Consider the following 57,671-nt stretch of genomic DNA (forward strand, 5'->3'; position numbering starts at 1 on the left):
TCCAGGCGGGTGAGGAGCTCGTCGAGGACGTGGGTGGAGGTGGCCAGGGGTTGGGTGGCGGTGACGGTGGCGAGGAACCCGTCGAGCAGGTCTGAGCGGCGTTTGGTGGTCCAGACCCGTTCACCGGGAGCCATCTCGACTTCCAGGTCGACGGTGCCGCGGCGCAGGGTGGTGGGGATGGAGCGCAGGGCGGTGACGGCGGAGTGGACGTGGGCCAGGGTGGTGTTCCCGGCGGTGAGTTGCGCGCCGAGGCGGGCCAGGGAACCGCGGTCGCCGCGTAGACCGCCGACATGTTCGTCCCAGCCTCCATCCTCGAGTGTGTCGGGGTCGGTGTGGCGGGCGGCGGCGACGTCCTTGCGGGCGTGGGGGCGGGACAGGTTCACCGGGTGGGTGGCGAGCAGGTCGGTGACGGTGCCGTCGGTGGTGTGGTCCAGGGCGGCGCGCACGAGGCGGAGTTTGGCGGCGTCGAGGCGGTTGCCGAGGGCGTACGCGGCGCGGACGGCGTGGTCGACGTCGTCGCGGTCGAGGGTTCCGGTCGGCAGGGTGAGCAGGTCGTCCAGGGCGGAACTCAGGCGCGTGAGGGCGTCCTGGGCTGCGTGCTGGGCGGTGGGGGTCACGTGTTCTAGGGTAGTCGAACAAACCCTGTAGGGCTAGACCCTTAGCCCCGTAACTTCATGTGCAGCAACGTTTTACAGGCTGTCTACTGTGAATTGTTCTGTGGGTGGACGTTGTGGATGGAGCGGATCGCTCACGACGCCGTGTGGTACCGCTGGCACGTCACCCTCGACGTTCCCCGTTCCCCGTTCCCCGTTCCCCGTTCCGCGCCCGTGCCTCGTCTCGGGAACGCGCTACGCAGAGTGCCTCCTGCTCGGAACGGTGCCTCCGACGTCGTGGCCGTCGACCGGTACGGAACCTCGACGCGGCCCGTGGACCGGCGAGCCGTCACCGCCTCCCCGGTGCGACAGGCCTTGGACGACAGCCGCTGTCGGTTCCGGTCGTCGATGGAGTGGACGTGCACCGGGAGGTCCACGCCCGGCTCACGGGCGAGGGGTTTCTCCTGCGGAACGGCTCGCACGTGGCCGGAGGAGCTGCGGGCTCGTCCCGCGAGCTCTCGTCGGTGGGTCCGAGAGCGGCATCAGTTCCACCTGGCCCGCACTGCGCCCGGCCCTCGCCGTCGTCCGCCTCAGCACGACGACGTGCACGCGGTCCGAGCGGAGGGCGCTGTCGAGCTGCGTGGGGCCATCCTGCCGTGGTGACCTACCGACCAGACCTCGACGTGCCGAGCGGAGCCAAGGGCTGGGCTGATCCGCGACCGTGGTCGGACGTGGAGGAGGCCGTCTCGACGGCGCTGGTGTGGATGCTGCTCCAGCAGGTGCCGACGTCCGGTGTGCACGGCTTCACCCTCGCGTACGTGCCCTTCAGCCCGCTGGGAGGCGATGCTGCCGACCTGTCGTGGGAGGTCATCGACGGTCCGGCGGACTCGACCGTGACCAGGAGCGAGCTGGCCGGCCATCCCGCCGGGGCGGTGGAGGAGTTCAGCAGGTCCTTGGCCGAGGGCACCGAGGGAGGGGTGTCGCTGCCGGTGGGGCTCGCTGCCGACGTCTTCGGCACGCCGTCGTCCTGGCGGGGGTGGTCACCGCTGCTGGCCGACGCGTCCCGCCTGTGCTGCCACCTCCCGCGCGATGAGGCCGGCCTGGAGCTGACGGTGCGGTACGACCGACGGGCATCGCCCGACCCCTGGTCCTGGACGGTCTCCATCCCCGTCCCGGGTGTCGAGTTCCCGGCCAGCGAGTGGGTGGCGGACAGCCCTGGGGAGGCGTTGCGGGCAGCGCTGGACGAGGCGGACGTGTGGTTGTGGGGCCTGCCGGCCGGGCACCTGCGCATCCCGCCCGCGACCTAGGTCGTGCCGACTGGGCGTGCCGCCGACCCCGCCGCTCGGACGGCTCCTCGGTCTGACGCGCGCCGGCGCCTGTCAGGGAAACGCGGAACGGCCCGGACCTGGTGGGGTCCGGGCCGTTCGGCGAGGGTTCGCGATCAGGCGGTGAGCCCGCGGGTCGGGCGGAGCAGCTTGATGAGCAGCAGGATGCTGGCGACGATGGTCATGAAGGCGAGGGAGCGCCATCCGACGGTCAGGACCAGGCGCTGGAACTCGACGCTGGCCTGCGTCAGCCAGTACCAGGCGCCGACGGAGGAGACGACGACCGAGCCGACGATCGTGCCGAGCAGGGCGCCGGCGCCGCCGCCGGAACGCTTGCCGGCCTCGGCCGCGGCCTGGGCGGCCCACAGGTCGCGACGGGTGCCGAGCAGGTGCGTCACCCAGGACTTGGCCGTGTTCCAGCCCGAGAACCACAGCCACGCCTCACCCGGCAGCCACAGGGCGGCGAACAGGTAGTCGGCGCCGCGACGGTGGGGGGACAGGTGCGCCATCTTCAGCTGGTAGAGCGCCGCGAGGGCGGTCGGGGTGATCCACCACCAGGACCACACGAACTGGTGGGTGGAGACCGAGGCGGCGAGCAGGGCGACGAAGGCCAGGCGCATGAACACGTTGAGGCCCAGGCCGATGTGCTGCAGCCAGAAGGGCAGCGTGCGCTTGGACAGCGGCATGCTCGTCATGAGGGCGATGAGGCCGGCGTTCCACTTGGCGCGCTGGCCGGACAGGGCGCGGACGGTCGGCATCGCGCCGACCTGGGCGCGGGCGGTGGCCGACATGACCGTCGTCCAGCCCATCTCCTGCAGTTCCAGGCCCAGCTGCGCGTCCTCGGTCGCCGTCTCGTTCGTCCAGGGGGCCGCGCGGCGGTGCCGGCGGGTCACCTCGTCGATGGCCGAGAACCGGAACGCGGAGCACTGGCCGCCGACGATCGTGGTGCGGCGGGCGCGCTCGTTGGCGCGGACCTGGAACTGGGTGAAGTCCATCTTCTGCGCGCGGACGAGCTGGCGGTTGAACCAGCCGCCCTGGCCCTCGGCGAAGTGGTACTTGGCCGACACGGCCGCCGCGCTGGGCGTCTTGAGGAGCTCGGCCTCGAGGTCGGCGAGGCAGTCGGGGTCCAGGACGACGTCGGCGTCCATGCTGACCATGACGTCGAAGGCGCCGCCGGCGAGGAACTCGGCGTACCCGGTGGCCAGGGCCCCGACCTTGGCGTCGGTGTTCCCGGAGGTCTCGATGACCTTGATGCCCTTGTAGCGGCGGGCGATCTTCACCGTGTCGTCGGTGCAGTTGTCCGCGATGACGACGATGAGGTCGGGGGTGCGGGTCTGCGCCACGAGGGAGTCGAGGCACGCCTCGATGTCGGACTCCTCGTTGTGCGCCGGCAGCAGCACGGCCATCTTCGCGACGCGGCGGGTCGCGGGGCGGTAGCGCAGGCGGTGGATCGTGACCTCGAGCGCGCGGCGGGCGGTCACGGCCGTGTCGGCGAGGCGCTCGGCGAAGCCGGAGCGGGGAGCGGGGATCGACGTCCGGGGCAGGACGGTCCCCTCGACGATGCGGGGCTCGGGCTGGACGAGGAGCGGAGCGAGGTCTTGCACGGCCATGGGGGCTGCCTCCGTGGGCGGGGCTCAGGGCGTCGGGCTCAGGGCTGGGGCTGCGTGGTGCGGTGGGGCTCGTCAGTGACGTTAGGTAGCCGATTGCTCCTTCAACAGCTCCGTTCCGCCGCTAGGGGTAACGCTGCGCTCACCTACCGACCGTGTGGACCCGTCTCCGTCACTCCCGGTGACGGGTGCTCACGGTGATCGGCGCTCCATGTCACGCACCGTCGTCGCCGGTGACGGAGCGGGCGGGGCGCGGCCGAACGGGGAAGACCGGCGGGCCGGCGCCGGTTACGATGGGCGCACAGGCGTCGATCCGGCCATCACCGGTGAGCCTCCGGAAGAACGGGTGCTCCCGGGCACCTCACTAGAACCGGACGGGTGCGGCCCGTGACAGCCGGACGAGAGCGGTCGTCCCGTTCTTCCCGCTGGGGAGGGCGTGGGCGGCAAGCGGGGTGGTACCGCGGCACCGCCGGCCCCGGCGGGCGTCGTCCTCGCGGCTGGAGCAGTTCAGTCGAGGAGACACGGTGTCCGAGGACGTGACGGAAGCCCCCCAGACCGGCGACGCGCAGGGCGGGCCGAGCTTCCCCGAGATCGAGCGCGCCGTCCTGGACTCCTGGGCCCGCGACGACACCTTCCGCGCCAGCGTCGAGGCCCGCAAGGGCTCCGCGGCCGGGGAGTTCGTCTTCTACGACGGCCCGCCCTTCGCCAACGGCCTGCCGCACTACGGCCACCTGCTGACCGGCTACGTCAAGGACCTCGTCCCGCGCTACAAGACGATGCGCGGGCACCAGGTCGAGCGCCGCTTCGGCTGGGACACCCACGGCCTGCCCGCCGAGGTCGAGGCCGAGAAGCAGCTCGGCATCACCCACAAGTCGCAGATCGACGCGCTCGGCGTCGCCGCGTTCAACGACGCCTGCCGCACCTCCGTGCTGAAGTACACGAAGGAGTGGGAGGAGTACGTCACCCGCCAGGCGCGCTGGGTGGACTTCGAGAACGACTACAAGACCCTCGACACCGACTACATGGAGTCGGTCATGTGGGCCTTCAAGACGTTGTGGGACAAGGGGCTCGTCTACGAGGGCTTCCGCGTCCTGGCCTACTGCTGGCGCTGCGAGACGCCGCTCAGCAACTCCGAGACGCGCCTCGACGACGTCTACCGCAACCGGCAGGACCCCGCGGTCACCGTCGGGTTCCGGTTCACCGACGCCGGTGACGACCTCGACGGCGTCCTGGGCCTGATCTGGACCACGACCCCGTGGACGCTGCCCAGCAACCTCGCGATGGCCGTCCACCCGGACCCGGAGTACGTCGTCGTGACGGGCACCGGCGACCACGAGGGACGGAAGTTCCTGCTGGCCGCGGACCGGTTGCCGCACTACGCCCGCGAACTGGGCGAGGACGCCGCCGACCGCGTCGTGGCGCGCAAGCGCGGGGCCGACCTGCTGGGCCGCCGCTACGTCCCGCCGTTCGACTACTTCGCGGGCCGGGAGAACGCCCACCAGGTCCTGGCCGCCGACTACGTCACGACCGACTCCGGCACGGGGATGGTCCACATCGCCCCCGCCTTCGGTGAGGACGACAAGCTCGTCACCGACGCGGCCGGCATCGTCCCGGTCGTCCCCGTCGCCTCGAACGGCACGTTCACCGGCGAGGTCCGCGACTTCGCCGGGATGCACGTCTTCGACGCGAACAAGGAGATCAACCGCACGCTGCGCGACGGGGTCCCGTCCGGTGCGCTGCTGCTGCGGCTGGAGACGTACGACCACTCCTACCCGCACTGCTGGCGGTGCGGGAACGCCCTCATCTACCGCGCCGTGTCGAGCTGGTTCGTCAAGGTCACGGCGATCCGCGACCGCATGGTCGAGCTCAACGAGCAGATCACGTGGGTTCCCGAGCACGTCCAGCACGGGTCCTTCGGCAAGTGGCTCGAGGGCGCGCGCGACTGGTCGATCAGCCGCAACCGCTACTGGGGCAGCCCGATCCCGGTGTGGATGTCGGACGACCCGACGTACCCGCGCGTCGACGTCTACGGTTCCCTCGACGACCTCGAACGCGACTTCGGCGTGCGGCCGACCGACCTGCACCGCCCCCACGTTGACGAACTGACGCGGCCCAACCCCGACGACCCGACGGGGCGCTCCACCATGCGCCGCGTCCCCGAGGTCCTCGACTGCTGGTTCGAGTCCGGCTCGATGCCGTTCGCCCAGGTGCACTACCCGTTCGAGAACACCGACTGGTTCGAGAGCCACTACCCGGGCGACTTCATCGTCGAGTACATCGGGCAGACGCGCGGCTGGTTCTACACGCTGCACGTCCTGGCCACGGCGCTCTTCGACCGGCCCGCGTTCCGCACGTGCGTCTCGCACGGGATCCTGCTCGGTGACGACGGCCGCAAGATGAGCAAGTCGCTGCGGAACTACCCGGACGTGTCCGAGGTGCTCGACCGCGACGGGTCCGACGCCATGCGCTGGTTCCTCATGAGTTCCCCCGTGCTGCGCGGCGGGAACCTCATCGTCACCGAGCAGGGCATCCGCGACTCGGTGCGCCAGGTGCTGCTGCCGCTGTGGAACACGTTCCAGTTCTTCCAGCTGTACTCCGGCACCTCCAGCCACACCCCGCGCTGGCGCACGACGTCGGGCGACGTCCTGGACCGGTACGTGCTGGCCAAGCTGCACGACACCGTCGCGCGCGTGACCGAGCAGCTCGACGTCTACGACATCGCCGGTGCGTGCGAGACGTCGCGGCAGTTCCTGGACTCGCTGACGAACTGGTACGTGCGCCGTTCCCGGGCGGCCTTCTGGGACGGGGAGTCCGAGCGCGCCCGCGACGCCTTCGACACCCTCTACACGGTGCTGGAGACGACGACGCGCATGCTGGCGCCGCTGCTCCCGCTGTTCTCCGAGGAGATCTGGCGGACGCTGACGGGTGGCCGGTCGGTGCACCTCACCGACTGGCCCGACCCGCTGGACCTGCCGAGCGACCCCGACCTCGTCGCCGCCATGGACGAGGTGCGGGCGACCTGCTCCAGCGCCCTGGCACTGCGCAAGGCGAACGGCCTGCGCGTCCGGCTGCCGCTGGACAAGCTCGAGGTCCTCGTCGCCGACCCGGCGGCGCTGGAACCCTTCGCCCAGCTCGTCGCGGACGAGGTGAACGTGCGGCAGGTCGCGCTCGCGCCGATCGAGCGCGCCACCGAGTACGGCGTCGTCGCCAAGCTGACGGTCAACGCCCGCGCGGCCGGCCCGCGCCTGGGCAAGCAGGTGCAGCAGGCGATCAAGGGGTCCAAGAGCGGGGACTGGACCGAACGCCCCGACGGCACCGTCGTGGCGGGGGGGATCGAACTCGTCGAGGGCGAGTACGAGCTCACGACGACGGTCGAGGGCGCCGACACCGGCGTCGCGACGTCCGCGCTCGAGGGCGGGGGTTTCGTCGTCCTCGACACCACGGTGACGCCGGAGCTGGCGGCCGAGGGCATCGCGCGCGACGTCGTCCGCCTCGTCCAGCAGGCCCGCCGCGACGCGGGGCTGCACGTCAGCGACCGCATCCGGTTGACGGTGGCCGCGGACGGTCCCGTGTGGGAGGCGCTCGTGACGCACCAGAACCTCGTCGTGTCCGAGACGCTCGCCCAGCAGTTCGGGTCCAGCGGCTCGGCGTCGGCGGTCAGCACGGAGGAGGCGACGCTCGTGGGGACGGTCGAGGGGCACGAGGTCCGCATCGCGGTCCAGCGCGCCGACGAGGTCGGGGGGCAGCGGTGAACGCCCCGGGACACGGCGACGACCGCGACGACGTGGACCGCGAGCTCGAGGAGCTCATGGGTCCCCTCGGCGACGGCACCGACGACACGGGGGAGGCCTTCGGGACGGACGGGATGCGGCGCGGCCGGGTCCCGCAGGACCACCGGTCCCCGCGCGTGAGCACCGAGGGTCGCCTGCTGCCGTCGGGACCGGTCGAGGAGGAGGACGACCGGTTCGAGGCCGTCGTCGCGCTGATCCTCGACCGCAACCCCGAGCACCGGATCCACCCGACGCTGGACCGCGTGCGCGAGGCGTGCGGACTGCTGGGCGACCCGCAGCTGGCCTACCGCGTCGTGCACCTCGCCGGCACCAACGGCAAGACGTCGACGGCGCGCATGGTGGAGCGGCTGGTCCGCGAGCACGACCTGCGCACCGGCCGGTTCACCAGCCCGCACCTCGTCGACATCACCGAGCGCATCTCGATCGACGGGGAGCCCGTCACGCACGCTGCGTTCGTGCGTGCCTGGGACGACGTCGAACCCGTCGTGACGATCGTCGACGAGCGGGCGGCCGAGCGCGGGGAACCGCGGCTCAGCTTCTTCGAGGTGCTGACGCTCATGGCGTTCGCTGCCTTCGCGGACACCCCCGTCGACGTCGCCGTCATCGAGACCGGTCTCGGCGGCACGTGGGACACCACGAACGTCGTGCAGCCCGACGTCGCGGTCATCACGCCGGTGTCGATGGACCACGAGACGTGGCTCGGGTCGACGCTGGAGGAGATCGCCGGGCAGAAGGCCGGGATCATCAAGCACGGGTCGACCGTCGTGCTCGGCAAGCAGGAGGAGGAGGCCGGCGCGGTGCTGCTGGCCAAGGCCGCCGCCGAACGCGTCACCGTCGTGCGGGAGGGGTTCGACTTCGGGGTCGAGGAGCGGGCGCTGGCCGTCGGCGGCCAGCAGGTCTCGCTGCGCACGCGCGGCGGGCTGTACTCCGACGTGTTCCTGCCCCTGCACGGCGCCCACCAGGCCGAGAACGCCGCCGTGGCGCTCTCGACGGCCGAGGCCCTGCTCGCCCTTCCGGGCGGGACGTTGTCGCCCGGGCTGGTCGAGGCCGCGTTCGCCGACGCCTCCTCGCCGGGACGCCTCGAGGTGCTGCGCACGTCGCCGCTGATCCTGGCCGACGCGGCGCACAACCCGGCCGGGGCGCAGGCCCTGGCCGCGGCGATCGCCGAGGCGTTCACGCTGAGCCGTCTCGTCGGGGTCGTGGCCGTCATGGCGGACAAGGACGTCGAGGGGGTGCTGCAGGCCCTCGAGCCGGTCCTGGCCGAGGTGGTCGTCACCCGGTCGAGCTCCACGCGCGGCATGGAACCGTCCGAACTGGGCGAACTCGCCGAGGACGTCTTCGGCGAGGACCGCGTCCACGTCGTCGAACGGCTCGACGAGGCCATTGCCACCGCGGTCGACCTCGCGGAGGCCGAGGCGGGCGCGGGCGGCGGCATCGGGGGTTCCGGCGCCGGGGTCGTCGTGGCCGGGTCGGTCGTGCTCGCCGGTGACGCGCGCGCGTTGCTGGGGAAGGGGAAGCAGTGAGGAACCCCAAGCGGCTCATGGCTGCGACGACCCTCGGCAGCGAGGCGCTCATCGTGTTCTTCGCGACGCTGGTCGCCTACGGGCTCGTGCCGATGGAGCAGCGCAGCTCGACGTACCTCGTCGTCGGGGGCGTGCTCGTGCTCCTGTGCCTGCTGGCGGCGGGGATGCTGCGGCGCCGCGGCGGCTACGCGCTGGGGTGGGTCCTCCAGGTGGTCATCATCGCCGGGGGTTTCGTGGTGCCGTTGATGTTCGTCGTCGGCGGGGTGTTCGCGGTGATCTGGATCTGCTCGATCGTCATCGGCAACCGGATCGAGCGCGAGCAGGCGGAGGTGGCGCGGAGGATGGCCCGGGAGTGATCGTCCGGGACGCACTGCCGGCGGACGCGCTCGCCGTCGCGGAGTTCCAGACCCGGACGTGGGACGAGTGCTACGCGGGGCTCGTCCCGGACGCGTTCCTGCGGGCGCAGCGCGTCCCGGAGCGGCTGGCCCGGTGGACGGAGACCCTGGTGACGGGTGCGCGGGAGTGCGCGCTGGCCGAGGAGCCCGGGTCCGGGGAGGTCACGGGCGTCGTGAGCTGGATCCCCGGGGAGCCGCACTGGGAACTGCGCAGCCTGTACGTGGCGGCCCACCACCGCGGCACGGGCCTCGCGGCCGCGCTGCTGCTGCGAGCGGTCGGGGAGCGACCGGCGCAGCTGTGGGTGTTCCGCGAGAACCTCCGGGCCCGGAGGTTCTACGCTCGGCACGGGTTCACCGTCGTCCCCGGCAGCGACCATCTCGACGCCGCGACGGGCGTTCCCGAGGTCCGGATGTCCCGGTCCTGACGAGCCCCCGGAGGAACCGCCCGTGCGCATCGCCGTCGACCCGACCGCCGCCCAGCCCGCCGAACTGCTCGACCACGACGTCTTCACCTCCTTCGACGTGACCGTTCCCGCCGGCACGTCCGTGAGCGACCTGTCCGCCGTCCTGGGATCGGTGGGGGAGCTCGACGCCGAGGGCGAGGACGTCGCCGCCGCGCACGTCCGCGTCTCGGTGTCGTGGCTGCGGGAGACCGCGCACGCCGAGGGCGCCGACGCGGGGTGGGACGAGCAGTTCGAGGGGATGCTCGCCTTCGCCGAGCAGCAGGGCTGGATCGCCCGGAACGGCGAGGACGTCACGGTCCGCGCGCACGTCGTCGTGGAGTGAGGGGCCTCAGCGCAGGACGGGGAGCGCCTCGCGCAGACCGGGGTGCCGTGCGGCCTCCGCGTCGCTGAGCCGGACCCGGCCGGTGCCGGCGAGGACGGCGGTGGCGTCGTCCCAGTCGGTGGGGACCGCCGTGTCCGTGAGGTCCTCGACCGTCCGTCGGGCCAGGTGCAGGGCGCTCGCCGCGGGCGGGTCCGCGATGAGCTCGAGGTCGAGGTGGTGGACGGCGAGCTCGACGGCCCAGCTGCCGAGGAAGTCCCCGGTCGAGAAGGTCATGTCCTGGAACACGATCCGGCCCTCGGGGGCCCGTTCCACCCCGCGGGCCAGCCCGCGGACGGTCCCGGCCACGTGGGCCGTGAGGGCGGCCGGACGCGCGTAGGCAGCCACCAGACCCGCCAGGAACGCCGATCCTGCGTCGGGGTCGGACGCGGTCGGGTAGCGCGTCCAGTAGCCCGCCGCGTCGACCGTCACCTCGCCCGGCCCCTCGACCGCGAGCAGGGCGAGGGCGACGTCCTGCAGACCCAGGTGGACGTGCGCGAGCACCTGCCCGCACGTCCACCCGGCGCAGCGGCTGGGGGCGTCGAGGTCGTCGAACGCTCCCAGGAGCCGTTCCCACTCGGCGAGTTCGTCGAGCAGCGCGTCGCGCCCCTCCGCGTGGTCGAGGTGGAGGGTCACGACGTCGTCACCGCGCCGCCGCCGGCGCGTCCTCGTCCATGTCCTCGAGTTCGCGGCCCTTCGTCTCCCGCACCGCCTTGCGGACGAAGACGAACGACAGCAGCGCGATGAGGGCGTAGAGGCCGTAGGCGAACTGCAACCCGACGCCGGCCAGGGCCGGGAAGCTCGTGGAGATGGCGAAGTTCGCCAGCCACTGCGCGGCGGCCGCGACGGCCAAGCCGGCGGCGCGGATCTTGTTGGGGAACATCTCCCCGAGCAGCACCCAGACCACGGGCCCCCACGTCGCCCCGAACGAGATGACGTAGACGTTGGCCGCGACGACCGCGATGGGTCCCCACGGGTCCGGCAGGGTCGGGTTGTCGGTGGAGCCACCGGCCTGGGAGAAGGCGATGGCCATGACGGTGAGGGAGACGAACATGCCCGCAGAACCGATGGTCAGCAGCGGTTTGCGGCCGATCTTGTCGACCGTGGCGATGGCGATGAACGTGACGACGACGTTGGTCACGGACGTGATGACGGACGTCGTGAGCGCGTCCGACTCCTGGAAACCGACGGCCTGCCACAGGGTCGTGGAGTAGTAGAAGATCACGTTGATGCCGACGCCCTGCTGCAGGACCGACAGCAGGATGCCCACCCAGACGACGGGGAGCAGCCCGAACTTCGGCCCGCGCAGGTCACGCAGGCTCGGGTCGTGCTCGCGGCGCATCGAGTTCTTGATCTCGGTGACCTTGCGCTGCACCGCCTCCAGGCTGCGGGTGCCGAGGACCTCGCGCAGGACCTCGCCGGCCCGCTGCGTCTCGCCCTTGGCGATGAGGTAGCGCGGCGACTCCGGGACCTGCAGGGCGAGGAACGCCCAGACCACGGACGGGACGACGCCGACGAGGAACATCCACCGCCACGCCTCCCAGCCCAGCCAGGTCTCCTCGGACGCGGACCCGGCGGTGTTGGCGATGAACGCGTCCGACAGCAGCGCGGCGAAGATGCCGACCGTGATGGCGAGCTGCTGCAGCGAGGCGAGCCGGCCACGGATGTGCGCGGGGGCCACCTCGGCGATGTAGGTCGGCGCGATGACGGAGGCGACGCCGACCCCGAGTCCGCCGACGACGCGCCAGGCGATGAGGTCCCAGACGTTGAAGGCGAAGGCCGACCCGACGGCACCGATCGCGAACAGGACACCACCGACGACCATGACCGCCTTGCGGCCGAACCGGTCGGCGATGCGCCCGGCGAACCACGCACCGACGGCCGCGCCGAGCAGGGCGCAGGACACCGCGAAACCGGACAGCGCCTTCGACAGCGCGAACTGGTCGGTGATCGCGTCCACGGCGCCGTTGACGACCGAGGTGTCGAACCCGAAGAGGAACCCGCCGATGGCGGCCACGACCGAGATCATCACCACCTTCGTCGTGGTGTGCTTCTCGTCCTCTGCGCTGGAACTGACGTCGCTGCCGCGCCCCGGCGCGCTCTCCGAACTCATGCGGTTCTCCCTCGGTGCACGGAACCCCGAGCCCGGAGCCCGCCCACGATGGTCCGCCCAGGACACGACCGCCGCACGCCGAAGCCCCCGCAGCCGGCCCCCAGCCCGCCCCCAGCCCGCGTGGAAAACACTCTTTCCGCCCTTCCAGGCGACCCTCCGGGGCCGAGAGCACACCTTCCGCCCCGACGCGGCCGGCTGCCAGGGTGGTCGCCATGCTCAGCGACGTGGTGGTGCGGCGGGCGGACGTGACCGACGTGGACGAGGTGGCGCGGCTCTTCGCCGGCTACCTCGAGTTCTACGAGTGCCCCCGCGAGCCCGCCGAGGTGACCGCGTACCTGTCGGCACGCATGGGCAACGGGGACAGCGTCGTCCTGCTCGCCGAGGCGGGCGGTCGGGCCGTGGGGTTCGCCCAGTGCTACCCGACGTGGGCCTCCCTGGAGCTGGCTCCCGCCTGGGTCCTGTACGACCTCTTCGTCGACCCGGCCGCCCGCGGTCTCGGCGCCGGGCGGACGCTGCTGCGCGCCGTCGCCGACCACGCGCGTGCGGCGGGCGCGACGACCGCTGTCCTGGAGACCGCGCACACCAACACCACCGCGCAGGCCCTCTACGAGAGCGAGGGCTGGGTGCGCGACACCACCTACCGGACGTACGCCCTGACCCTCTGACCGCGCCCGCCGCGGGCGGAAGGCGTGCTCTCCGCCCCGCGACCGCCCCCTCAAGGGGCGGAAAGAGTGTTTTCCGCCCCCGGCGTGGCGGGGGCGGGGGCGGAGGGCGTGCTCTCCGCCGGGGGAGGAGGGGTCAGGCGTCCTCGCCGCGCGCGGTGGCGAGGTCGTGGGCGGCGATGTCGACGGCCTCCTCCGCGCGGCGGGCGGCGTCGACGAGGCCCGCCAGCGCGGAGCCGTCGGGCAGGCGCGCCGTCCGGCCGGCGTAGGCCTTCGACAACGACCGCGCTTCGGCGGCGAGCTCGGCGAGGACCTGCGCGGCCTCGTCGCGGGCGGCGCGCAGCGCCTCCTCCTGGGCGGCGGTGTCCTCGCGGTCGTGATGCACCCCGACATCCTGGCGCACCCCGCGCGCGGGGTGTCCGATGCGTGCAAGACAGGAGACGCCCGGCCGCGGGACCCTCGGACGCATGACCGACCCCCAGTCCTCGCCTCGGCCCACGCCCCGCCTCGACCTCGTCGGCCTCGTCGTCGCCGACATGGCCGCCTCGCTGGCCTTCTACCGCCGCCTCGGCCTCGACCTGCCCGCCGACGCCGACGGGGCCCCGCACGTCGAGACGACGTTGCCCGGTGGCCTGCGCCTGGCGTGGGACACCGAGGAGACGATCCGGTCCTTCGACCCGTCGTACACGCGGGAGGCGGCGGGCAACCGGACCAGCCTGGCCTTCCTCTGCGCGGACCCCGCCGCCGTCGACGCGCTGTTCGCCGAGCTCACCGCGGCGGGAGCACCCGTGCACCTCGCGCCGTTCGACGCGGTGTGGGGACAGCGCTACGCGACGGTGCTCGACCCCGACGGCGGGTCGGTCGACCTGTTCGCGCCGCTGCCGGGCTGAACGGCACCGGGCGTCGTCCCGGCGAAGCGGCGCACCTCCCGCGTCAGGTGCGCCTGGTCGGTGAACCCCAGGTCCGCGGCGACCTGCACGGGGGCGGTGCCCGCCCGCAGTCCCGCCAGTGCCCGCCGGAAGCGCAGGACGCGGGCCAGCGTCTGCGGGGAGTAGCCGAACGCCGCGAGGCTGCGGCGGTGCAGCGTCCGCTCGCTGACGTCGAGGTCGACCGCCACCCGTGCCACGGGCAGTCCAGCGGCGAGCGCGCCGACCGCGTGCCGCAGCGACTCCTCGCGCGCCGGCCCGTCGCCGGCCACGGCCTCCAGGACCGTTCCCGGAGTCGGGCTCGCCGCCACCAGCGCGGTGAGGCGGCGCACGCGGGCGGCGTCCCAGAGGTCCGCCAGGTCGACGCGGCGGTCCCGCAGCACGTCGGCCGGGACGCCCAGCACAGCGGGCGCGTGGCCCGGGGCGAAGCGCAGGCCCGTCCAGCGGACCCCGGCCGCCGGCCCACCGGGCTCGTCGGTGGGCTGGGGGCCGGTGTCGGGCCCGGCGACGAGCAGCCGTCCGGTGTCGCTGCGCCACAGCAGGTCCATGCACCCGTCCGGCAGCACGGGGCCCGTGGGCGCGCCGGTCGACGCGCTCGTCCAGACGACGGCGCCCGGCACCGACGACGCGCGCTCGCGGTAGCCCGTCCGGTCCACGCCCCCAGTCCACACCTGGACGCCGCCGCCCGTCCCGCTAGGGTCGTCGGCGTGACCGAACCCACCACCCAGCGCACCCTCGTCCTCGTCAAGCCCGACGGCGTCCGGCGCAACCTGTCGGGGGAGGTCCTGCGCCGCATCGAGGCCAAGGGCTACACCCTCGTCGCCGTCGAGCTGCGCACCGCGACGCGCGAGCTGCTCGCCGGCCACTACGCCGAGCACGAGGGCAAGCCGTTCTACGAGCCCCTCGTCGAGTTCATGCTGTCCGGGCCCGTCCTCGCGGCCGTCGTCGAGGGCCACCGCGTCATCGAGGGCTTCCGCTCGCTCGCCGGCACGACCGACCCGACGACGGCCGCGCCGGGCACGATCCGCGGCGACCTGGGCCGCGACTGGGGCCTGAAGGTCCAGCAGAACCTCGTCCACGGTTCGGACTCCGAGGAGTCCGCGGCCCGCGAGATCGGGTTGTGGTTCCCCAACCTCTGACCCACCGATGAGTTCTGCGGCAGGCTGAGGTCGGGAAGGGCAGGAGGGCCGGCCCGTCGGCCCCGGACCGCTGAGGAGCTCACCGTGCGCATGGCCTTCATCAACCTGCCGGTCGCCGACAAGGAGGTCTCCAAGGCCTTCTTCACCGCGCTCGGCTTCAGCGTCAACCCGCAGTTCGAGGACGAGACCACGGCGTGCGTCGTGCTCGAGGAGAACATCATCGTCCTCGTCCACGAGCCGGAGAAGTGGAAGCAGTTCCTCCACACCGACGCCGCCCCGAAGGGCTCGAACGAGGTCATGGTCGCGCTGTCGTGCGCCGACCGCGCCGAGTGCGACGACCTCAAGGCGAAGGCCCTCGCCAACGGCGGCGCCGAGTACGCGCCCACGATGGACTTCGGCTGGATGTACGGGACGAGCTTCCTCGACCCCGACGGCCACATCTGGGAGACGAGCTGGATGGACGTCGCCGCGGCCGCCGAGGCCGGCGGCGTCAACCCCGCCTGAACCGTCGCCGCCCGGCGGTCGGGGGCCGCGTTGCCTCCCCGAGGTCGATCATCGACCCCGGGGAGGCAACGAGGACGAACCGCGACAGCGCAGGTGGGACGGAGCGTCAGCGCGACTGCACGTACTGCGCCCACGCCGTCTCGACGGCGGACAGGGCGGTCTCGTCCTGCAGCGACGTGACGTCCCCGCCGCCGCGACCGGCGGTCATGTCGGCCATCAACCGGCGCATGATCTTGCCCGACCGCGTCTTGGGCAGGTCCGGGACGACGACGACGTCACGGGGTTTGGCGACAGGACCGATCTGCTGGGCGACGTGCTCGCGCAGTTCCGCGGCCACCTCCGACGACCCGTCGCCGCGCAGGATGACGAACGCCACGATCCGCTGGCCCGTCGTCGCGTCGGGCGCGCCGACGACGGCGGCCTCGGCCACCCGCGGGTGCGAGACGAGGGCGGACTCGAGTTCGATGCTCGACAACCGGTGCCCGGAGACGTTGAGGACGTCGTCGATCCGGCCGCCGATCCAGACGTACCCGTCGGCGTCCTTCGTCGCGGCGTCACCGGCGAGGTAGAAGCCCTGCGCCGCGTACGGTTCCCAGTAGCTCGTGACGAACCGCGCGTGGTCGCGCCAGACGGTGCGCGCCATGCCGGGCCAGGGCTTCGTGATGACGAGGACCCCCTGCTCGCCCGGCGCCACCTCGTTCCCCGCCTCGTCGACGACCGTGGCGGACAACCCCGGCAGCGGGACGGTGCCCGACCCGGGTTTCAGTGGCGTCACCCCCGGCAGGGGAGCGACGACGGCGGCCCCCGTCTCAGACTGCCACCACGTGTCCACGATGGGACAGCGGCCGCCACCGACGTTGCGGTGCAACCAGAGCCACGCCTCCGGGTTGATCGCCTCACCCACCGACCCGAGCAGCCGCAGCGACGACAGGTCGAAGCCCGCGGGCAGTTCGGGCCCGTGCTTCATGAACGTCCGCACGAGCGTCGGCGCCGTGTAGTAGATCGTCACGCCGTACTTCTCGATGACCTCGAAGTGCCGGCCGGGGTGCGGCGTCAGCGGCGACCCCTCGTAGATCACCTGGGTCACGCCGTTGGACAGCGGCCCGTACATCTCGTACGAGTGCGCCGTCACCCACGCCAGGTCGGCCTGGCACCAGTACACGTCGTCGTCCTTGACGTCGAACACCGCCCAGTGCGACCACGAGGTGTGCGTCAGGTACCCGCCGCTGGTGTGGACGAGCCCCTTCGGCTTCCCGGTGGTCCCCGACGTGTAGATGATGAACAGCGGGTTCTCGGCGTCGAAGCTCGGCGCCACGTGCTCGGCCGGCTGCCGGTCGACGAGCTCGTGCCACCACACGTCGCGGCCGGGGGTCCAGGGCACGTCGGGCGTCAGATCACCGGTGCGGCGCAGGACGAGGACGTGCTCGACGTGGTCGAGCCCCTCGACGGCCGCGTCGGCGGCGCCCTTGACGGCGACGGCGTTCCCGCGGCGGAACTGCCCGTCGGTGCAGACGAGGAGCTTGGCGCCCGTGTCCTCGACGCGGAACCGCAACGCCTCGGCCGAGAATCCCCCGAACACGAGCGAGACGACGGCGCCGATCCGGGCGCAGGCCATGGTGGTGACGATGGTCTCGGGCAGCACCGGCAGGTACAGGACGACGCGGTCGCCGTGCCCGACGCCGAGTTCCTCCAGGGCGTTGGCCAGCCGGCACACCTCGTCCTGCAACTGGGCGTAGGTGATGGTGCGGGAGTCGCCCGGCTCGCCCTCCCAGTGCAGCGCGACCTTGTCCCCGCGGCCGGCCGCGACGTGCCGGTCGACGCAGTTCACGGCCACGTTGAGCTTCCCGCCCGTGAACCACTGCGCCGTCGGCAGGGTCGAACCGTCGAAGACCGTCGTGAAGGGTTCGTCCCACTGCAGGCGACGGGCCTGCTCGGCCCACCACGCCTGCGGGTCGGCGGCCGCCCGCGCGTACTCGTCGGCGCCGACGTTGGCCTGGGCGGCGAACTCCGCCGGGGGCGGGACGACGAGCTCGTCGGGCATGCAGGGACCTCCGGGATCGCGCGGGCTGGCTTGGTCGCAGCGTAGCCGCGCCGTACCGTGGAGCCGTGGACAGCACCGGGGGCGCGGACGCGGCTCCCGCGCGCCCGTTCGTCGCCGTGCAGCGCCGGCACGTGGACCTCTGCCGCACCCGCTCCGCCGTCTGTCGCTGACCCGCTCCGCCGCCCGGGACCTCTCCCGGGCGCCTGCAGCAGGTCACGACCACCCCGAGGAGCTCCCCGTGTCCCCCCGTCACCCCGCCCGTGGACCCCTGCGCTGGGCCGTCGAACTCGACGGCGCCGGCCGCCACCCCGCCGCCTGGCGCCTGCCCGGAGCCCGTCCCGGCGAGCTCTTCACCGCGGCGCACTGGCGACGCCTGGCCGCGACGGTCGACGCGGCGGACGTCGACCTGCTCGTCGTCCCCGACGCCTACCGCCTGCAGTCGGCCGACGAGCGCGACCAGCGCGGTCGCCTCGACGCGGTCGCCGTCGCCGCCCACCTCGCGCCGCTGACCCGGCGCACCGGGCTGGTGCCGGTCGTCACGACGACCCACTCGGAGCCGTTCCACACCCAGAAGGCCGTCGCGACGCTCGACCTGACGAGCCGGGGCCGCGCCGGCTGGCAGGTCGAGGTGTCCACCACGTCGGCCGAGACGGACCTGTTCGGCCGCAAGGCCGCCGCGCCGGAGGGGGAGCTGTGGCGGGAGGCCGCCGAGACCGTCGACGTCGCCCGCAGGCTCTGGGACTCCTGGGAGGACGACGCGATCGTCCGCGACCTCGCGACGGGCCGCTACGTCGACCGCGACAAGCTGCACTACGTCGACTTCGCGGGGGAGTTCTTCTCCGTGAAGGGCCCGTCGATCACGCCGCGCAGCCCCCAGGGCCAGCCGCTCGTCGTCGTGCCCGTGCGGCACGACCCCTCGCTCGCGCTGGCCGCCGCGGCGGCCGACGTCGCCCGGCTGGAGACGACCGAGGCCGCCCAGGCCGCCGTGTGGGCCGCTGCCCTGCCGGCCGCCACCGTCCTGCTGGACGTCGAGGTCCTGCTGCGCCGGGACGCCGCGGAGGCCGCCGAGGTGGCCGCGCAGCTCGACGCCTGGAGCCCCGGGCACGCGCCGCGGACCCTGCGGCACGTCGGGACCCCCGAGACGTTCCTGGAGCTGCTGGGTGACCTGCCCGACGGCGTGGGCGGGGTGGGCGTCGTCCCGCTGGACCTGCCGGTTACCCTCGACCTCGTCGCCTCCGACGTCGTGCCCCGGGTCGCACGTCCGGTGGTCCACGGCACCACCCTGCGGGAGCGCTTCGGCCTGTCCCGACCAGCCAGCCGCTACGCCGAGGGGGTGCCCGCGTGACCTCGCCCCGCCGCACCCCTCGCCAGGTCCACCTGGGCGCCCACTTCCCGGGCGTCAACCAGACCACCGTGTGGCGCGACCCGCGGGCGGGCAGCCAGACCGACCCCGCCTCCTTCGAGCACCTGGCCCGCACGGCCGAGCGCGGGCTCATGGACTTCTTCTTCCTCGCCGAGGGGCTGCGGCTGCGCGAGCAGGGCGGGAAGATCTACGACCTCGACGTCGTCGGCCGGCCCGACACCCTCACCGTCCTGAACTCCCTGGCCGCGGTCACGACGCACCTCGGCCTCGCGGGGACGATCAACGCGACGTTCAACGAGGCCGCCGAGGTCGCGCGGCAGTTCGCCAGCCTCGACCACCTCTCCGGCGGCCGGGCCGCGTGGAACGTCGTGACGAGTTCGGACGCGTTCACGGGGGAGAACTTCCGCCGCGGCGGGTACCTGGCCCACGCCGACCGGTACGTGCGGGCCCGCGAGGTCCTCGACGTGGCCCGGGAGTTCTGGGACTCCTGGGGTTCGGACGCCCTCGTCGCCGACCCGGTGCGCGGGGTCTTCGCGCGCGACGTCCGCGAGGTCGAGCACCACGGCCCGCAGTTCGACGTGCGCGGTCCGGGGTTGCTGCCGCGCAGCCCGCAGGGGCACCCCGTCCTGTTCCAGGCCGGCGACTCCGACGCCGGGCGCGAGTTCGGCGCGACGTACGCGGACGCGATCTTCACGATGCACGGGACGCTGGAGGCGGGTCGACGGTTCACCGCCGACCTGCGGGCCCGGGCCGTCCGCGGCGGCCGCTCGGGCGACGACCTGCGCATCCTCCCCGGGGCCTCCTTCGTCCTCGGGGACACCGATGAGGAGGCGCGGGACAACGCCCGTGAGATCCGGTTCCAGCAGGTCGGTCCGCAGCAGGCCGTGGCGTTCCTGGAGCAGGCCTGGGGCCGCGACCTCTCGGGGTTCGACCCGGAGGGGCCCCTGCCGGCGGAGGACCCCGACCCCACCTCCACGATCGTGCAGGGGCGGGCCCGGTCGGTGCAGGACCGGTTCGAGACCGTCCGGCAGTGGCGCGACCTCGCGGCCGCGAACGGCTGGAGCGCGCGCGAACTGGTCGTCGAGGTGTCCGGCCGCCAGCAGTTCGTCGGGACACCCGAGCAGGTCGCCGCGGAGATCGACGAGTACGTCCAGGCCGACGCCTGCGACGGCTTCATCCTCGTCCCGCACCTGACCCCGACCGGTCTGGACGAGTTCGTCGACCGCGTCGTCCCGCTGCTGCAGGAGCGCGGCAGCTACCGCACGCAGTACGCCGGGACGACGCTGCGCGAGCACCTCGGCCTGAGCCACCCGCACCGCACGTCCGGCACACTCGACCTCGCCCGCCAGCCCGTCGGCCAGCCCGCCCGTCATCCCGTCCGTCACCCCGCCTGAGGAGCAGCAGATGACCACCACGACGATCGACGAGGGGACCCTCGACGCCGCCCGCACCGCGTGGGACGCCTGGCGCCAGGAGCGGACCGCGACCCTGTCCACCCCGCACGGCTGGCTGAGCCTGACGGGTCTGCACTGGCTGGACACCGACGCGGCCGCGGTCGAGGGGTTGCCCGGACGGTGGGCGTCGGTCGACGGCGGCGTCGAGGTCACGGCCGGCGCGGCGGAGGGGATCGTCCACGACGGCGCGCCGGTCGACGGCACCGTCCGGATCGACACCGCGGAGGGGGCGCCGGGGACGCTCGTCGAGGTCGGCGAGCGCCGGGTCGAGGTGATGCAGCGCAGCGGGAACCACGCGCTGCGCGTGCGCGACCCGCAGTCCCCGACGCGCGCCGCCTTCACCGGTGTGCCCGTGTTCGAGTTCTCGGAGCGGTACGTCGTCCCCGCGGAGTTCGTGCCCCACGAGCAGGCTCAGGACGTGGTCACCGGCGCCGTCGTCGAGGGCCTGCAGCACCACCACCGGGCCGTGGGCGTCGTCCGCTTCGAGCTCGACGGCCCGCAGCAGCTCACCGTGTTCGCGGGCGGGACGGCCCTGTTCACCGACGCCACCAGCGGGGTCACGACGACGGGGACCACGCGGTCGGTGCCCGTGCCCACCACGCCGGGTCCGGTGGTGCTGGACCTGAACCGCGCGCAGAACCTGCCGTGCGCGTTCACCGACTTCGCGACCTGTCCGCTGCCGCCGGCCGAGAACCGCCTGACGGTGCCCGTCGCGGCGGGGGAGAAGGACCCGCGGTGACGACGGTGCTGGAGGGTTTCTCCCCGGCCGAGCTCTCCGCCCTGCGGGGGGACTTCCCGATCCTGTCGCGCACGACGCGGTCGGGGAAGCCGTTGGTGTACCTGGACTCCGGGGCGACGTCGCAGAAACCCCGTGCCGTCCTCGACGCCGAACGCCGGTTCTACGAGACCCACAACGCGGCCGTGCACCGGGGCGCCCACCAGCTGGCCGAGGAGGCCACGGACGACTTCGAGGCCGCCCGTGCCGCGATCGCCGGGTTCGTCGGGGTCCCCGCCGACGAGGTCGTCTTCACGAAGAACGCCACGGAGTCGCTGAACCTCGTCGCCCACGCGTTCAGCACGAGCACCGCGTACGCCGCCCGGGGTTCCGCGCCGGCGGGGCAGGCCGTCGACCCGCGGTTCGTGCTGGCCGAGGGCGACGAGCTCCTCGTCACCGAGGCCGAGCACCACGCGAACCTCGTCCCGTGGCAGGAGTTGTGCGCCCGGACGGGCGCGGTCCTGCGGTGGATCCCCGTGACCGAGGACGGCGTCCTGGACCTCTCCGGGCTCGACGCGCTCGTCACGGAGCGGACGAAGGTCGTCGCCTTCGCCCACGCGTCCAACGTGCTCGGCGCCCTCGCGCCGGTCGCCGACCTCGTCGCGGCCGCCCGCCGCGTCGGTGCGCTCGTCGTGCTCGACGCCTGCCAGTCCGTGCCGCACCTGCCCGTCGACCTGCCGTCGCTGGGCGTCGACCTCGCCGCGTTCTCCGGGCACAAGATGCTCGGTCCGTCGGGGATCGGTGTCCTGTGGGGGCGCGCGGAACTCCTCGCGGCCATGCCCCCGTTCCTCACCGGCGGGTCGATGATCGAGCTGGTCCGGATGGAGCGGTCGACGTTCGCGCCGGCACCGCAGAAGTTCGAGGCCGGTGTCCCGATGACGGCGCAGGCCGTCGGTCTGCACGCGGCGGTGGACTACCTGCGCGACCTCGGCCCGGACGGGACCGGCATCGCGCGGGTGGAGGCGCACGAACGCGCCCTCACCGCTCAGCTCCTGGCGGAACTCGCGGAACTGCCGTGGATCCGCGTCCTCGGTCCCCTCGACGCGGCCGACCGCGTGGGGCTGGTCTCCTTCGTCGTCGACGGTCCGGACCTGCAGGTGCACGCCCACGACGTCGGTCAGCTGCTCGACGACGAGGGGGTCGCCGTCCGCGTCGGGCACCACTGCGCGTGGCCGCTGCACCGACGCTTCGGGGTCGCGGCGACGACGCGGGTCAGCTTCGGGCCGTACAACCAGCCGTCCGACGTCGACGCCGTGCTGCGGGGTCTGCACCGGGTCCGCGACCTCTTCGGCTGAGGGCCCCGTGAGAACCTGACGCGCGTGGACCTGTACCAGCAGCTGATCATCGAGCACTCCAAGCGGCCCCACGGTGCGGGGTTGCGGGAGCCGTTCGCCGCGGAGGCCCACCACGTCAACCCCACGTGCGGGGACGAGATCACCCTGCGGGTCCGCCTCGAGGAGGCGGACGGCTCGCCGGTCGTCGGCGACGTGTCCTACGACGCGCTCGGCTGCTCGATCAGCCGCGCCTCGGCCTCGGTGCTGCACGAGCTCGTCGTCGGCCGGTCCGTCGCGGAGGTGGGGGAGCTGCGCGAGGCCGTGCAGCACATGCTCACCAGCCGCGGTGAGGACCCCGGCGACGAGGACGTCCTCGGCGACGCCGTGGCGTTCGCCGGGGTCGCGAAGTACCCGGCGCGCGTCAAGTGCGCGCTGCTCAGCTGGTCGGCGCTGGCCGACGCCGTGCTGCGGGCCTGACGAGTCGGACCGGCCGCAGCGGTCGTTACCGTGCCCCCGTGGAGATCCGCGACTACACCGACGCCGACTGGGCCGGCATCTGGCCCTTCTTCGACGAGATCGTCGCCGACGGGGAGACGTACGCGCTGCCGCAGGGCCTGCCGTCCGACCGGGCCCGGGCCGAGTGGGTCGGCGCGCCGCCCTGGGGCACGTTCACGGCCGTCGACGAGGACGGGGCGGTCCTCGGGACCGCGAAGTGCGGGCCGAACCGTCCCGGCGCCGGCTCCCACGTCGCCACCGCCAGCTTCATGGTGTCCCCGGCGGCCCGCGGCCGCGGCGTCGGCCGGGCGCTGGGCGAGCACGTCGTCGCCTGGGCGCGCGACCGGGGCTTCCTCGCGATGCAGTTCAACGCCGTGGTGGAGACGAACGCCGCCGCCGTCGCCCTGTGGCAGTCCCTGGGCTTCGTCGTCATCGGCACGGTGCCGCAGGCCTTCGACCACCCCGAGCACGGGTACGTGGGCCTGCACGTCATGCACCGGTTCCTGTGAGCGACCGACCGGACCGTCCCGACGGCGGGACCGACGGCAGCTGCGGGACGTGGTCCCCGCCGCCCCCGTTCATCGACTCCTTCGTCCTGCCCCACGTCGTCGTCCGCCGCACCGGGGCGGGGCACGGCGGACGGGCGGAGGTCCTGACCGCCCTCGTCGCCGCGCTGCCCAGGACGGGACCAGTGCAGGTGTGGACCGAACTGCCCCACGACCCCGCGGGTGGGGCGGGGGACGAGCTGGTCGCCGAGTTCGCCCGGCTCCGCGACGGGCTGGGTCCGCAGCAGCACCAGACCGTGCAGACCCGTCCCGACGACCGCGGCCGCAGCACCACCGTCGTGGTCGAGCACGGTCCGTCGCCGGACCTGCTGCGCAGGCTCGCGGACAGCCCCGCCGTCGCGGACGGGACCGTGCGCACGTGCCTGACCGACGAACGGTGCCAGGTCTTCCTGCGTCCGGTGGTCGAGGGCGTCGAGGTGCTGGGCACCGACCTCGCGGTGGTCCAGCGCGTCGCCGGGTCACAGTGCCCGGCCGACGATGCCCTACGCTGACCGGACCATCCAGAGCGGCCGAGAGACCTGGCTCGTCGACGCCGCAGCAACCCCGGGGACGGACCACGTCCCGGAGGGTGCTCATGCCAGGACCGATGGGAGGAACAGTGGGTTACGCCGGCGACCTCACCCCGCGTGAGGCCTTCGACCTGGTCCAGCGCGACCCGGACGCCGTCCTCGTGGACGTGCGGACCGAGGCCGAGTGGCGCTTCGTGGGGGTCCCCAGCGGCCTGGACCGCGACCCGGTCCTCGTCTCGTGGCTGCCCGTCGACGCCGACCGGTTCCTCGCGGAGCTGGCGGCCGTGGGCCTCACCCCGGGCACGGACCGCGCGGTCGTCTTCCTCTGCCGGTCGGGGCAGCGGTCCGTCGCGGCGGCCGACACGGCGACGGCGGCGGGCATCGCGCCCAGCTACAACGTGCTCGAGGGTTTCGAGGGCCCGCTCGACGCCGAGGGCCACCGTGGCGCCTCCGGCTGGCGGGCTGCGGGACTGCCCTGGCGGCAGTCGTGAGCGCACGGGACTGGCGGCCGGACACGGCCGCGGTCCGCGGCGGGCTGGCCCGCTCGTCGTTCGAGGAGACGGCCGAGGCCGTGTACCTCACCTCCGGCTACGTCTACGAGAACGCCGCGGCCGCCGAGGCCGCGTTCGCCGGTGACGTGGACCGCTACGTCTACTCCCGGTACGGCAACCCCACGGTCTCGGTGTTCACCGAACGGCTGCGACAGCTCGAGGGCGCCGAGGCCTGCTACGGCCTGGCCAGCGGGATGTCCGCGGTGTTCTACGCGCTCGCCGCGCTGCTGGGCGCGGGGGACCGGGTCGTCGCGGCCCGCAGCCTCTTCGGGTCCTGCTTCGTCGTCCTGGACGAGATCCTGCCCCGCTGGGGAGTGGAGACCGTGTTCGTCGACGGCGAGGACCTCGCGCAGTGGGAACGCGCCCTGGCCCCCGGCGCGCAGGCGGTGTTCTTCGAGACCCCGGCCAACCCCATGCAGACCCTCGTCGACGTCGAGGCCGTCGCGGAACTCGCGCACGCGGCCGGAGCGACCGTCGTCGTCGACAACGCGTTCGCCTCCCCGGTGGGGCAGCGCCCGCTGCGGTTCGGTGCCGATGTCGTCGTGTACTCGGCGACCAAGCACATCGACGGCCAGGGCCGGGTGATGGGCGGTGCCGTCCTGGGCACGCAGGAGTTCCTCGGCGGCCGGTTCCGGGAACTCACCCGGCACACCGGTCCCACGCTCAGCCCGTTCAACGCCTGGACCCTGGCCAAGGGTCTGGAGACCCTGAGCCTGCGGGTCCGGCACTCCGCGGCGAACGCGCTGCGGATCGCCGAGCACCTCGAACAGCAGTCAGGGGTCCGCTGGGTCCGGTACCCGTTGCTGGACAGCCACCCCCAGGTCGACCTCGCGCGCCGGCAGATGGACCTCGGCGGCACCGTCGTGACGTTCGAGCTCGACGCCCCGCAGGGTCGCGGCAAGGAGCGCGCGTTCGAGGTCCTCGACGCGCTGCAGGTCGTCGACATCTCCAACAACCTCGGTGACGCCAAGTCCCTGGCCACCCACCCGGCGACGACGACGCACCGCCGGCTCGGCCCGGACGGCCGCGCCGCCATCGGCCTGACCGACGGCGTCCTGCGCCTGTCCGTCGGCCTCGAGGACGTCGAGGACCTCCTCGAGGACCTCGACCACGCCCTCTCCCGCGCCACGCCGCGCGCCTGAACCCCCTTCCGAACGGAGCTCCACCCGTGACCAGGTCCGTCCCCGTCTCCCACGCCGGCAGCCTGCCGCGCACCCCCGAACTCATCGCCGCCAACGACGCGCGCTCGATCGCCGCCGACGGTTTCACCCTCGAGCGCACGCCCGAGTTCGACGCGCTGCTCACCGACGCCGTCGTCGACCTCGTGCGCCGCCAGCGCGACCTCGGCGTGACGATCGTCGGGGACGGCGAGTACGGCAAGGCGATGACGAGCGCCGTCGACTACGGCGCCTGGTGGTCGTACTCGTTCCAGCGCGTCGCCGGTCTGGAGGTGACGGGCGAGGACCTGTTCACGCAGCCGGTCGTGCGGTCCGAGCCCGGGAACGTCCGGCTGACGAGCTTCCCCGACCGCCGCGACTGGACGGTCTTCCGCGACGCCTACACCGACCCGACGTCCGGGATCTCCACGGGCAAGAACGCGACCGCGTTCCCGGCGACCACCGGGCCGCTGTCGTACACCGGCCAGGAGGCCATCGCCTCCGACATCGCCAACCTCAAGGCCGGTCTGGCCGCGGCCGGCCTGGAGGAGGGTTTCATCACCTCGCTGTCCCCGGGAAGCGGTGCGCGCATCTCCAACCGGTACTACGCCAGCGAGGAGGAGCACATCTGGGCGTGGGCCGACGTCATGCGCGAGGAGTACCGCGCCATCGTCGACGCCGGTCTCACCGTCCAGGTCGACGACCCCTCCATCGCCGAGAACTGGGACCAGATCAACCCCGAACCCTCCGTCGAGGACTACCGGGCGTTCACCCGGATCCGCGTCGAGGCGCTGAACCACGCGCTGCGCGGCCTGCCGCCGGAGCAGGTCCGGTTCCACCTGTGCTGGGGCAGCTGGCACGGCCCGCACACCACCGACGTCGAGTTCCGGCACATCGTCGACCTCATGCTGGAGATCGACGCCGGGTCGTACTCCTTCGAGGCCGCCAACGTGCGGCACGAGCACGAGTGGAAGGTCTGGCGCGACGTGGCGCTGCCCGCGGGCAAGAAGATCGTGCCGGGGATCGTCAGCCATGCGACGAACGTCGTGGAGCACCCCGAACTCGTCGCCGACCGGATCGAGCGGTTCGCCTCGGTCGTGGGCGCGGAGAACGTCGTCGCCTCCACCGACTGCGGTCTCGGCGGTCGCATCCACCCCCAGATCGCCGTGGCGAAGCTCGCGGCGCTGGGCGAGGGCGCCCGCATCGCCGGGTCCCGCCTGTTCCGGTGAACCGGGTGAGCCGGAGGTGAGCCCCACGAGCGGGCCGGCCGGGGACGCGGCCTGGGCCCTGTGGCAGGACTCGCCCTGGGGGCGGCTGCGCTACCACGTGGTGGCCCGCCTCCTGCGGTCCTGGACCGACGACCTCGGCGAGGGGTTGCGCGTCCTGGACGCCGGCGGGGGTGACGGTCGCGACGCGCTGCCCTTCGCCCTCGCCGGGCACGACGTGACCGTCCTGGACCGCTCGCCCGAGATGCTGGCGCTGGCCCGCGCGGCCGCGGCGGCCGCGGGTGTCGGGGACCGGGTGCACACGGTGGCGGCCGACCTAGAGGACCTCACCGCGCTGGCCGCGCTGACCCGCCACCGCGAGGGCGGGTCGGGGTCGTTCGACGTCGTCTTCTGCCACGACGTGCTGCAGCACAGGGCCTCCCACGCCCAGGTCCGGGCCGACGTCGCGACGCTCGTGTCGTCCGTCCGGCCCGGCGGGCTCGTCTCGCTGCTGGCGCCGAACCCGCCCGCCGACGTCGTGGCGACCGTCCTCGGTCAGGGTCCCGCGGCCGCGTGGGTGGCGCTGGACGCGGAACGGGCGAGCGACCCCGCCACCGGGCACACCGCTCTGCGCCTGTCGCCGGAGTTCGTCGAGGACGCTCTGGAGGACGCCGGCTGCGACGTCGTCGGCAGTGCCGGGGTCCTCGCGGTGACCGCTCTGCTGGAGGACGCCGAGCGGGTGGACGACCGGGTCGCCGCCGACCTCGAGGAGCTCGAGGTCGAACTCAGCGGACGCCCGTCGTTCGCCGGGACGGCGCGCTACTGGCTGCGCGCGGGCCGACGACGCTGACCGTCCCCAGCTGCAGGACGGCGCGGGCGACGCGGTCGTTGAGGCGGAAGAACCCGGCGTCCAGACCGGGCCGGGCGAACGCCGCCGCCCACCCGCCGCCCGCGACCCACGGGCCGACGGCGAACCGTCGCGGGTGGACCGTCCCGTCCGCGTGGACGAGCCGCTGCTCGGGGTCGACGACGAGCTTCCCGCCGGCGAGCTCGCGCAGTTCCCCGCGCCCGGTGAGGTGGCGCAGCAACGGGTCCGCGCTGGCGGTGACGCTCGCCTGCGGCAGCCGGGCGTCGACGAGCACGGTCGCGCTCACGGTGTCCGGGGAGTTCGCCGAGCGCGCCGTCCAGCACCCCCCGACCTCGTCGGGCGCGAACCGGACGTCCCCGCCGAGGAACCGGACGACCCCGGCGTCGGCCAGCGCCAGCAGTTCGGCGAGCCGCCGCGGGGGCGGGCCGGAGGCCACGTAGCTGAACAAGCCGTGCCACCAGCCGTCGACCTCGGCGACCGAGGCGTCGTCCAGCCGCCCCGCGTGGGCGAGCCCGGCGACGGTGACGTAGCCGGACAGCAGGGCGTGGAACACCGCCGCGTCCATGCTGAACCCCGGGTCCCCGCGGCGGGCGACGTCGTCGGCCACGTGCGCCCGGACCCGGTCGTGGACGGCGGAACCCGTCGGGGCGCGGAACCCGTCGAGCGGCCGGTCGAGCCGGTGCAGGTCGAACCGGTCCTGCACAGCGGGAACGGCCTGGGCCACGAGGGCGTCCAGGTCCGGGGACCCCCAGCCGGCGACGGCGAACCGGCGGTCGAACTCGGCCGCGTCCAGGGCGGTCCGCTCGGGGTGGGACCGGAACAGTTCCGCGTAGTGCGCCCCGGCGAGTTCCTTCGCCACGAGCGGCCAGACGTCCCGTCGCAGGTTGAGCCTCGAGTGCGACGGCAACGCCTCCTCGGTGAGGAACCGGGGCAGCACCGGTCGCTCCGTGAGCTGGTAGGTGATCTTCGAGCGGTAGGGGACCCCGCGGCGCGACCCCACGTGCAGCACCGGTTCCCGGCCGCTGGGGTGGTAGACGGGGCCGTCGGGGGTCTCCTCGAACCGGCCGCCCCGGCCCTGGGTCAGCAGGACGAGCAGGTCGACGAACGCCAGGCCCATGCCCGCGACGAGGACGTCCCGGCCCGGGGGCAGGGTCACCTCGTCCTCGGTCAGCCCGAGGTCGCTGGTGTAGCCGGGGGCGACGTACCCCAGGCCGTGCCGGTCGGCGAACTCCCGCGCCGCGACCTCACGGGGGCCGGGGACGACGTCGGGGTGGCCCTGGGCCAGGACGACCGCGTCCACGTCGAGGGTGGTGCCGTCCTCGAGGGCGACGTGCTGCCGGCCCGCGCCGTGCAGGGCGTCGCGCACGTCCAGCACGCGCGTGCGGTGGACCGTCAGCCGCACCCCCGCGGGCAGGCCGGCGACGACGCGGTCCCACGCCCAGCTCAGGTACCGGCTGCCGAGGGCGCGGGAGACGAACGTGCCCTCCTGCACGGCGAGGACCTCCCGGCGCAGGGCGTCCTGGCCCGCGCGGGCGAACTCCTGGGCGAGCTCGGCGCGGTGGGCGTCGAGCCAGGCGTACAGGGTGGGGCCCGTGCGGACGGGGCCCTCCAGCCGGGAGGAGGCGTCGGGCAGCACGGTGACGTCCGCGGCGCGGGAGTTCATCCAGAGCAGAGGGTGCTGGTCGGCCCGCCAGATGCGTCCGGCCCCCGCGGGGTGGGGGTCGACGACGTGCACGTCGACCTCCGCGCCGGACGCCGAGGCGTGGGCGGACAACCGGTCGAGCACACCGAGGGTGCGGGGACCGGCGCCGACGACGAGCAGGGTGAGGCTCACGGGGGCTCCTGAGGAGAGGCGGAGGGGGACTCCGGGGACATTCCTCAGCGACACGTGGCGGCGTGCGTGCGGCACAGATCGACGTGACGGCGGCGCACGAGCCGTCCGTTCGTCGTCCCCGCGATCCGCACGGCCCCAGCCTAGGCGAGTCCGCCGGTCCGGGCCCCTGCACGCTCCTCAGGGGGACCGTCAGGCGGCGGTGCGGCGGCTGCCGAGGACGAAGGTCTGGATCGCGGTGACGGCGGCGCCGCGGGCCCACTCGACGAACCCCGTCGGCTGCACCTCGAGGTCCAGCGGGCTCGCGTACCGGCTGCGGTGCTCCTGCAGACCCCGGTGCAGCGCGTCCTGGCCGACGACGGCGAGGCGGATGCCCTCGCCCGAGAGGATCACCTTCTCCGGCATGGTGAGGTTGCCGATGGCCGCCACGAGGACACCGAGGCCGTAGGCGGAGTCGTCGACGATCCGGCGGGCCAGCGGCTCGCCGGCGGCCGCGAGGTCGAGCACCTCCTCGTAGTGGACGGGGCGGCGCAGCGCGGCGGAGGCGCGCGACTCCACGGCCGCGACGGTCAGCAGCGCGTCGGCGCAGCCCTGGTGCCCGTCGGGGCACAGCGGTCCGCCGGGCAGCAGCGGGAAGTGCCCGAGCAGACCCACCCCCGCGTCGGGCCGGTCCAGCACCTCGTCGCGCACGACGAGGCCGTACCCGAGCCCCTCGCCGATGGTCACGACAGCGAAGTGGCGGCAGCGGCGCGCGGAACCGAACCACTGCTCCGCGCGCGTGAAGGACAGGAGGTCGTTGTCGACGACGACCGGCAGGCCCAGTTCGGCCTCCAGGTCGCGGCCGAGCGGGACGTCCTCCCAGCCCAGGAAGCTCGCGTTGAGGACGTGACCGCCCTCGCCCACGAGGCCACCGAGGGCCACGCCGACGGCGCGGACGTTGCCCGGCCCGACCAGGCCGTGCTCGGCCACCACGGCGCGCACCAGTCCGGCGACCGTCTCGCGGACGGCTTCGGGGGAGGAGTCGGGCAGGACGGCCTCGGCGGTGCCGAGGACGTTGGCGCGCAACGAGGTCAGCACCACGTGGACGGTGGTGGCCGTCAGCTTCACGCCCACGAAGAGGTGGGAGGTCTCGTCGACGTCCATGGGGCGGGTGGGCCGGCCGGTCACCGGGTCGGGGGCCTCGCCGATCTCCTGGAGCAGGCCGGAGTCCAGCAGCGGCCGGGACAGCCGGGTCAGGGTCCCGGCCGACAGGTCCAGCCGCCGGGCCAGCTCGCTGCGCGGCAGGGGCCCGTCCAGGAGCACTTCCAGCGCGATGCTGTGGGCCGTGCCCGTCAGGGGTGTCCAGGCCGCGGGCGCGGCGGGTGCGGGAGCGTCGATGGTCCGCCTCCTTCGTCGGAGCCAGATCGTACGCCTGGGAGTGTTGGTGCGGAACTCACTTTCGGAACTTCACCCGCTCCGACACCGTGACGTGCCCGTGATTGACGCCGTGGGAGTTTCAGCGTAGAACTCTCCCTGTCCACCACGCCGACGTGCCGACGGAGCCACCGTGACCCAGCACGACCCCACCCCCCTCGCCTCGACCGACGGCCCCGCGGCCGCCGGGTCCGGCGCCGTGGCGGGCCGGACCCTGCACCTGCGGGCCGCGGGTGTGAGCCTGGTCGTCGACGTCCCCACCACCTCCGTGCCGGTCGTCGTCCACTGGGGCGCCGACCTCGGCGACCTCTCCGAGCGCCAGCTCGACGACCTCGTGGCCTCGGGCCGGCCGGCCCGCTCCAACAACGACCTCGACGTGCCCCAGCCCGCGCGGCTGCTGCCGGAGACGTCCTGGGGCTGGAGCGGACGTCCCGGGCTGAGCGGTCACCGGGCCGGCGCCGCCTGGTCGACGCGCTTCGTCCCGACCGCCGTGCACGTGGAGACGGGGACGGGCGGGGGCGGGCGCCTGCAGGTCGACTGCGCCGACGGGACCGCCGGTCTGGGGCTGGTCCTCGAACTGGAACTCCTGCCCTCCGGCCTCCTGCGCCACCGTGCGACGGTGACGAACACCGGCGCCGACGGCTACGAGGTGGCCGACCTCGCCCTCAGCCTCCCGGTCCCCGTCGTGGCGACCGAGGTGTTCGACCTGGCGGGCCGGTGGGCCAAGGAACGCATCCCCCAGCGCCGTCCGCTCACCTTCGGGGCCCACGTGCGCGAGAACCGCCGGGGGCGCACCGGACCGGACGCCCCGCTCGTGCTCGCCGTCGGCACCGAGGGTTTCGGGTTCCGTCGGGGTGAGGTCTGGGCGCAGCACACCGCCTTCAGCGGGAACCACCGCTCGGTGGTCGAACGACTGAACAGCGGGACCACGACGCTGTCGGGCGGCGAACTGCTCCTGCCCGGCGAGGTGCTCCTGGCCGCCGGCGAGAGCTACCGCTCCCCGTGGGTGTTCGGGGCCTGGTCCGACGCCGGTCTGGACGGGATCGCGGCGCGCTTCCACGAGCACCTGCGCGCCCGCCCGCACCACCCGGGGTCACCGCGCCCGGTCGTCGTGAACACCTGGGAGGCCGTGTACTTCGACCTCGACCTCGACAAGCTGCTGGAACTGGCGCGGGCCGCCGCCGAGGTGGGCGCGGAACGGTACGTGCTGGACGACGGGTGGTTCCGCCACCGGCGCTCCGACGACGCGGGCCTGGGAGACTGGTACGTCGACGAAGGCGTCTGGCCGCAGGGGCTGCACCCCCTCGTCGACGGTGTCCGGGCGCTCGGCCTGCAGTTCGGGTTGTGGGTGGAACCGGAGATGGTCAACCCCGACTCCGACCTGGCCCGCGCTCACCCGGACTGGATCCTGCGCAGCGGGGACCGGCTGCCGCTGGAGTCCCGGCAGCAGCAGGTCCTGGACCTCGGGAACCCGGACGCCTACGCGTACGTGCTGGAACGTCTGGACGCGGTGCTGTCCGAGTACGAGATCTCCTACCTCAAGTGGGACCACAACCGTGACCTCGTCGAGGCGGGGTCGGGGCCGGTCCGGGCGCCGGGCGTGCACGCGCAGACCCTGGCGGTCTACAGGTTGTTCGACGAACTGCGCCGTCGCCACCCCGGCGTCGAGATCGAGTCCTGCTCCTCGGGTGGTCTGCGCGTCGACCTCGAGGTCCTCGAGCACACCGACCGGGTGTGGGCCAGCGACTGCATCGACCCGCTGGAGCGGCAGGACATCCAGCGCTGGACGCTGCAACTCCTCCCGCCCGAGCTCATCGGTTCGCACGTCGGGGCCTCGCCCTCGCACACGACCCACCGGTCGAGCGACCTGTCGTTCCGGGCGGGCACGGCGTTCTTCGCCTCGTTCGGCATCGAGACCGACCTCACGAGACTGTCCGCGGACGAGCGGGAGGAACTGGCCCGCTGGGTCACCCTCTACAAGGACGTCCGCGGTCTGCTGCACACCGGGACGCTCGTCCGTGCCGACGACGTCGACCCCTCGTTCCGCGTGCACGGGACGGTGGCGCCCGACGGTTCGGACGCGTTGTTCGCGGTCGTGCAGACGGGAACCCCCGACGGTTCCGTCCCCGGCCGGGTGCGCCTGCCCGGCCTGCTGCCCCAGGCGGAGTACGAGGTCACCGCGCAGGAGCCGGGGCACGACCCCGCCGTGCGCGGTGGACGGGACCTGCCGTGGCTCGCTTCGGGGGTGCGCCTCACCGGTCGCGCGCTCGAGGCGGCCGGGGTCGTCGCACCGGCGATGCAACCGCAGCAACTCCTGCTGCTGCGGGTGCGTCGTGCCTGATCCGCCCGCCCCCGCGGGTGTCCGAACCCTCTGCGCGGCAGTCCTCCTGACGCGCAGCGGGTGAGTTCCACCAGTTCCTCCGGGGGTTTCCCCGAACCGCTTGACAGTCGATGAACCCCCAGCACACGCTTGCAGGAACTGACCACCGTGATCACGGTCGGCAGCACTGCGCGCCGCGTCCCGGTCAGAACCGGACGCCGACGAAGGAGTCGCGATGAACCGCCCCGCCACCGAATCCGAGTACCTCGCCGGCCTCGTGCCCGCGTCCGCCGGCCGGCACGGCTTCAGCCGTCGGTCGATGCTGCGCGGCTCGCTCCTCGCCGCCGGGATCCCCGCCCTGCTCGCCGCCTGCGGCGACGGCGGTGGCTCCGGCAACGGCGGCGGCGGGGGAGGGGGCCAGGTCACCCTGGGCTCCAACTTCTCCGACGAGGTCCCCCTGAAGACCATGAAGGCCATGGTCGAGGACGCCCAGAAGAAGCAGGGCATCTCGATCAAGCTCAACACGGTCGACCACACGACCTTCCAGAACAACATCAACAACTACCTCCAGGGCAGCCCGGACGACGTCTTCTCCTGGTTCGCCGGGTACCGCATGCAGTTCTTCGCGGCGCAGGGCCTGGCCTCGGACATCTCCGACATCTGGGGCTCCATCGGTGCGAACTACACCGACGCCTTCAAGAAGGCCTCCACCGGCGAGGACGGCAAGCAGTACTTCGTCCCGACGACCTACGGCCCCTGGGCGGTCTTCTACCGCAAGTCGCTCTGGCAGGAGAAGGGGTACCAGGCCCCGAAGACCCTCGACGAGATGAAGACCCTCTCGACGCAGATGCAGAAGGACGGTCTCGTCCCGCTCGCCTTCGCCGACAAGGAGGGCTGGCCGGCGATGGGCACCTTCGACCAGCTCAACATGCGCATCAACGGGTACCAGTTCCACGTCGACCTCATGGCCGGCAAGGAGGCCTGGACCGACCAGAAGGTCAAGACGGTCTTCGACACCTGGAAGGGCCTCCTGCCGTTCCACCAGAGCGACTCCCTCGGCCGCACCTGGCAGGAGGCGGCCACCGGTGTCGTCAACAAGACGTCCGGCATGATGGTCATCGGCTCCTTCATCGGCCAGCAGTTCGAGGAGGCCGACCAGTCCGACATCGACTTCTTCAACTTCCCCGAGGTCGACTCGGCCATCGGCGCCGACGCGGTCGAGGCCCCCATCGACGGCTTCATGATGTCCAAGCGCCCCCGCAACGAGGACGGCGCCAAGAAGCTGCTGGAGTACTTCGGCTCGCCGGACGACGGCGTCGTCCAGACGACCAACGACCCCTCGGGCATCGCGGCGAACACCAAGTCCGACCAGTCGCACTACACCGAGCTGCAGAAGAAGTGCGCCGAGTTCGTCGCGAGCGCCAAGTCCATCTCGCAGTTCATGGACCGCGACACCCGTCCCGACTTCGCCTCGACGGTCATGATCCCCTCGCTGCAGTCGTTCATCCAGAACCCGAACGACATCGACGGGCTCTGCACCCAGATCGAGAACCAGAAGAAGAGCATCTTCACCTCCTGAAGGAGCGCCCGTGTCGTTCGACCCGCCGCTCGTGGCCCCGCAGACGGCGCACTCCGCGCCGTCCGCGGGTTCCCACAAGGGCACCGGCAAGAAGCAACGCGTCCGTCGGCTGACCGGCCGCGACCGTGTGGCCGTCATCCTCATGGTCGCCGTCCCGACCCTCGTGGTCGTCGGCCTCATCTGGCTGCCGGCCATCGCGTCCGTCCTGCTGTCGTTCACGAACTGGAACGGCGTCGGATCGCTGGCGGACGTGAAGGTCATCGGTGTGGAGAACTACACCAACGTCTTCACGAACTACCCGCCCTTCAAGCCGGCCGTCGAGCACAACCTGCTCTGGCTCGTCGTGATGTTCGTGGTGGCGACACCGCTCGGCATCCTCTTCGCGGTCCTCATCGACAAGGAGCTCAAGGGCAGCCGGTTCTACCAGACCGCGCTGTACCTGCCGGTCGTCCTGTCGCTGGCCCTCGTCGGCTTCATCTGGCAGCTCATGTACTCCCGCGACCAGGGCCTCATCAACGCGGTCCTGGGCACCCAGGTCGACTTCTACGGCGACCCGCGGTGGAACATCTGGGCGGCGCTGTTCGCGACCTGCTGGAAGCAGGTCGGGTACGTCATGCTGCTGTACTTGGCCGGCCTCAAGGGCGTGGACGCCTCCCTCAAGGAGGCGGCCCAGATGGACGGCGCCAACCAGGTGCAGACGTTCTTCCGGATCGTCTTCCCGGTCATGCGCCCCATCAACATCATCGTCCTGGTCATCACGGTCATCGAGTCGCTGCGCGCCTTCGACCTGGTCTGGGTCATCAACCAGGGTCGCAACGGCCTCGAGCTCATCGCGACCCTGGTGACCGCGAACATCGTGGGTGAGGCCAGTCGCATCGGCTTCGGGTCCGCCCTGGCGACGATCATGCTGGTGATCTCGCTGGTGTTCATCAGCATCTACCTGTGGGTCGTCATGCGGGAGGACGAACGATGAGCACGAGCACCATCGGGGGGGTCGGGGGCCGCACGGCCTCCGGCGCTCCGAAGGCGGAGCGGCACACGCCGCCCGCGCGGATCGTCCTGTACGTCTTCCTCATCGGGGCGTCGGTGCTGTGGCTCTTCCCGCTGCTGTGGGCGGTGTTCAACTCCTTCCGCGACTACGGGTACACCCAGGCCAACGGGTACGCGTCCTTCGGCGGGTTCACGTTCAAGAACTACGTCAACGCCTGGGAGCAGGGCGACTTCGGCCGCCACTTCCTCAACTCGGTGATCATCACGGTGCCGTCGGTGGTCCTGGCGCTGCTGCTGGCCTCGATGGTCGCCTTCGTGGTGGCCCGGTTCAACTTCAAGTTCAACCTGGCGCTGCTGGGCCTGTTCACGGCGGCCAACCTGCTGCCCCCGCAGGCCCTGCTCATCCCGCTGTACCGCCTCTTCCGCTCCATCGAGGTGCCCTACTGGTTCAGCTACTCCGGGACGCTGCTCGACAGCTACTGGGCGTTGATCATCGTCAACACGGCCTTCCAGACCGGCTTCTGCGCCTTCGTCCTCAGCAACTACATGAAGACGCTGCCGTACGAGCTGTACGAGGCCGCCCAGGTCGACGGCCTGAGCGTCTTCAAGCAGTACTGGAAGATCACGCTGCCGCTGTGCCGGCCGGCCCTGGCCGCGCTCGCGGTGCTCGAGATCACCTGGATCTACAACGAGTTCTTCTGGGCGACCGTCCTGCTGCAGTCGGGGGACAAGTTCCCCATCACGAGCTCGCTGAACAACCTCAAGGGCCAGTTCTTCACCGACTACAACCTGCTGTCCGCCGGCTCGGTGCTCGTCGCCCTCCCGGTGCTCGTCGTGTTCTTCGCACTGCAGAAGCAGTTCGTCTCCGGTCTGACGCTGGGAGCCACCAAGGGATGAACCACTGGTTCGAGGACTTCACGCCCGCGCGGGGTGCCCTCCCCGCGCGGGCGTGGGTGCGTTCGGACGCACCCACGCTGTCGCTCAACGGGGGCTGGCGCTTCCGCTACGCCGAGCACGCCGACACCCCGGCCGACCTCGCGGACCCCGCGCTGGACGACGGCGCCTGGGACCGCATCGAGGTGCCGGGGCACTGGCAGCTCCAGGGCTGGGGCGCCCCCGCCTACACCAACATCACGTACCCGTTCCCGGTCGAACCTCCTTTCGTCCCGGACGAGAACCCCACGGGCGACCACCGTCGCCGGTTCGCGCTGCCGGCCGGCTTCCTGTCCGACGGCGCCCGGGCCGTGCTGCGCTTCGAGGGCGTCGACTCCGCCTTCACCGCCTGGGTCGACGGCACCGAGGTCGGACGGTCGGTCGGGTCCCGACTCCCCGTCGAGTTCGACGTGACCGACGCGCTGCAGGCCGGCGGGGCCGAGCACGTGCTCGCGGTCCGGGTGCACCAGTGGTCGGTCGCGAGCTACCTCGAGGACCAGGACATGTGGTGGCTCTCGGGGATCTTCCGCGACGTCACGCTCCTGTCCCGTCCCGCGGGCGCCGTGGAGGACGTGTTCGTCCACGCCGGCTACGACCACGCGACGGGGACCGGTTCCCTGCGCGTGGACACGCCGTCGGCCGCCCGGCTGCTCGTCCCCGAACTGGGTGTCGACGTGCCGTGCGGTGAGGACGTCGAGGTTCCCGGCGTCGAGCCGTGGTCGGCGGAGGTGCCGCGCCTGTACGACGCCGAGGTGGTCAGCGGCGGCGAGCACGTGCGCCTGCGCGTCGGCTTCCGGACCGTCGCGATCGTTGACGGCGTGTTCACCGTCAACGGCGTCCCCGTCAAGCTGCGCGGTGTGAACCGGCACGAGGTGTCGGCCGACCGCGGTCGCGCGGTGACCGACGAGGAGATGCTGGCCGACGTGCTGCTCATGAAGCGGCACAACGTCAACGCCGTCCGCACCAGCCACTACCCGCCGCACCCCCGCTTCCTCGACCTGTGCGACGAGCACGGGTTGTGGGTCGTGGACGAGTGCGACCTGGAGACGCACGGGTTCTGGCTGCTGGACTGGCGGGGCAACCCCTCGGACGACCCGCGCTGGCGCGAGGCCTACCTGGACCGGATGCGCCGCACCGTCGAACGGGACAAGAACCACCCGAGCGTGGTCCTGTGGTCCCTCGGCAACGAGAGCGGCACGGGGCAGAACCTCGCCGCCATGACCGCGTGGGTCAAGGAGCGGGACTCCTCCCGCCCCGTCCACTACGAGCACGACTGGGCCGTCCCGTACGCCGACGTCTACTCGCGGATGTACGCCAGCCACGCCGAGGTCGAGGCGATCGCCGGCCGCACCGAGGAACCCCTGGAGGACGCCGAGGCCGACGCGCGGCGCCGGGCCATGCCGTTCGTGCAGTGCGAGTACGCCCACGCCATGGGCAACGGCCCGGGCGGGCTCGTGGAGTACCAGGACCTCTTCGAGTCCTCCGAGCGCTGCATGGGTGGGTTCGTCTGGGAGTGGATCGACCACGGTCTGCGCCAGAGCGGTCCGGACGGGGTCGAGCGCTTCGCCTACGGCGGCGACTTCGGCGAACCCGTGCACGACGGCGCCTTCGTGGCCGACGGACTCGTGTTCCCCGACCGCACGCCGTCGCCGGGTCTGCTCGACTACGCGGCCGTCATCGCCCAGGTGCGCCTGCGGCCGGAGACGACCCCTTCCGGGGACCTGCTGCGGCTGACCAACCACTTCGACGTCGTCGACCTCGGCCACGTCGACCTGCGCTGGTCGGTCGAGGACGACGGTGTCGAGGTGGCCTCCGGCACCCTGCCCACCCCCGACCTCGCCCCGCGCGCGACGACGCTGCTCGACGTGCCCGACGAGGTCGCCGCGCTCAGTGCCGCCGCGGGGGAGCGGTGGTTCACCGTCACCGCCCACCTGGGCGAGGCGACGTCCTGGGCCGAGGCCGGGCACGAACTGGGCCGCGGTCAGGTGCAGCTCGACCCCGGTGCCGGCCGGGAGCCGGCGGCCGCAGGGTCCCCGGAACGCCGCGGGCCCGACCTGCTCGTCGGATCCGCCGTCCTGGACGGCCGGACCGGCCGGTTGCAGCAGGTCGGCTCCGTGCCGGTGCAGGTCGCGGAACTCTCGCTCTGGCGGGCGCCGACGGACAACGACCGCGGCGACTTCGGCGAACCCCTGGCCCCGACGTGGCGTTCGCTGGGGCTGCAACGGCTCCGGCACCGCACAGGCCTCGTGGAACTCGCGGGCACGGCGGTCGTCGTCGCCGGGCGCAGCGCCCCGGCGGGCACGGACACCGGGTTCGCCACGACGTGGCGCTGGACGCCGCTGGCCGGCGGGGCAGTGCACCTGCAGGTCGACGTGGCGCCCGAGCTGCCGGGCGGTCTCGACGTCCCGCTGCCACGCGTCGGTGTCCGCCTCGCGGTGCCGCGCGAACTGCGGCACCTGGCCTGGTTCGGCCGGGGGCCGGGGGAGGCCTACCCCGACACGGGGTCGGCGACGTGGACGAGCCGGTTCGCGTCCACGGTCGAGGGCCTGCAGACGCCGTACGTGCGTCCGCAGGAGAACGGGCAGCGGGCCGGCGTCCGCTGGGCCGAGCTCACCGACTCCTCCGGGCGCGGGCTGCGGGTCAGCAGCAGCACGCCGTTCGGGGTGACGGTCCGGCCGTGGAGCACCGAGGCGCTCGACGCCGCGACGCACACGACGGCCCTGCACGACGAGGGACGGATCTGGCTGCACCTCGACCACGCCCAGCAGGGCATCGGGTCGGGGTCCTGCGGTCCCGGCGCGCTCCCGCAGTACCGGCTCGAAGCCGGGCCCGTGAGCTTCGGGTTCGTGCTCGAACCCCTCGGCTGACGGACCAGGGGGTCGGGACGGGCGGTCCGGACGGACGTCAGCGGCGCGAGCCGAGGACGAACGTCCGGATCGCCGTCACCGCCGCACCACGGGCCCACTCGGCGAAACCCGTGAGCTGCACGTCCACGGGCAGGGCGTCCGCGAGGGGGTTGCGGCCCGCGCGCATGCCCGCGTCGAGCGCGGCCCGCCCGACCTCGGCCAGGCGCGCGTTCTCGCCCGAGACGACGATGCGCTCGGGCATCGTGAAGTTCCCCACCGCCGCGAGCAGGGTTCCCAGCGCCCGCGCGGCGTCGTCGACCACCCTGCGCGCCAGGGGTTCCCCCCGCTCCGCCAGGTCGAGCACCTCCTCGACCGTGACGGCCCGGCGCAACGCCAGACCGGCGCGCGTCGTCACCGCCGCCGTCGACAGGACGGCCTCCGCGCACCCGACGTGCCCGTCGGGGCACAGCGGTCCGTGCGGGTCGAGCGGGTGGTGCCCCAGCAGCCCGACGCCGGAGTCGGGCCGGTCGACCACCCGGTCGTGCACGACGAGGCCGTACCCGATCCCCATCCCCACCACGACGACGGCGAAGTGGCCGCAACGGCGGGCCGACCCGAACCACTGCTCGGCCCGGGTGAGGGACAGGACGTCGTTGTCGACGACCACGGGGACGCCGAGCAGGTCCTCGAGCGGCCCTCCGAAGGGCACGTCCTCCCAGCCCAGGTAGCGCGCGCTGTCCACGACGCCGTCGGCGCCCACCTTGCCCCCGAGGCCGACGCCCACCGCCCGCACCGGCCGGGGGTCCAGGGCGTCCAGCTCGCCGACGAGCGCCGCGACCGTCCTGGTGACGTGACCGGGGGAGCGGTCCGTGAGGGGGACCTCCCTGGCGGCGACGACGTCCGCCCGCAGGGTCGTCAAGACGGCGTGGGCGGCGTCGGCCGTCAGCTTGACCCCGACGAAGGCGTCGTTGGCGTCGTCGACGTCGAGCGGTCGGGTGAGGCGCCCGGACGCCGGGTCGCAGACCCCACGGGTCTCGACGAGCAGCCCGGAGTCCAGCAAGGGTTTCGACAGCCGGGTCAGGCTGCCGGCCGACAGGTCGAGCCGGCGCGCGAGCTCGCTGCGCGGCAGGGGGCCGTCGAGCAGCACCTCGACCGCGATGCTGTGCGCCGCACCGGTCAGCGGGGTCCAGGTCGACCGCTGGGCGGACCGCTGCGTCGACCTGCGTACGGACGTCGAGTCCAGGCTCACGCACGACCTCCTCGCCGGCGACGACCTCGTCGCTCTCTGCTCGGGCACCGTAGCCGACTTCCGGCCCGGAAGTCGGGAATCGGCGGGACGACGTGTCTCAGCGAGATCACGATCCGGGACCCGGCTCCGTGAGCCCGTTGACGGGTGGCTGTGTATTGCCGTAGAACTCAGGGCACACGAGGAGCCCGGCCCACGACGACGTGACCACGGAGATCAAGTGCACCCCACCCATTCCGCTTCCGCCCACCACCGGAAGGTCTGAGCCATGGCGCTCACGAGCAGGAACGCCCGCACGGGGAGCGTGCCGCTCTCCGGTCAAGGGCTGCGTCCCGACGTCAACGGCTCGCGCCGCGAACGGCTCACGGCCCTCGCCTTCATCGCGCCGGCGCTGCTGGGCTTCACGGTCTTCTACCTCTGGCCCACGCTGCGCGGGCTGTACTTCAGCTTCACCGAGTTCGACTTCTTCAGCCCGCCGCGCTGGGTCGGGCTGGACAACTACACGTCGATGTTCTCGGACGCCATCTTCTGGAACGCCATGAAGGTGACGGTGCAGTACGTCGTCATCAACATCGGCACGCAGACGGTGCTCGCGCTCCTGCTGGCCGTCCTGCTGCACCGGCTCACCCGCTCGATCTTCGTCCGCAGCGTCGTGCTGCTGCCGTACCTCATCTCCAACGTCGTCGTCGCCCTCGTCTTCTACTGGATGCTCGACGCGCAGATCGGCATCACGAACCAGGTGCTGGGGTGGATCGGCCTGGACGCGATCCCCTTCTTCGGCGACCAGAACTGGGCCATCCCGACGATCGCCTTCATCAACACCTGGCGGCACCTGGGGTACACCGCGCTGCTGCTCTTCGCCGGGATGCTCATGATCCCCGGGGACGTCTACGAGGCCGGCCGGGTGGACGGCGCCTCGGAGTGGAAGATGTTCTGGCGCATCACGTTGCCGCTCCTGCGGCCGATCCTCGCCCTCGTCCTGGTCATCACCGTCATCGGCTCGTTCCAGGCGTTCGACACCGTGGCGGTCACCACGGCGGGCGGGCCTGGGGACGCGACGCGCGTCATCCAGTACTACATCTTCGACCTCGCCTTCCAGCGCTACCAGTACGGGTACGCCTCGGCCGTCTCGGTCGTCCTCTTCCTCATCCTCGCCGCCGTCGCCTTCGTCCAGCTGAAGCTGATGCGCGCCGACGAGTCCGACGTCGCCTGAGCGACCCCGACCCAGGAGAACACGATGGCCACCACCGCCACCACGTTCGACGAGGCCGTCGCGGTCTCGAAGCCCACCGGAGGAGCACGACGGGGCCGGCCGGGACTCGGCCGGGTCCTGGCCTGGACCGCCCTCGGCCTCATCATGGCCGTGACCCTCTTCCCCTTCTACTGGATGCTGCGGACCGCCTTCTCCAACGGCGCGTTCCTGGCCACCGAGCCCTCCAACCTGCTCCCCGTGGAATCCACGTGGGGCGCCTTCCAGCGCGTCCTGGGGCTCGCCACGACCGAGGAGGCGCAGGCGCAGGCCGGGTCCGGTGCGTCCGTGAGCATCATCCGCGCGCTGCTGAACTCGGTCCTCGTCGCCTCGCTCATCACCGCCGGGCAGGTCTTCTTCGGCGCGATGGCCGCCTACGCCTTCTCCCGCCTGCGGTGGCCCGGGCGCAACACGGTGTTCTTCGTCTTCCTCACCGCGCTCATGGTGCCGCCGATCTTCACCCAGCTGCCGAACTTCCTGCTGATGCGCGACCTGGGGCTGCTGAGCTCCTACGCGGCGATCGTCCTGCCGTTCTTCTTCATGACGCCGTTCGCGATCTTCTTCCTGCGGCAGTTCTTCCTCGGCATCCCCCGCGAGGTCGAGGAGGCCGCCCGCCTCGACGGAGCCGGGGCCGTGGCGCGGTTCTTCCGGGTCATCCTGCCGATGGCGTCGGGACCGCTCATCACGCTGACGATCCTGCAGTACGTGCAGGCCTGGGGTGAGTACCTCTGGCCGCTGCTGGTCGCCTCCGACCGCGACCACCGGGTCCTGACGGTCGCCCTGGGCGTCTTCCGGTCGCAGACCCCGCAGGGGGCGCCGGACTGGGCGGGCCTCATGGCCGCGACCCTCCTCGCCGCGCTGCCCGTCGTCATCCTGTTCGCGGTCTTCAGCCGCAAGATCGTGAACTCCATCGGTTTCTCCGGGATCAAGTGAGGTCGGCTGTGAAGCTCTCCAGAAGACTGCGTACCGCCGTGGCCGCCGCCGGCACCGCCGCGATGCTCTCCGCGTGCGGCACCTACGGCGTCGACCCCGGCGCCGACGGCGAGACCGGGACCGTCACGTACTGGCTCTGGGAGTCGGCGCAGCTGCCGGCCTACCAGCAGTGCGCCAACGCCTTCCAGGCGCAGAACCCCGAGATCGACATCCAGATCGAGCAGTTCGGCTGGGACGACTACTGGAACAAGCTCTTCACGGGCTTCGTCGCCAACTCGGCCCCCGACGTCTTCGCCGACCACACCCAGCGCTACGGCGAGTTCGCGCAGCGCGGGCTCATCGTCCCCATCGACGAGCAGGTCCAGGAGGCCGGCATCGACCTCGACGCCTACGTCGAGGGGACGACCGACCTGTGGATCGGACCGGACGGCAAGCGCTACGGCCTGCCCAAGGACTTCGACACCATCGGCCTGTTCTACAACGAGGGCATGACGACCGAGGCGGGCATCTCGGCCGAGGACATGAAGAACCTCACGTGGAACCCGCAGGACGGCGGCACCTACGAGCAGACGATCGCCCACCTGACCGTCGACCAGAACGGCGTCCGCGGCGACGAGCCCGGCTTCGACAAGTCCAAGGTCAAGACCTACGGCCTCGGCCTGGGGTCGTCGGGAGCCCCGTTCGGCCAGGTCGAGTGGAGCTACCTGGCGAAGACCACCGGGTGGACCTACGGCGACCAGGAGATGTGGGGCACGACGTTCAACTACGACGACCCGCGGTTCCAGGAGACCTACGCCTGGTGGCGCGGCCTCATCGAGAAGGGCTACATGCCGCCGCTGGCCTTCACCGAGGGCGGGTCGGCCGACCAGCAGATGCAGGCGGGCCGCTACGCCATCGTCAGCGAGGGCTCGTGGCAGACCGCCAACTACGGCAACCTCGAGGGCGTCGACCTCGCGCTGGCCCCCACGCCCATCGGGCCGTCGGGGAAGCGGGCCGCCATGCAGAACTCCCTGGCCGACTCGATCTCGACGTCGTCGAAGGTCAAGGGGGCGGCGTGGAAGTGGGTGCAGTACCTCGCCTCGGAGGAGTGCCAGTCCGAGGTGGCCAAGGCCGGGGTCGTCATGCCGGCCATCGCGAGCACCGTCGAGACGTCGAAGGAGTCCCTGGGCAAGACCGGGTTCGACGTCAGCGCCTTCACCGACCAGGTCGAGCAGGGCACCACGTTCCCGTACCCGGCCGTCCTCAACGGGGCGGAGTTCCAGAGCATCATGGCCTCCGCCATGGACAACGTCATGGCGTTCAACGCCGACGTCGACACGCTCACCGCGGCGAACGACAAGGTGAACGCGCTCTTCACGACCTCCGAGGAGTGACGGGAGGAGTGACGGCCCGGGTGGCGCGGTAGGCGCCGGGGGAGCAGCCGCAGGCCTTCGAGAAGTGGGCGTAGAGGCTGCTCCCCGACCCGAACCCGGCGGCGTGCGCGACGGCCGCCGTCGTCAGCGTCGTCGTGAGCAGGAGGCGCTGCGCCTCGGCGATCCGGTGCCGCAGCAACTGCTCGCCGAGGGTCACCCCCACCGCGGAGCGGAAGAGCGTCGTCGCGTAGTTCGGGTTGAGGTTCGCCGCGCGGGCGATGTCCGCCGTGGAGATGTCGGACCGGAAGTTCTCGGCCGTGAAGCGCGCCATCCGGGCCACGGGTCGCAGGTCGGTGCGGGATCCGGGGAGGGCGTCCGCGGCGGCTCCGGCCGAACTCTCGGCTGCCAGGATCCTCAGCAGCAGGGCCTGGCCCTCCAGCAGCACCGTCCCCGTGCTCCGGCTGCTGGACACGTCGCGTTGCCACGTCCCGAACTGGGCGACGACGTGCTCCCCGACGGCGGCCGTCGGCACGACGACGACGCCGTGAGAGACGATCCGCGCCACGGCGCCCTCGGGCAGCGTCCAGCCCAGCACGGTGCTCAGCGGCAGGTGGATCCAGCAGATGTCGCTGTCGCGCGGCTCCTCCGGCGGGACGAGGCGGTGGGGGACGGCCGCCCAGAACAGGGCGGTGTGCCCCTCCGGGACGGTGACCCGACGGCCTCCGAGCAGGTACTCCAGCGACCCCCGCACCGTCACGTTGACCTCCACGTCGTCGTGGCGGTGGAACTCGCGCATGGGGGGAGCGGAGCCGCGGTGCACCCACAGGGCCGGTTCCTCGACGTCCACCCGCCTCACGGTACCTGAGGATCCTGGAACTTCTCGCGGGCCAGGAGGAGGCTCGGCGCGCCGTTGCGCACCTAGCCTGGAGGCATGACGCAGAGCCCCAAGATCACCATCATCGGCGCCGGTGGTTTCGTCTTCCCGTTCCGCCTCATCGGCGACATCCTCAGCTTCCCGGCCCTGCAGTCGGCCCGGTTGTGCCTCATGGACGTCCGGGAGGACAAGCTCGGCCCCGTGGCCGACGCCGCCCGCAAGCTCGTGGCCCACCACGGGTTCGACGCGCAGGTCGAGGAGACGACCGACCGGCGGGCGGCCCTCGACGGGGCCGACTTCGTCATCATCACGTTCCAGGTCGGCGGGGTGGAGGCGTACAAGGACGATGTCCTCATCCCGCGCAAGTACGGGATCGACCAGACCGTCGGCGACACGCTCGGCCCCGGTGGTGTCTTCCGCTTCCTGCGCTCCGTCCCCGCCTACGAGGCCATCGCCGCCGACGCCCTCGAGGTGTGCCCCGGTGCGGTGTTCATCAACTACGCCAACCCGATGGCGATGGCGACGGCCTTCCTCAACGCCAAGGGCCTGAAGACCGTCGGCCTGTGCCACAGCGTGCAGGGCACGACCCGCATGCTCGCCCGCACGCTCGACGTCCCCTACGACGAGGTGAACTACCTGTCGGCGGGCATCAACCACCAGGCGTGGATCCTGAGGTTCCGTCGCGGTCAGGAGGACCTGTACCCCCGGCTGCGCCAGGTCATGAACGAGAAGCACGTCGCGGGCCGGGGCGCGCAGGAGCTGGCCGGCGACGACGGGGACCACAGCGAGGCGGCCCAGGCGGCCAGCACCTACGAGGGCGGCAACGAGCAGGTCCGCACGACGCTGATGAACGCGTTCGGCTACTTCGAGACCGAGTCCAGCCACCACGCCTCGGAGTACCTGCCGTACTTCCGCAAGACCCCCGAGATGGTCGAGCACTACATCCCGCAGCGGTGGGACTACTACGAGATCTGCGTCGGGCACGACGACCAGGGCGACATCGACACCCAGCTCGCCAAGCTCAAGGAGCACCTCGCCCCGAGCGTGGAGTACGGCGCCTCGATCGTGAACTCCGTCGTGACGGGTGTCCCGAGCGTCGTGTACGGCAACGTGCCCAACGCCCCCGGCGTCATCTCGAACCTGCCGGCCGACGCCTGCGTCGAGGTGCCGTGCCTCGTCGACGAGAACGGCGTCCAGCCCACGTCGATCGGGGAGCTGCCGCTGCAGCTCGCCGCGCTGAACCGGACGAACGTCAACGTCCAGACGCTCGCGGTGCAGGCCGCGCTGACGGGGAACCGGGAGAACGTGTTCCACGCCGTGGCGGTCGACCCGCTGACCGCGGCGCTGCTCACCCTGGAGCAGGCTCGGGAGATGACCGAGGAACTCCTCACCGCGCACGCCGAGCGGCTGCCGGAGGCCCTGCGCGCATGACCAGACCCCCGATGGGCTGGAACAGCTGGGACTGCTACGGAACCACCGTGACCGAGGAGGAGGTCCTCGCCAACGCCCGGTTCATGGCCGAGCACCTCCTGCCCTTCGGCTGGGACACCGTCGTCGTCGACATCGACTGGTCCGACCCGACGGCGAAGTCGCACGGGTACAACGCCGGCGCCCCGCTGTGCCTGGACGCCGCGGGCCGGCTCGTGCCGGACCCCGGCCGCTTCCCCAGCGCGGCCGGGGGAGCGGGGTTCGGGCCGCTCGCGGCGCAGGTCCACGAGCTCGGGCTGAGGTTCGGGATCCACGTCATGCGCGGGATCCCGCGTCTCGCGGTCGACGAGACGACCCCCTTCGTCGACCGTACGAACGTCTGCGAGTGGAACCCCGACATGCTGGGGCTGGACCACTCCCACCCCGGCGCGCAGGCGTACTACGACTCCGTGCTGGAGCTCTACGCCTCCTGGGGCGTCGACTTCGTCAAGGTCGACGACATGCTGTGGCCGTACCAGGCCGCCGACGTCGAGGCCTTCGCCCGGGCCGTGCGCCGCTGCGGGCGGGAGATCGCGGTCAGCCTGTCGCCCGGGCGCGACCTGTCGCTGTCCCGGCTCCCGCACCTGCGTGAGCACGCGACGATGTGGCGCATCTGCGACGACCTGTGGGACCGGTGGGAGGACGTGGAGGCGAACGTCTCCCGGTTCGCCCGCTGGGCCCCGCACGCCGGACCGGACGGCTGGCCCGACGGGGACATGCTCCCGCTCGGGCGCATCGGGTTGCGGGCCGAACGCGGCGAACCCCGCGACGACCGCCTGACACGGGCGGAGCGCCGGACGTTGTTCACCCTGTGGGTCGTGGCGCGGTCACCGTTGATGATCGGCGGCGACCTGCCGTCGTCCGATCCCGCGACGGTCGCGCTCTTCCAGAACGCCGACGTGCTCGCCGTCCTGGAGGCGACGGGGAACCGTGAGGTGTTCCGCGAGGACCCGCTCGTCCTGTGGAGCGCGCAGGGCCCGGGCGGGGTCGGCTACGTGGCCGCCTTCAACCTCGGCGCCGAACCCCTCGACGTCGCCCTCGACAGCCAGGACGTCGACCTGCCCGCCCACCTCGGGACGGTGCACGACGTGTGGTCGGGCGAGGTCGTCCCGACGGTCGCCGTCACGGCCCAGGAGGACGCCACCCGCGGGGTCGCCCCCGGCAGCACCGCCGTCCCGGTCCGCCTCGAACCCCACGGCTGCGTCCTCCTCCGCCACACCCCGTAGCCACCCGTCACAGTCCCGCGTGGAAAACACACTTTCCGCCCTCGGAACACGTGTTCTGAGGGCGGAAAGAGTGTTTTCCCCGCGGGCACGGGGACCGGCGTGGGGGGGTGGGGGCGGGGAAGGTCAGGAGGTGAGGGCGCGCCAGGCGGTGCGGCGGCGGTGCTGCTCGTCGGGGTCGGTGACGGGGGCGGCGGCCACGAGGCGCTGCGTGTAGGGGTGCAGCGGGCGGGTGAGGACCGCGTCGGCGGGCCCCTCCTCCACGAGCCGGCCGCGGTGCAGGACCGCGATGCGGTCGGCGACCTGCCCGACGACGGCGAGGTCGTGGGTGATGAACAGACTCGCGAAGCCGAACCGCGCCCGCAGGTCGGCCAGCAGGTCCAGGACCCGCGCCTGCACGGACACGTCGAGCGCGCTCGTGGGTTCGTCGGCGATGAGCAGGTCCGGCCCGAGGGCGATCGCGCGGGCGATGGCGACGCGCTGGCGCTGACCGCCGGACAGTTCGTGCGGGAACCGCTCGCCGCTGCCCGCGGGCAGGGCGACGGCGTCGAGCAGCCCGGCCACCCGTTCCCGCACCTCGCGCGGGTCGTCGGAGGTGTGCAGCAGCAGGGGTTCGGCGACCGAGTCGGCGACGCTGGAGCGCGGGTCCAGCGAGGAGTAGGGGTTCTGGAAGACGACCCCGACCCGGGCCCGCACGGCGCGCAGCTCCCGGCCCCGCAGCGTCGTCGGGTCGACGCCGCCGATGCGGACGGACCCGGCCGTCGGGCGCACGAGTCCGTTGACGACACCCGCGAGCGTGCTCTTGCCCGAGCCGGACTCGCCCACGAGCCCCAGGACCTCACCGGCGCCGATGCGCAGGTCGACCTCGTCGAGGGCGCGCAGTCCGCCGCCGCGCCAGCGTCCGCCGTACGTCACCGAAACCCCCCGCACGTCGAGCACCGGGTCGGCCGCCCCGGGCGCCGGCGCGAGACCGGGTAGGGAACCGCGGGCCGGGTCGTCGGGGACGGCGCGGTGGGCGTTCCCCACGGCCCCCACGTCCGCACTCGCACCCAGGTCGGCGGCCGGCAACTGCGGCACGGCGGCGAGGAGCTCCCGCGTGTACTCCGCCCGCGGCGCGCGGAGCACCTCGCGGACGGTCCCCGTCTCCACGACCTCGCCGTGGCGCAGGACGACGACGCGGTCGGCCAGGTCGGCGACCACGCCCATGTCGTGCGTGATGAGGACCACCGACGTGCCCCGCCGCACGGTGAGGTCGCGCAACAGGTCGAGGACGTCGGCCTGCACGGTGACGTCGAGGGCCGTCGTCGGCTCGTCGGCGACCACGCCGGCGGGTTCGTCCGCCAGGGCCATCGCGATGACGACGCGCTGCAGCTGGCCGCCGGACAGCTGGTGCGGGTAGGCGCGCAGCCGGGAGGCGGGGTCGGGCACACGGACGGTCTCCAGCAGGTCCAGCGCCCGGGTCCGGGCCGCCGCCCGGCTCGTGCCGGGACGGTGGACGCGGACGGCCTCGGTGAGCTGGTCGCCGATCGTCAGGACCGGGTTCAGCGTGCTGCCCGGGTCCTGGAACACCATCGAGACCACCGCACCGCGCAGGCGGCGCAGGGGTTCGCCGGTCAGCGCGAGCAGGTCGCCGTGCCCGGCGAGCTCCGCGTGGCCCGTGACGTGCGCGGACCCGGGCAACAACCCCAGCAGGGACAGCGCCGTGACGCTCTTGCCGGAGCCGGACTCACCGACCACCGCCAGCACCTCGCCCGGCCCGAGGTCCCACGACGCGCCGGCGACCGCGACCGTCGCGGCCGCCCCGGTACCGAAGACGATCCGCAGGTCCCGGACGGACAGCAGGGGTCCACCCGCGGCTGGCGTCACGAGCTCACACCCACCGCCAGGTAGTTCGGGTACGCCGGGAAGGCGCCGATGAAGAAGTTCGTCACCTTCGACCCGCGCAGGAACGAGTTGCGGGTGTAGATGAGGGGCACGACGGGGGAGTCGGCCATGACGGCCTTGTCGACGGCCACCCACGCCTTCGCCGCCGCGTCGGTGTCGACGGTCGCCTGCGCGGCCGCGATCGCCGCGTCGACGGACGGGCTGGAGTACCGCGCCGAGTTGTACCCGCCGTTGCCGATGGCCGAGGTCGCGAACAACGGCTGCAGGTTCGCGTTGGGGCTCGGGAAGTCCGGCTGCCACGACGCCAGCGCGAGGTCGTACTCGTCGGCGTTCACGGTGTTGATCGCCGCGTAGTAGGCGTCCTCGTCGGTGACCTGCAGGTCCACGCCGATGCCGGCCTTGACCAGCGCCGCCTGGATCGCCTGCGCCTGCGCCGGGCCGTTGTTCGACTGGCTCACGAGCAGCTTCAGCCCGGACAGGCCCTGCGGGTAGCCGGCCGCGGCGAGCAGTTCCTTGGCCTTGGCCGGGTCGCCCGAGGGATCCGTCGGGTAGAGGTCGAACTCCTCGCGGCCGGAGATGCCGTCGGTGATGAGCGTCGTCGCGACCTCGCCGGCCAGGGCCGCCGTCCCGGCCGTCGCCACCTGGAACGCCGCCTTGTCGACGGCGTACTGGAAGGCCTTGCGGACCTCGGCGTTCTGCAGCGGCCCGCGCCGGGTGTTGAGCGACAGGAACGCGAGCGCCCCGGACTCCGACGTGACGAGGCGGTCCTTGGCCGAGGGGTTGTTCGCGACCTGGACGAGCTGGGCCGGGGAGACGAACCCGGCGCCGAACGCCGTCTGGTCGGCAGCGGAGTCGGCCACGAGGCGCTGGGAGACGACGTCGGTGGCCTGGCCGAGGGAGAACACCACCGAGTCCGGCAGCGCGGGGCGCACGTCGTCGGACGCGGCGCTCCAGTGCTCGTTGCGGCTCATCTCGATCTTCACGCCCTGCTGGACGGCCGACAGCACGTAGGGCCCGGACGCGATCGGCTTGAGCCCGTAGTCGGCCTCGGCACCCTTGCCCTCGGGGACGGGGGCGAACGCCGGGGTGCTGGCGACCCAGCCCCAGTCGCCGTAGGGCCGGGCGAGGGTGAACACGAGGGTCTTCTCGTCGGGCGTCGCGATGGACGCGAGCCGGGCGCCCTCGAAGGGACCGGTGTAGCCCGCGGCGCCCGCGAGGAGGTCCTTGTGGTAGGTCAGGCCGCCGCTGAACGACGCCGCGAACGACCGTTCCAGGCCCCACTTCACGTCGGCCGCCCGGATCGGGGAACCGTCGGAGAACAGCAGTCCGTCCTTGAGCGTGAACGTCCACGTCGTCCCGCCGTCGCTCGTGCTGCCGACGTCCGTGGCGAGGTCGGGGACGAGTTCGGCGGGCTTGCCGGACTCGACCTTCCACGACGTCAGACGGCGGTGGACGAGGGCGAGGGAGGTGATGGCCAGGCTCTGGCTCTTGGCCGGGTCGAAGTTCGTGCTCGTCGAGGAGACGAGCACCGTCAGCGTCCCGCCCTTGGTCGGGGTGGACCCCGAGGACTGGCCGGACCCCGACCCCTGCCGCTCGTTGGCCCCGCACGCGGCGAGGAAGGAGGTCGCGCCGAGCCCGGCGAGGACGAGGCGGCGGCTGGGGGAGGAGTTCTTGGCGGTCACGGTGAGCCTTCCGGGGTGGACGAGCGGGGGGTCAGGCGATGCGGGCGCGAGGGTCGAGGAGCCCGTAGACGAGGTCGACGACGATGTTCGCGACGACGATGAGGAACGCCGCGAAGAGCGTCGTCCCGAGCAGCAGGGGCAGGTCGAGCTGGCCGACGGCGTCCAGGAGCAGGCTCCCGACACCCGGCATGCCGAACGTCTTCTCGGTGATGACGGCACCGCCGAGCAGTCCGCCGAGGTCGAGGCCGAAGAGCGTCACGAGCGGCAGCGTGACGTTGCGCAGGGCGTGCTTGCCGACGACGGTCCGTTCCCGCAGGCCCTTGGCCCGCGCGGTGCGGACGTAGTCCTCCGACAGCACCTCGAGCATCTGCCCGCGGGCCAGCCGCACGTAGACGGCGCCGTTGATGAGCGCGAGGACGATCCACGGCAGCACGAGGTGCCAGGCCCAGTCGACGGGGGACTGCGTGAGCGGCACGTACCCGCTGACGGGGACGACGTCGAGGGTGAACCCCAGGAGCAGGATGCCGAGCAGCCCCAGCAGGTACACCGGCGCCGAGACGCCGACGACCGACAGGCCGCCGAGCACGTGGTCGACGGCCGTGCCACGGCGCAGGGCCGCGACCACGCCGAGCGCGACCCCGACGACGAGCCACAGGACGGCCGCCCCCAACGCCAGCGACACCGTCACCGGCAACCGGTCGGCGATGAGCTGGACGACGGGCGCCGTCTCCTGGAACGAGTAGCCGAAGCAGGGGGCGGGGCAGACCACCGCCGTGGCCCCCGTGCCGAACGTGCGGCCCGTGACGATGCCGGCGAGGAACTGGCCGAACTGCTGGTACCAGGGGTGGTCCAGGCCCATGAACCCCTTGGCCAGCGCGAGGTTCTCCGGCGTGCAGGGGCGCCCGCAGGACAGCTGCGCCGGGTCCGAGGGCAGGAGGTTGAACACGGCGAACGTCACGAACGCGACGACGAGCAGGACCCCGGCACCGCTGGCGAGCCGGGTGAGGAGGTAGCGGGCGGTGGCCATCAGTGCGCCCCGTCCCGCGCCGTGCGGGGGTCGAGGGCGTCGCGCAACCCGTCCCCGAGGAGGTTGAACGCCAGGGTCGCGCCGAACAGGGCCAGGCCCGGGAACACCAGGAGCATCGGGTCGGTCTGCACCCAGCCGATCGCATCGGAGATCGACCGGCCCCAGCTCGGGGTGGGCGGGTGGACTCCGACGCCGAGGAAGGACAGCGCCGCCTCGAGACCGATGCGCTCGGGGATGGACAACGTCGCCACGACGACGACCGGTCCCCACAGGTTCGGCAGGACGCGACGGGTGAGCGTCCGCCAGGCCGGGGAACCCATCACCTGCGACGCGCGGACGAAGTCGCGGCGGGCGACGCCCAACGTCGCCGACCGGACCACGCGGGCGACGCGGGGCCAGCCGAAGAACCCGATGACCACGACGAGCAGCAGCGTCTGCGGGATGCTCGGGGGTGCGACGGCGCTGAGGGCGATCATGAACACGAGGTAGGGGAACCCGAAGAGCACGTCCCCCGTCCAGCCGACCACCCGGTCCCACCAGCCGCCGAAGTACCCGGCGCTCGCGCCCAGGGCGACGCCGAGCACGACGGCGACGGCGGTGGCCAGGACGCCGATGAGGAACGACGTCCTGGCTCCGTGGGCCACGATCGCGAACACGTCGCGCCCCGTGAGGGGTTCGACCCCGAACCAGTGCTCGGCGGAGATGCCGCCGAGGGGACCGGCCGGCAACCCCGACGCCGGGTCGAGGGCGGTCTTGTCGTAGGTGTACGGGTCCTGGCCGGTGATCCGCGTGATGAGCGGCGCGGCGAGCGCCAGCAGCACGAACCCCACGATGAGCACGGCGCCGACCGTGGCGGGTCGCCGGTCGACGACGGCGCGCACGAGCGCGGAACGGCGCCACCGGCCGCGACGGGTCTCGTCGCGGACCGGCGGGACAGCGGGAACGGTCACGGGTCACCAGGGGGAGTCACGGGGGTCGGACGGTCGAGACCAGTGTGACTCAGGTGTACAGCGTGAACTCCGGGTGGGCACCGGTGAGGAAGTGGTTGCCGACCTCGCGCGCCTTGTACTGCACCGGGTCGTGCAGCGTGTGGGTGCGGACGTTCCGCCAGAACCGGTCGAACCCGTACTTGTTCGACGACGCGCGGGCGCCCGTCACCTCGTAGATCGTCGACGTGGCCTCGACCGCCAGGTCGGAGGACACGACCTTGAGCGCCGCGATCTCCTCGGCCACCTCGCCGCGCTCGGCCCACGTCAGGTCGGCACCGCGCTCGTGGGCCTGGGACAGGGACTCCCCGACGCTGCGGCCCAGGGCCTCCGCCGCCCGCAGACGCGCCACGAGCCGGCCGTACGTGGCCAGGACGTACGGGTCCTCGACGGCGTTCTGCACGTCGGACAGCAGCCACGGGCGCGACGTCGACCGGGTGTACTCGGCGGCGGTCTCGAGCGCTCCGCGGGTGACCCCGAGGTAGAAGTGCCCGAACGCGGCCTGGATGGCCAGGGTCACGAGGGACCCGAACGCACCGCTCGTGGACGCCGACCCCAGGACGGCGTCCGGGGCGATCCGCACGTCCTCGAACCGCACGGACCCCGACGCCGACAGCCGCTGGCCCAGGTTGTCCCAGTCACCGCCCTTGACGAACCCGGGGGTCTCTCGCGGGACGACCACGAGCAGGTCGCGCCCGTCGTCGGTGAGGCCGCCGACGACGGTGACGTCGCCGACGCTGGCCCCGGTGGAGAAGTTCTTGGTGCCCGACAGGATCCAGCCGCCGGTCACGTCCGGGTCCGGCCGCAGCTGCAGGTCCGGGTCGACGGGGTTCACCGAGTCCCCCCACAGCCACTGCTGCTCGGCGGTGGGCACGCCCCAGCGCTGCCGGCCCGCGTCGTCGGCCACCCACACGAGGTTGTGCGCGTTGACGTAGTGGTAGGCCAGCAACTGGGCGATCGACCCGTCGGTGCGGGCGATCTCCTTCACGACGTCGAGGGCCACCGACCAGGGCAGCCCGGCCCCGCCGACGGAGGTCGGCAGCAGGACGGCCGGCAGACCGGCCTTGCGCAGCAGTTCGGCCTCGGTGAACGGCTCGGCGTTGGCGCGGTCGCGTTCGAGGGCGTCGAGGCCGAGGTGGTTCGCGACGCCGCGGGCGGCGTCGAGCACTTCGCCGCGGGCGGCGTCGATGACGTCGTCGCGGGCGGCGTCGAGGACCTGGTCGCGCGTGGTCATGCGGGGTCTCCTGGGGTTCTCGGGCGGAAGGGGGTCAGCGGTTCGAGGCGCGGAAGGCGGCCGCGGGGTGGTCGTCGCGGACGTGGACCTGACCCTTGCCGTAGATCGTCTCGCGCAGCGTCTCGCCCTCGTACTCCGTCGGGTAGACACCGCGGCGCTGGAGTTCGGGCACGACGAGCTCGACGACGTCCTCGAACGTGCCGGGGGTGATGGCGTAGGCGCAGTTGAACCCGTCGACGTCGCCCACCTCCATCCACCGCTGCAGCTCGTCGGCGACGGTCGCGGGCGAGCCGACGACGACGGCCCCCATCCCGCCGATGCCGACCCAGTTCGCGATGTCGCGCGGGGTCCACTTGCGGTCCGGGTCCGCCGTCGAGAACGCCTCGACGGCGCTGCGGACGGCCTGCGTCTCGGCGTACTCCAGCGGCTCGTCCGGCGGGTAGCTCGACAGGTCCAGCCCGCTCCATCCGCCGTAGAGGTTCAGGGCGCCGTCGTAGGAGACGTACTGCGCGTACTCCTCGTACTTCGCCCGCGCCTCCTCGTCCGTCGGCGCGGTGATGATCGTGACGAGGGTGAACACCTTGACGCTGCGCGGGTCGCGGCCGGCCTGCTCGGCCTGCGCGCGCAGGCGGTCCACCCAGGGGCGCATGACCTCGGGGCGGGTGGCGGTGTTGAAGATCGCCTCGCCGTGGCGGGCGGCGAACCCGATCCCCCGCGGGGAGGCGCCGGCCTGGAAGATCACCGGAGTGCGCTGCGGAGAGGGAGCGGTCAGCCCGATGCCGGGGACGTCGAAGAACTTCCCGTGGTGCTCGATCGGATGGACCTTCGACGGGTCGGTGAACACGCCGGCTTCGGCGTCGCGGACGACGGCGTCGTCCTCCCAGGAGCCCTCCCACAGCTTGTAGACGACCTCCATGAACTCCTCGCCGAGCTCGTAGCGCTCGTCGTGGGAGATCTGGGTGGACAGGCCCAGGTTCTTGGCCGCGGACTCCAGGTAGCTCGTCACGACGTTCCAGCCGACGCGGCCGTTCGTGTAGTGGTCCAGCGTCGCCATCTTGCGGGCGAAGGAGTACGGCTGCTCGTAGGTCAGGGACACCGTCACCCCGAACCCGAGGTGCTCGGTCACCGCGCCCATGGCCGAGACCGCGAGCATGGGGTCCCCGACGGGGACCTGCGTCGACTCGCGCAGCGCCGTCTCCGGCCCGCCCTTGTAGACGTCGTAGATGCCGAGGACGTCGGCGATGAAGAGGGAGTCGAACTTGCCGCGTTCGAGGAGCGTGGCCAGCTCCGTCCAGTAGCGGATGTCGTCGAAGCGGTGCGACTGGTCCTCGGGGTGCCGCCACAGGCCGGGGGACTGGTGCCCGACGCACGTCATGTCGAACGCGTTCAGGTGCACCCGGCGGGGTTCGGTCACGGTGTTCTCCGTCTCAGGGGGGTTCACTTCACGGCTCCGGCGGACAACCCGCCCACGAGCCACTTCTGGGCGACCACGGCCAGCACGTACATCGGGACGATCCCGACGAGGGAGGCCGCGGCCTGCTGGCCGAACTGCACGGTGCGGTCGCCCTGGAACAGCGACAACCCGACGGGGAGGGTCTGGCTGTCGGTGCTCTGCGAGAACGACACGGCGAACAGGAACTCGTTGTACGACAGGAACAGGCAGATGAGCAGCGCGGCGACCAGGCCCGGGGCGAGCAGCGGCAGCACGAGGCGCACGAGACCACCGGTGGTCGACAGCCCGTCGACCCAGCCGGCCTCCTCGATCTCCACGGGGATGCGCCGGACGAAACCGTCGAGCAGCCACACGGCGACGGGGACGTTCGCCAAGCCGTTGACGAGGATCAACCCCACGGCCGTGTTCGTCAGGTCGGCCTGCTTGAGCAGGTAGTACAGGGGAAGCACCGCGACGATCGGCGGGGCGCAGTAGCTGGCCAGCAGCACCGTCTGCAGACGTTCGCCGCGCACCCCGGCCCGGGCGGTCACGTACGCGGCGGGCACCGCCACGAGGGACGTGAGCACCGTCGCGCCGATGGCGACGACCCAGGAGTTCGCGAGCATCGTCGACAGCGGGACCGTCGAGAACGCCTTCGAGAAGTTCGACCAGACGAAGACGCTCGGCAGCCAGCCGCCGTTCGCGATGTCGTCGACGCTGCGCAGCGAGAGGGAGACGAGGAACAGCAGGGGCAACAGCGCGACGAACGCGACGACGGCGAGGACGACGCGGATCCCGCCGCGGCGCAGGGTCGCCGCCGGGCTCGTCGCGCGCCGGGTGCTCGCAACCGTGGTCGCGCTCACTGGTCGGCCTTCACGGCGCGCGCCCGCAGCAGCGTGACGACGGTGGTCAGGACGCCCACGACGAGGCCGAAGACGAGGGTCTCCGCCGCGGCCGTGCCGATCTCGTAGCTGCCGCGCATGCCCGTCCTGAAGATCTCGAAGCTGGAGACGATGGTGGAGACACCCGGCCCGCCCTGCGTCACGACCGTCACCAGGTCGAACACCTTCAGGCCGATGACGAGTTCGAGCAGCAGGACCGAGAACACGTTCGGGGCGATCACGGGCCAGACGACGTTCGTGAACGACCGGAACGCCCCCGCGCCGTCGAGCGCGGCCGCCTCGCGCAGTTCCTCGGGAACGCCGAGCAGTGCCGCGAACACGAGCAGGGTGACGAGCGGGGTCCACTGCCAGACGTGCATGACCACGAGCGCGCTGAACGCCCCGACGCTGTCACCCAGGGGGTTCGCGCCGGGGAAGCCCAGCAGGGAGAACAACCCGCCGAAGGCGCCGCCGACGGGGGCCAGCATGAGCTTCCACGCCACCCCGACCATGACGGGCGGCGTGACCAGCGGCAGCAGCAGGATCGTGCCGACGACGCCGAAGCGCGTCCCCCGGGCGTGCAGCAGGAGGGCCAGCAGGACGCCGATGAGCGTCGCCGCCAGGGCCGCGA

General features: G+C 72.5%; 50 protein-coding genes and 1 riboswitch (1 of these 51 running past the window's edge). Of the genes, 31 read left to right on the forward strand and 19 right to left on the reverse strand.

What is annotated here, in order from left to right:
* Positions 1-617: hypothetical protein (locus tag AB1207_RS00005; RefSeq protein WP_367635729.1), on the reverse strand; the 617-nt coding region annotated here is incomplete at its 3' end.
* A gap of 635 nt (positions 618-1,252) precedes the next feature.
* Between AB1207_RS00005 and AB1207_RS00010 the strand changes: the two genes are divergently transcribed.
* A complete protein-coding gene (locus AB1207_RS00010; RefSeq protein ID WP_367635730.1) occupies positions 1,253-1,900 on the forward strand; it encodes a hypothetical protein in 648 nt (215 codons plus the stop codon).
* Between the two features lie 134 nt (positions 1,901-2,034).
* On the opposite strand, the gene AB1207_RS00015 is transcribed toward AB1207_RS00010, so the two are convergent.
* Positions 2,035-3,528 carry a glycosyltransferase family 2 protein gene (locus AB1207_RS00015; protein ID WP_367635731.1) on the reverse strand — a complete coding sequence of 498 codons (1,494 nt, stop codon included), beginning with the start codon at positions 3,526-3,528 and terminating at the stop codon, positions 2,035-2,037.
* Between the two features lie 521 nt (positions 3,529-4,049).
* Here AB1207_RS00015 and ileS point away from each other — a divergent pair.
* From ileS to AB1207_RS00040, 5 genes are read left to right on the forward strand one after another with little or no spacing between them, the layout of a single operon-like run.
* Entirely contained in the window at positions 4,050-7,277 is a 3,228-nt protein-coding gene (gene ileS / locus AB1207_RS00020; RefSeq protein ID WP_367635732.1) for an isoleucine--tRNA ligase, read from the forward strand.
* Between the two features lie 56 nt (positions 7,278-7,333).
* Positions 7,334-8,839, forward strand: coding sequence for a bifunctional folylpolyglutamate synthase/dihydrofolate synthase (locus AB1207_RS00025; protein ID WP_367636127.1), 1,506 nt, complete (start codon positions 7,334-7,336; stop codon positions 8,837-8,839).
* Entirely contained in the window at positions 8,836-9,195 is a 360-nt protein-coding gene (locus tag AB1207_RS00030; RefSeq protein WP_367635733.1) for a DUF4233 domain-containing protein, read from the forward strand. The genes AB1207_RS00025 and AB1207_RS00030 overlap by 4 nt, the downstream gene beginning before the upstream one ends.
* Positions 9,192-9,659, forward strand: coding sequence for a GNAT family N-acetyltransferase (locus AB1207_RS00035; RefSeq protein ID WP_367635734.1), 468 nt, complete (start codon positions 9,192-9,194; stop codon positions 9,657-9,659). The genes AB1207_RS00030 and AB1207_RS00035 overlap by 4 nt, the downstream gene beginning before the upstream one ends.
* A 22-nt stretch (positions 9,660-9,681) precedes the next feature.
* Entirely contained in the window at positions 9,682-10,020 is a 339-nt protein-coding gene (locus AB1207_RS00040; protein WP_367635735.1) for a hypothetical protein, read from the forward strand.
* A 6-nt stretch (positions 10,021-10,026) separates the two neighbouring features.
* Here AB1207_RS00040 and AB1207_RS00045 read toward each other — a convergent pair whose 3' ends face one another.
* Both AB1207_RS00045 and AB1207_RS00050 read right to left on the reverse strand, forming a co-directional pair.
* Positions 10,027-10,692 carry a maleylpyruvate isomerase N-terminal domain-containing protein gene (locus AB1207_RS00045; RefSeq protein WP_367635736.1) on the reverse strand — a complete coding sequence of 222 codons (666 nt, stop codon included), beginning with the start codon at positions 10,690-10,692 and terminating at the stop codon, positions 10,027-10,029.
* Positions 10,693-10,699: 7 nt separating this feature from the next.
* Positions 10,700-12,169, reverse strand: a complete 1,470-nt coding sequence (locus tag AB1207_RS00050) for a sugar porter family MFS transporter (RefSeq protein ID WP_367635737.1) — start codon at positions 12,167-12,169, stop codon at positions 10,700-10,702.
* A 212-nt stretch (positions 12,170-12,381) separates the two neighbouring features.
* On the opposite strand from AB1207_RS00050, the gene AB1207_RS00055 reads away from it, so the two are divergent.
* Positions 12,382-12,834, forward strand: a complete 453-nt coding sequence (locus AB1207_RS00055) for a GNAT family N-acetyltransferase (RefSeq protein ID WP_367635738.1) — start codon at positions 12,382-12,384, stop codon at positions 12,832-12,834.
* Between the two features lie 133 nt (positions 12,835-12,967).
* On the opposite strand, the gene AB1207_RS00060 is transcribed toward AB1207_RS00055, so the two are convergent.
* On the reverse strand, positions 12,968-13,216 hold the full coding sequence (locus tag AB1207_RS00060) for a hypothetical protein (protein ID WP_367635739.1): 249 nt from the start codon (positions 13,214-13,216) through the stop codon (positions 12,968-12,970).
* An 82-nt stretch (positions 13,217-13,298) separates the two neighbouring features.
* On the opposite strand from AB1207_RS00060, the gene AB1207_RS00065 reads away from it, so the two are divergent.
* Positions 13,299-13,721, forward strand: a complete 423-nt coding sequence (locus tag AB1207_RS00065; RefSeq protein WP_367635740.1) for a VOC family protein — start codon at positions 13,299-13,301, stop codon at positions 13,719-13,721.
* On the opposite strand, the gene AB1207_RS00070 is transcribed toward AB1207_RS00065, so the two are convergent.
* Positions 13,658-14,413: a helix-turn-helix domain-containing protein gene (locus tag AB1207_RS00070; RefSeq protein WP_367635741.1), complete on the reverse strand. Its 756-nt coding sequence runs from the start codon at positions 14,411-14,413 to the stop codon at positions 13,658-13,660. The two genes, AB1207_RS00065 and AB1207_RS00070, sit on opposite strands and share 64 nt — an antisense overlap.
* A gap of 51 nt (positions 14,414-14,464) precedes the next feature.
* Here AB1207_RS00070 and ndk point away from each other — a divergent pair, with 51 nt between their 5' ends.
* Both ndk and AB1207_RS00080 read left to right on the forward strand, forming a co-directional pair.
* Positions 14,465-14,896: a nucleoside-diphosphate kinase gene (gene ndk / locus AB1207_RS00075; RefSeq protein WP_367635742.1), complete on the forward strand. Its 432-nt coding sequence runs from the start codon at positions 14,465-14,467 to the stop codon at positions 14,894-14,896.
* A gap of 90 nt (positions 14,897-14,986) precedes the next feature.
* Positions 14,987-15,400 carry a VOC family protein gene (locus tag AB1207_RS00080; protein ID WP_437178845.1) on the forward strand — a complete coding sequence of 138 codons (414 nt, stop codon included), beginning with the start codon at positions 14,987-14,989 and terminating at the stop codon, positions 15,398-15,400.
* A gap of 106 nt (positions 15,401-15,506) precedes the next feature.
* Here AB1207_RS00080 and acs read toward each other — a convergent pair whose 3' ends face one another.
* Entirely contained in the window at positions 15,507-17,441 is a 1,935-nt protein-coding gene (acs, locus tag AB1207_RS00085; protein ID WP_367635744.1) for an acetate--CoA ligase, read from the reverse strand.
* Positions 17,442-17,679: 238 nt separating this feature from the next.
* Here acs and AB1207_RS00090 point away from each other — a divergent pair, with 238 nt between their 5' ends.
* The 11 genes from AB1207_RS00090 (at position 17,680) to AB1207_RS00140 (ending at position 27,640) form a co-directional block, all read left to right on the forward strand.
* Complete coding sequence (locus tag AB1207_RS00090; RefSeq protein WP_367635745.1) at positions 17,680-18,786, forward strand: LLM class flavin-dependent oxidoreductase; 1,107 nt, start codon at positions 17,680-17,682, stop codon at positions 18,784-18,786.
* Positions 18,783-20,198 carry an NtaA/DmoA family FMN-dependent monooxygenase gene (locus AB1207_RS00095; RefSeq protein WP_367635746.1) on the forward strand — a complete coding sequence of 472 codons (1,416 nt, stop codon included), beginning with the start codon at positions 18,783-18,785 and terminating at the stop codon, positions 20,196-20,198. Before AB1207_RS00090 ends, AB1207_RS00095 begins: the two co-directional genes overlap by 4 nt.
* A gap of 10 nt (positions 20,199-20,208) precedes the next feature.
* Complete coding sequence (locus AB1207_RS00100; protein ID WP_367635747.1) at positions 20,209-20,997, forward strand: DUF1684 domain-containing protein; 789 nt, start codon at positions 20,209-20,211, stop codon at positions 20,995-20,997.
* Positions 20,994-22,328 carry a cysteine desulfurase gene (locus tag AB1207_RS00105; RefSeq protein WP_367635748.1) on the forward strand — a complete coding sequence of 445 codons (1,335 nt, stop codon included), beginning with the start codon at positions 20,994-20,996 and terminating at the stop codon, positions 22,326-22,328. The genes AB1207_RS00100 and AB1207_RS00105 overlap by 4 nt, the downstream gene beginning before the upstream one ends.
* Positions 22,329-22,352: 24 nt before the next feature.
* Positions 22,353-22,784, forward strand: coding sequence for a Fe-S cluster assembly sulfur transfer protein SufU (sufU, locus tag AB1207_RS00110; protein ID WP_367635749.1), 432 nt, complete (start codon positions 22,353-22,355; stop codon positions 22,782-22,784).
* A gap of 38 nt (positions 22,785-22,822) precedes the next feature.
* Entirely contained in the window at positions 22,823-23,311 is a 489-nt protein-coding gene (locus tag AB1207_RS00115; protein WP_367635750.1) for a GNAT family N-acetyltransferase, read from the forward strand.
* Positions 23,308-23,859 (forward strand): hypothetical protein, encoded by a 552-nt coding sequence (locus tag AB1207_RS00120; protein WP_367635751.1) that lies wholly within the window; start codon positions 23,308-23,310, stop codon positions 23,857-23,859. Before AB1207_RS00115 ends, AB1207_RS00120 begins: the two co-directional genes overlap by 4 nt.
* 2 nt (positions 23,860-23,861) lie before the next feature.
* A riboswitch (SAM riboswitch) is annotated at positions 23,862-23,961 on the forward strand.
* A 5-nt stretch (positions 23,962-23,966) separates the two neighbouring features.
* On the forward strand, positions 23,967-24,368 hold the full coding sequence (locus AB1207_RS00125; protein WP_367636128.1) for a rhodanese-like domain-containing protein: 402 nt from the start codon (positions 23,967-23,969) through the stop codon (positions 24,366-24,368).
* Complete coding sequence (locus AB1207_RS00130; RefSeq protein WP_367635752.1) at positions 24,365-25,570, forward strand: O-succinylhomoserine sulfhydrylase; 1,206 nt, start codon at positions 24,365-24,367, stop codon at positions 25,568-25,570. Before AB1207_RS00125 ends, AB1207_RS00130 begins: the two co-directional genes overlap by 4 nt.
* Positions 25,571-25,596: 26 nt before the next feature.
* Positions 25,597-26,814 carry a cobalamin-independent methionine synthase II family protein gene (locus AB1207_RS00135; RefSeq protein WP_367635753.1) on the forward strand — a complete coding sequence of 406 codons (1,218 nt, stop codon included), beginning with the start codon at positions 25,597-25,599 and terminating at the stop codon, positions 26,812-26,814.
* A 16-nt stretch (positions 26,815-26,830) separates the two neighbouring features.
* Positions 26,831-27,640, forward strand: coding sequence for a class I SAM-dependent methyltransferase (locus AB1207_RS00140; RefSeq protein ID WP_367635754.1), 810 nt, complete (start codon positions 26,831-26,833; stop codon positions 27,638-27,640).
* On the opposite strand, the gene AB1207_RS00145 is transcribed toward AB1207_RS00140, so the two are convergent.
* Together AB1207_RS00145 and AB1207_RS00150 are read right to left on the reverse strand one after the other, a co-directional pair.
* Positions 27,576-29,492: an FAD/NAD(P)-binding protein gene (locus tag AB1207_RS00145; protein WP_367635755.1), complete on the reverse strand. Its 1,917-nt coding sequence runs from the start codon at positions 29,490-29,492 to the stop codon at positions 27,576-27,578. The genes AB1207_RS00140 and AB1207_RS00145 overlap by 65 nt on opposite strands.
* Positions 29,493-29,681: 189 nt before the next feature.
* Positions 29,682-30,791 (reverse strand): ROK family protein, encoded by a 1,110-nt coding sequence (locus tag AB1207_RS00150; protein WP_367635756.1) that lies wholly within the window; start codon positions 30,789-30,791, stop codon positions 29,682-29,684.
* 310 nt (positions 30,792-31,101) lie between these two features.
* Between AB1207_RS00150 and AB1207_RS00155 the strand changes: the two genes are divergently transcribed.
* The 5 genes from AB1207_RS00155 to AB1207_RS00175 all read left to right on the forward strand — a co-directional run bounded on the left by AB1207_RS00155 (position 31,102) and on the right by AB1207_RS00175 (position 39,591).
* Positions 31,102-33,243: an alpha-galactosidase gene (locus AB1207_RS00155; protein ID WP_367636129.1), complete on the forward strand. Its 2,142-nt coding sequence runs from the start codon at positions 31,102-31,104 to the stop codon at positions 33,241-33,243.
* 214 nt (positions 33,244-33,457) lie between these two features.
* The gene (locus AB1207_RS00160) at positions 33,458-34,801 is read left to right on the forward strand and encodes an ABC transporter substrate-binding protein (protein WP_367635757.1); all 1,344 of its coding nucleotides are present in this window, start codon (positions 33,458-33,460) and stop codon (positions 34,799-34,801) included.
* A 10-nt stretch (positions 34,802-34,811) separates the two neighbouring features.
* Complete coding sequence (locus AB1207_RS00165; RefSeq protein ID WP_437178832.1) at positions 34,812-35,774, forward strand: carbohydrate ABC transporter permease; 963 nt, start codon at positions 34,812-34,814, stop codon at positions 35,772-35,774.
* Positions 35,771-36,688, forward strand: a complete 918-nt coding sequence (locus AB1207_RS00170) for a carbohydrate ABC transporter permease (RefSeq protein ID WP_367635758.1) — start codon at positions 35,771-35,773, stop codon at positions 36,686-36,688. Before AB1207_RS00165 ends, AB1207_RS00170 begins: the two co-directional genes overlap by 4 nt.
* Positions 36,685-39,591, forward strand: coding sequence for a glycoside hydrolase family 2 TIM barrel-domain containing protein (locus AB1207_RS00175; protein ID WP_367635759.1), 2,907 nt, complete (start codon positions 36,685-36,687; stop codon positions 39,589-39,591). Before AB1207_RS00170 ends, AB1207_RS00175 begins: the two co-directional genes overlap by 4 nt.
* Before the next feature lie 37 nt (positions 39,592-39,628).
* Here the strand turns inward: AB1207_RS00175 and AB1207_RS00180 are convergent, their stop codons facing one another.
* On the reverse strand, positions 39,629-40,819 hold the full coding sequence (locus AB1207_RS00180; protein ID WP_367635760.1) for an ROK family protein: 1,191 nt from the start codon (positions 40,817-40,819) through the stop codon (positions 39,629-39,631).
* A 265-nt stretch (positions 40,820-41,084) separates the two neighbouring features.
* Between AB1207_RS00180 and AB1207_RS00185 the strand changes: the two genes are divergently transcribed.
* From AB1207_RS00185 to AB1207_RS00195, 3 genes are read left to right on the forward strand one after another with little or no spacing between them, the layout of a single operon-like run.
* Positions 41,085-42,029, forward strand: a complete 945-nt coding sequence (locus AB1207_RS00185; protein ID WP_367635761.1) for a carbohydrate ABC transporter permease — start codon at positions 41,085-41,087, stop codon at positions 42,027-42,029.
* Between the two features lie 24 nt (positions 42,030-42,053).
* The gene (locus AB1207_RS00190; protein WP_437178833.1) at positions 42,054-42,998 is read left to right on the forward strand and encodes a carbohydrate ABC transporter permease; all 945 of its coding nucleotides are present in this window, start codon (positions 42,054-42,056) and stop codon (positions 42,996-42,998) included.
* Between the two features lie 38 nt (positions 42,999-43,036).
* Complete coding sequence (locus tag AB1207_RS00195; protein ID WP_367635762.1) at positions 43,037-44,371, forward strand: ABC transporter substrate-binding protein; 1,335 nt, start codon at positions 43,037-43,039, stop codon at positions 44,369-44,371.
* On the opposite strand, the gene AB1207_RS00200 is transcribed toward AB1207_RS00195, so the two are convergent.
* Positions 44,352-45,197 carry a helix-turn-helix domain-containing protein gene (locus AB1207_RS00200; RefSeq protein WP_367635763.1) on the reverse strand — a complete coding sequence of 282 codons (846 nt, stop codon included), beginning with the start codon at positions 45,195-45,197 and terminating at the stop codon, positions 44,352-44,354. The two genes, AB1207_RS00195 and AB1207_RS00200, sit on opposite strands and share 20 nt — an antisense overlap.
* Positions 45,198-45,281: 84 nt before the next feature.
* Here AB1207_RS00200 and melA point away from each other — a divergent pair, with 84 nt between their 5' ends.
* Together melA and AB1207_RS00210 are read left to right on the forward strand one after the other, a co-directional pair.
* Complete coding sequence (gene melA / locus AB1207_RS00205) at positions 45,282-46,655, forward strand: alpha-galactosidase (RefSeq protein ID WP_367635764.1); 1,374 nt, start codon at positions 45,282-45,284, stop codon at positions 46,653-46,655.
* Complete coding sequence (locus AB1207_RS00210; RefSeq protein ID WP_367635765.1) at positions 46,652-47,917, forward strand: glycoside hydrolase family 27 protein; 1,266 nt, start codon at positions 46,652-46,654, stop codon at positions 47,915-47,917. Before melA ends, AB1207_RS00210 begins: the two co-directional genes overlap by 4 nt.
* 123 nt (positions 47,918-48,040) lie before the next feature.
* On the opposite strand, the gene AB1207_RS00215 is transcribed toward AB1207_RS00210, so the two are convergent.
* The 8 genes in view from AB1207_RS00215 to AB1207_RS00250 are tightly spaced (at most 49 nt apart) and all read right to left on the reverse strand, a layout consistent with a single transcriptional unit that may run on beyond the window.
* Positions 48,041-49,780, reverse strand: coding sequence for a dipeptide ABC transporter ATP-binding protein (locus AB1207_RS00215; protein ID WP_367635766.1), 1,740 nt, complete (start codon positions 49,778-49,780; stop codon positions 48,041-48,043).
* Complete coding sequence (locus tag AB1207_RS00220) at positions 49,777-51,480, reverse strand: ABC transporter substrate-binding protein (protein ID WP_367635767.1); 1,704 nt, start codon at positions 51,478-51,480, stop codon at positions 49,777-49,779. Before AB1207_RS00220 ends, AB1207_RS00215 begins: the two co-directional genes overlap by 4 nt.
* 31 nt (positions 51,481-51,511) lie before the next feature.
* Complete coding sequence (locus AB1207_RS00225; RefSeq protein ID WP_367635768.1) at positions 51,512-52,507, reverse strand: ABC transporter permease; 996 nt, start codon at positions 52,505-52,507, stop codon at positions 51,512-51,514.
* A complete protein-coding gene (locus AB1207_RS00230) occupies positions 52,507-53,457 on the reverse strand; it encodes an ABC transporter permease (RefSeq protein WP_437178834.1) in 951 nt (316 codons plus the stop codon). Before AB1207_RS00230 ends, AB1207_RS00225 begins: the two co-directional genes overlap by 1 nt.
* A 49-nt stretch (positions 53,458-53,506) precedes the next feature.
* Entirely contained in the window at positions 53,507-54,727 is a 1,221-nt protein-coding gene (locus AB1207_RS00235) for an acyl-CoA dehydrogenase family protein (RefSeq protein ID WP_367635769.1), read from the reverse strand.
* 34 nt (positions 54,728-54,761) lie between these two features.
* On the reverse strand, positions 54,762-56,141 hold the full coding sequence (locus tag AB1207_RS00240) for an LLM class flavin-dependent oxidoreductase (protein WP_367635770.1): 1,380 nt from the start codon (positions 56,139-56,141) through the stop codon (positions 54,762-54,764).
* A gap of 23 nt (positions 56,142-56,164) precedes the next feature.
* The gene (locus tag AB1207_RS00245) at positions 56,165-57,022 is read right to left on the reverse strand and encodes a carbohydrate ABC transporter permease (RefSeq protein ID WP_367635771.1); all 858 of its coding nucleotides are present in this window, start codon (positions 57,020-57,022) and stop codon (positions 56,165-56,167) included.
* Positions 57,019-57,671, reverse strand: partial view of a carbohydrate ABC transporter permease gene (locus AB1207_RS00250; RefSeq protein ID WP_367635772.1) — the 3' portion only. Its footprint extends 319 nt past the window's final position; the window shows 653 of its 972 coding nt (coding positions 320-972); its start codon lies off the right edge, out of view; the stop codon is at positions 57,019-57,021. Before AB1207_RS00250 ends, AB1207_RS00245 begins: the two co-directional genes overlap by 4 nt.

This window comes from Kineococcus endophyticus (genome assembly GCF_040796495.1).
GTDB lineage: Bacteria > Actinomycetota > Actinomycetes > Actinomycetales > Kineococcaceae > Kineococcus > Kineococcus endophyticus.

Coding starts and splice junctions, on each gene's coding strand:
- AB1207_RS00190 (WP_437178833.1), top strand. CDS start 42,054: ATGGCCACCACCGCCACCACGTTCGACGAGGCCGTCGCGGTCTCGAAG.
- AB1207_RS00100 (WP_367635747.1), top strand. CDS start 20,209: ATGACCACCACGACGATCGACGAGGGGACCCTCGACGCCGCCCGCACC.
- AB1207_RS00065 (WP_367635740.1), top strand. CDS start 13,299: ATGACCGACCCCCAGTCCTCGCCTCGGCCCACGCCCCGCCTCGACCTC.
- AB1207_RS00050 (WP_367635737.1), bottom strand. CDS start 12,169: ATGAGTTCGGAGAGCGCGCCGGGGCGCGGCAGCGACGTCAGTTCCAGC.
- AB1207_RS00210 (WP_367635765.1), top strand. CDS start 46,652: ATGACCAGACCCCCGATGGGCTGGAACAGCTGGGACTGCTACGGAACC.
- AB1207_RS00185 (WP_367635761.1), top strand. CDS start 41,085: ATGGCGCTCACGAGCAGGAACGCCCGCACGGGGAGCGTGCCGCTCTCC.
- AB1207_RS00225 (WP_367635768.1), bottom strand. CDS start 52,507: ATGGCCACCGCCCGCTACCTCCTCACCCGGCTCGCCAGCGGTGCCGGG.
- melA (WP_367635764.1), top strand. CDS start 45,282: ATGACGCAGAGCCCCAAGATCACCATCATCGGCGCCGGTGGTTTCGTC.
- AB1207_RS00080 (WP_437178845.1), top strand. CDS start 14,987: ATGGCCTTCATCAACCTGCCGGTCGCCGACAAGGAGGTCTCCAAGGCC.
- AB1207_RS00235 (WP_367635769.1), bottom strand. CDS start 54,727: ATGACCACGCGCGACCAGGTCCTCGACGCCGCCCGCGACGACGTCATC.
- AB1207_RS00160 (WP_367635757.1), top strand. CDS start 33,458: ATGAACCGCCCCGCCACCGAATCCGAGTACCTCGCCGGCCTCGTGCCC.
- AB1207_RS00175 (WP_367635759.1), top strand. CDS start 36,685: ATGAACCACTGGTTCGAGGACTTCACGCCCGCGCGGGGTGCCCTCCCC.
- AB1207_RS00025 (WP_367636127.1), top strand. CDS start 7,334: ATGGGTCCCCTCGGCGACGGCACCGACGACACGGGGGAGGCCTTCGGG.
- AB1207_RS00170 (WP_367635758.1), top strand. CDS start 35,771: ATGAGCACGAGCACCATCGGGGGGGTCGGGGGCCGCACGGCCTCCGGC.
- AB1207_RS00055 (WP_367635738.1), top strand. CDS start 12,382: ATGCTCAGCGACGTGGTGGTGCGGCGGGCGGACGTGACCGACGTGGAC.
- AB1207_RS00015 (WP_367635731.1), bottom strand. CDS start 3,528: ATGGCCGTGCAAGACCTCGCTCCGCTCCTCGTCCAGCCCGAGCCCCGC.
- acs (WP_367635744.1), bottom strand. CDS start 17,441: ATGCCCGACGAGCTCGTCGTCCCGCCCCCGGCGGAGTTCGCCGCCCAG.